The organism is Arthrobacter sp. Bi83, assembly GCF_918698095.1.
GTDB lineage: Bacteria > Actinomycetota > Actinomycetes > Actinomycetales > Micrococcaceae > Arthrobacter.
This window is the reverse complement of record NZ_CAKKLY010000012.1, coordinates 1-57,671: the sequence shown is the minus strand read 5'-3', so window position 1 is coordinate 57,671 and position 57,671 is coordinate 1. Positions and strand designations below refer to the sequence as shown.

General features: G+C 65.2%; 52 protein-coding genes and 3 pseudogenes (1 of these 55 running past the window's edge). 42 read left to right on the top strand and 13 right to left on the bottom strand.

Going from position 1 to position 57,671, the window contains the following annotated elements; genetic code table 11:
* Positions 1 to 338: the end of a LysM peptidoglycan-binding domain-containing protein gene (locus LQ144_RS07995; RefSeq protein WP_230118043.1), read on the top strand. 511 nt of this gene lie to the left of the window's left edge; only the last 338 of its 849 coding nucleotides appear in the window; the start codon falls outside the window, past its left edge; its stop codon occupies positions 336 to 338.
* Between the two features lie 10 nt (positions 339 to 348).
* On the opposite strand, the gene LQ144_RS07990 is transcribed toward LQ144_RS07995, so the two are convergent.
* Positions 349 to 969 carry a LysE/ArgO family amino acid transporter gene (locus tag LQ144_RS07990; RefSeq protein WP_230118042.1) on the bottom strand — a complete coding sequence of 207 codons (621 nt, stop codon included), beginning with the start codon at positions 967 to 969 and terminating at the stop codon, positions 349 to 351.
* 72 nt (positions 970 to 1,041) lie between these two features.
* Between LQ144_RS07990 and LQ144_RS07985 the strand changes: the two genes are divergently transcribed.
* Positions 1,042 to 1,923 (top strand): LysR family transcriptional regulator ArgP, encoded by an 882-nt coding sequence (locus tag LQ144_RS07985; RefSeq protein WP_230118041.1) that lies wholly within the window; start codon positions 1,042 to 1,044, stop codon positions 1,921 to 1,923.
* Positions 1,924 to 1,969: 46 nt separating this feature from the next.
* Here LQ144_RS07985 and LQ144_RS07980 read toward each other — a convergent pair whose 3' ends face one another.
* Positions 1,970 to 2,227, bottom strand: a complete 258-nt coding sequence (locus LQ144_RS07980) for a mycoredoxin (protein WP_078028863.1) — start codon at positions 2,225 to 2,227, stop codon at positions 1,970 to 1,972.
* Positions 2,228 to 2,333: 106 nt separating this feature from the next.
* Here LQ144_RS07980 and LQ144_RS07975 point away from each other — a divergent pair, with 106 nt between their 5' ends.
* Positions 2,334 to 3,083 carry an SOS response-associated peptidase gene (locus LQ144_RS07975; RefSeq protein ID WP_290369730.1) on the top strand — a complete coding sequence of 250 codons (750 nt, stop codon included), beginning with the start codon at positions 2,334 to 2,336 and terminating at the stop codon, positions 3,081 to 3,083.
* A 24-nt stretch (positions 3,084 to 3,107) separates the two neighbouring features.
* On the opposite strand, the gene LQ144_RS07970 is transcribed toward LQ144_RS07975, so the two are convergent.
* Positions 3,108 to 3,539 carry a VOC family protein gene (locus tag LQ144_RS07970; protein ID WP_230118040.1) on the bottom strand — a complete coding sequence of 144 codons (432 nt, stop codon included), beginning with the start codon at positions 3,537 to 3,539 and terminating at the stop codon, positions 3,108 to 3,110.
* Positions 3,540 to 3,553: 14 nt separating this feature from the next.
* Here LQ144_RS07970 and LQ144_RS07965 point away from each other — a divergent pair, with 14 nt between their 5' ends.
* Entirely contained in the window at positions 3,554 to 3,880 is a 327-nt protein-coding gene (locus LQ144_RS07965) for a chorismate mutase (protein WP_230118039.1), read from the top strand.
* 15 nt (positions 3,881 to 3,895) lie between these two features.
* Here the strand turns inward: LQ144_RS07965 and LQ144_RS07960 are convergent, their stop codons facing one another.
* Entirely contained in the window at positions 3,896 to 4,282 is a 387-nt protein-coding gene (locus LQ144_RS07960) for a hypothetical protein (RefSeq protein WP_230118038.1), read from the bottom strand.
* A gap of 143 nt (positions 4,283 to 4,425) precedes the next feature.
* Between LQ144_RS07960 and LQ144_RS07955 the strand changes: the two genes are divergently transcribed.
* The 6 genes and pseudogenes from LQ144_RS07955 to pdxS all read left to right on the top strand — a co-directional run.
* Positions 4,426 to 4,770, top strand: coding sequence for a DUF6504 family protein (locus LQ144_RS07955; protein ID WP_230118037.1), 345 nt, complete (start codon positions 4,426 to 4,428; stop codon positions 4,768 to 4,770).
* Entirely contained in the window at positions 4,767 to 8,324 is a 3,558-nt protein-coding gene (dnaE, locus tag LQ144_RS07950; RefSeq protein WP_230118036.1) for a DNA polymerase III subunit alpha, read from the top strand. Before LQ144_RS07955 ends, dnaE begins: the two co-directional genes overlap by 4 nt.
* A gap of 130 nt (positions 8,325 to 8,454) precedes the next feature.
* The gene (gene thrS, locus LQ144_RS07945; protein ID WP_230118035.1) at positions 8,455 to 10,464 is read left to right on the top strand and encodes a threonine--tRNA ligase; all 2,010 of its coding nucleotides are present in this window, start codon (positions 8,455 to 8,457) and stop codon (positions 10,462 to 10,464) included.
* Positions 10,465 to 10,485: 21 nt separating this feature from the next.
* Positions 10,486 to 11,073, top strand: coding sequence for an HIT domain-containing protein (locus tag LQ144_RS07940; protein WP_230118034.1), 588 nt, complete (start codon positions 10,486 to 10,488; stop codon positions 11,071 to 11,073).
* Entirely contained in the window at positions 11,063 to 11,683 is a 621-nt protein-coding gene (gene pgsA, locus LQ144_RS07935; protein ID WP_230118033.1) for a phosphatidylinositol phosphate synthase, read from the top strand. The genes LQ144_RS07940 and pgsA overlap by 11 nt, the downstream gene beginning before the upstream one ends.
* Before the next feature lie 139 nt (positions 11,684 to 11,822).
* A pseudogene (gene pdxS, locus LQ144_RS07930) lies at positions 11,823 to 12,620 on the top strand (pyridoxal 5'-phosphate synthase lyase subunit PdxS); the annotation flags it as partial.
* A gap of 75 nt (positions 12,621 to 12,695) precedes the next feature.
* Here the strand turns inward: pdxS and LQ144_RS07925 are convergent.
* Entirely contained in the window at positions 12,696 to 14,708 is a 2,013-nt protein-coding gene (locus LQ144_RS07925) for a M3 family metallopeptidase (protein ID WP_230118032.1), read from the bottom strand.
* Between the two features lie 94 nt (positions 14,709 to 14,802).
* Here LQ144_RS07925 and LQ144_RS07920 point away from each other — a divergent pair, with 94 nt between their 5' ends.
* Entirely contained in the window at positions 14,803 to 16,071 is a 1,269-nt protein-coding gene (locus tag LQ144_RS07920) for a CapA family protein (RefSeq protein WP_230118031.1), read from the top strand.
* Between the two features lie 22 nt (positions 16,072 to 16,093).
* On the opposite strand, the gene LQ144_RS07915 is transcribed toward LQ144_RS07920, so the two are convergent.
* On the bottom strand, positions 16,094 to 16,864 hold the full coding sequence (locus LQ144_RS07915; RefSeq protein WP_290369729.1) for a glutamine amidotransferase: 771 nt from the start codon (positions 16,862 to 16,864) through the stop codon (positions 16,094 to 16,096).
* Positions 16,861 to 18,153 (bottom strand): Mur ligase family protein, encoded by a 1,293-nt coding sequence (locus LQ144_RS07910; protein WP_230118030.1) that lies wholly within the window; start codon positions 18,151 to 18,153, stop codon positions 16,861 to 16,863. Before LQ144_RS07910 ends, LQ144_RS07915 begins: the two co-directional genes overlap by 4 nt.
* 91 nt (positions 18,154 to 18,244) lie before the next feature.
* Between LQ144_RS07910 and pdxT the strand changes: the two genes are divergently transcribed.
* The 9 genes from pdxT (at position 18,245) to LQ144_RS07865 (ending at position 28,161) form a co-directional block, all read left to right on the top strand.
* Positions 18,245 to 18,967: a pyridoxal 5'-phosphate synthase glutaminase subunit PdxT gene (gene pdxT, locus LQ144_RS07905; RefSeq protein WP_230118029.1), complete on the top strand. Its 723-nt coding sequence runs from the start codon at positions 18,245 to 18,247 to the stop codon at positions 18,965 to 18,967.
* Positions 18,968 to 18,970: 3 nt separating this feature from the next.
* Positions 18,971 to 19,726, top strand: a complete 756-nt coding sequence (locus LQ144_RS07900) for a YebC/PmpR family DNA-binding transcriptional regulator (protein ID WP_230118028.1) — start codon at positions 18,971 to 18,973, stop codon at positions 19,724 to 19,726.
* A complete protein-coding gene (gene ruvC, locus LQ144_RS07895) occupies positions 19,723 to 20,301 on the top strand; it encodes a crossover junction endodeoxyribonuclease RuvC (protein WP_230118027.1) in 579 nt (192 codons plus the stop codon). Before LQ144_RS07900 ends, ruvC begins: the two co-directional genes overlap by 4 nt.
* Before the next feature lie 81 nt (positions 20,302 to 20,382).
* A complete protein-coding gene (ruvA, locus tag LQ144_RS07890) occupies positions 20,383 to 21,027 on the top strand; it encodes a Holliday junction branch migration protein RuvA (RefSeq protein ID WP_230118026.1) in 645 nt (214 codons plus the stop codon).
* Entirely contained in the window at positions 21,020 to 22,108 is a 1,089-nt protein-coding gene (gene ruvB / locus LQ144_RS07885) for a Holliday junction branch migration DNA helicase RuvB (RefSeq protein WP_230118025.1), read from the top strand. The genes ruvA and ruvB overlap by 8 nt, the downstream gene beginning before the upstream one ends.
* Before the next feature lie 245 nt (positions 22,109 to 22,353).
* A complete protein-coding gene (yajC, locus tag LQ144_RS07880) occupies positions 22,354 to 22,737 on the top strand; it encodes a preprotein translocase subunit YajC (RefSeq protein WP_230118081.1) in 384 nt (127 codons plus the stop codon).
* A 111-nt stretch (positions 22,738 to 22,848) separates the two neighbouring features.
* Entirely contained in the window at positions 22,849 to 24,606 is a 1,758-nt protein-coding gene (gene secD / locus LQ144_RS07875) for a protein translocase subunit SecD (RefSeq protein WP_230118024.1), read from the top strand.
* Positions 24,606 to 25,619 (top strand): protein translocase subunit SecF, encoded by a 1,014-nt coding sequence (gene secF / locus LQ144_RS07870; RefSeq protein WP_230118023.1) that lies wholly within the window; start codon positions 24,606 to 24,608, stop codon positions 25,617 to 25,619. Before secD ends, secF begins: the two co-directional genes overlap by 1 nt.
* A gap of 148 nt (positions 25,620 to 25,767) precedes the next feature.
* Positions 25,768 to 28,161: a bifunctional (p)ppGpp synthetase/guanosine-3',5'-bis(diphosphate) 3'-pyrophosphohydrolase gene (locus LQ144_RS07865; protein ID WP_230118022.1), complete on the top strand. Its 2,394-nt coding sequence runs from the start codon at positions 25,768 to 25,770 to the stop codon at positions 28,159 to 28,161.
* On the opposite strand, the gene LQ144_RS07860 is transcribed toward LQ144_RS07865, so the two are convergent.
* From LQ144_RS07860 to LQ144_RS07850, 3 genes are all read right to left on the bottom strand, one after another.
* Entirely contained in the window at positions 28,042 to 28,758 is a 717-nt protein-coding gene (locus tag LQ144_RS07860) for a type IV toxin-antitoxin system AbiEi family antitoxin (protein ID WP_230118021.1), read from the bottom strand. The genes LQ144_RS07865 and LQ144_RS07860 overlap by 120 nt on opposite strands.
* Before the next feature lie 87 nt (positions 28,759 to 28,845).
* The gene (locus LQ144_RS07855) at positions 28,846 to 30,495 is read right to left on the bottom strand and encodes a DUF349 domain-containing protein (RefSeq protein ID WP_230118020.1); all 1,650 of its coding nucleotides are present in this window, start codon (positions 30,493 to 30,495) and stop codon (positions 28,846 to 28,848) included.
* Between the two features lie 70 nt (positions 30,496 to 30,565).
* Positions 30,566 to 31,366, bottom strand: coding sequence for a peptidylprolyl isomerase (locus tag LQ144_RS07850; RefSeq protein WP_230118019.1), 801 nt, complete (start codon positions 31,364 to 31,366; stop codon positions 30,566 to 30,568).
* 258 nt (positions 31,367 to 31,624) lie between these two features.
* Between LQ144_RS07850 and hisS the strand changes: the two genes are divergently transcribed.
* The gene (gene hisS / locus LQ144_RS07845; protein ID WP_230118018.1) at positions 31,625 to 32,977 is read left to right on the top strand and encodes a histidine--tRNA ligase; all 1,353 of its coding nucleotides are present in this window, start codon (positions 31,625 to 31,627) and stop codon (positions 32,975 to 32,977) included.
* 3 nt (positions 32,978 to 32,980) lie between these two features.
* On the opposite strand, the gene LQ144_RS07840 is transcribed toward hisS, so the two are convergent.
* Positions 32,981 to 34,255, bottom strand: a complete 1,275-nt coding sequence (locus LQ144_RS07840; RefSeq protein ID WP_230118017.1) for an APC family permease — start codon at positions 34,253 to 34,255, stop codon at positions 32,981 to 32,983.
* 100 nt (positions 34,256 to 34,355) lie between these two features.
* Between LQ144_RS07840 and aspS the strand changes: the two genes are divergently transcribed.
* From aspS to LQ144_RS07815, 5 genes are all read left to right on the top strand, one after another.
* Positions 34,356 to 36,149 (top strand): aspartate--tRNA ligase, encoded by a 1,794-nt coding sequence (gene aspS, locus LQ144_RS07835; RefSeq protein ID WP_230118016.1) that lies wholly within the window; start codon positions 34,356 to 34,358, stop codon positions 36,147 to 36,149.
* 542 nt (positions 36,150 to 36,691) lie between these two features.
* Positions 36,692 to 37,462, top strand: coding sequence for an IclR family transcriptional regulator (locus LQ144_RS07830; RefSeq protein WP_230118015.1), 771 nt, complete (start codon positions 36,692 to 36,694; stop codon positions 37,460 to 37,462).
* A 221-nt stretch (positions 37,463 to 37,683) separates the two neighbouring features.
* Positions 37,684 to 38,943, top strand: coding sequence for a cytochrome P450 (locus tag LQ144_RS07825; RefSeq protein ID WP_230118014.1), 1,260 nt, complete (start codon positions 37,684 to 37,686; stop codon positions 38,941 to 38,943).
* Entirely contained in the window at positions 38,936 to 40,225 is a 1,290-nt protein-coding gene (locus tag LQ144_RS07820) for an FAD-dependent oxidoreductase (protein ID WP_230118013.1), read from the top strand. The genes LQ144_RS07825 and LQ144_RS07820 overlap by 8 nt, the downstream gene beginning before the upstream one ends.
* Before the next feature lie 9 nt (positions 40,226 to 40,234).
* On the top strand, positions 40,235 to 40,558 hold the full coding sequence (locus tag LQ144_RS07815; protein ID WP_230118012.1) for a 2Fe-2S iron-sulfur cluster-binding protein: 324 nt from the start codon (positions 40,235 to 40,237) through the stop codon (positions 40,556 to 40,558).
* A gap of 25 nt (positions 40,559 to 40,583) precedes the next feature.
* Here LQ144_RS07815 and LQ144_RS07810 read toward each other — a convergent pair whose 3' ends face one another.
* Positions 40,584 to 41,258, bottom strand: coding sequence for an acVLRF1 family peptidyl-tRNA hydrolase (locus tag LQ144_RS07810; RefSeq protein ID WP_230118011.1), 675 nt, complete (start codon positions 41,256 to 41,258; stop codon positions 40,584 to 40,586).
* Positions 41,259 to 41,320: 62 nt separating this feature from the next.
* Here LQ144_RS07810 and LQ144_RS07805 point away from each other — a divergent pair, with 62 nt between their 5' ends.
* The 14 genes and pseudogenes from LQ144_RS07805 (at position 41,321) to nusB (ending at position 55,032) form a co-directional block, all read left to right on the top strand.
* Positions 41,321 to 42,823 carry a replication-associated recombination protein A gene (locus LQ144_RS07805; protein ID WP_230118010.1) on the top strand — a complete coding sequence of 501 codons (1,503 nt, stop codon included), beginning with the start codon at positions 41,321 to 41,323 and terminating at the stop codon, positions 42,821 to 42,823.
* 171 nt (positions 42,824 to 42,994) lie between these two features.
* On the top strand, positions 42,995 to 43,621 hold the full coding sequence (gene rpsD, locus LQ144_RS07800) for a 30S ribosomal protein S4 (RefSeq protein WP_230118009.1): 627 nt from the start codon (positions 42,995 to 42,997) through the stop codon (positions 43,619 to 43,621).
* 144 nt (positions 43,622 to 43,765) lie between these two features.
* On the top strand, positions 43,766 to 44,140 hold the full coding sequence (locus LQ144_RS07795; protein ID WP_230118008.1) for a DUF948 domain-containing protein: 375 nt from the start codon (positions 43,766 to 43,768) through the stop codon (positions 44,138 to 44,140).
* Positions 44,141 to 44,158: 18 nt separating this feature from the next.
* Positions 44,159 to 44,389, top strand: a complete 231-nt coding sequence (locus LQ144_RS07790; protein WP_230118007.1) for a DUF6167 family protein — start codon at positions 44,159 to 44,161, stop codon at positions 44,387 to 44,389.
* 115 nt (positions 44,390 to 44,504) lie between these two features.
* The gene (alaS, locus tag LQ144_RS07785) at positions 44,505 to 47,183 is read left to right on the top strand and encodes an alanine--tRNA ligase (RefSeq protein ID WP_230118006.1); all 2,679 of its coding nucleotides are present in this window, start codon (positions 44,505 to 44,507) and stop codon (positions 47,181 to 47,183) included.
* A 7-nt stretch (positions 47,184 to 47,190) separates the two neighbouring features.
* Entirely contained in the window at positions 47,191 to 47,790 is a 600-nt protein-coding gene (gene ruvX, locus LQ144_RS07780; protein WP_230118005.1) for a Holliday junction resolvase RuvX, read from the top strand.
* Positions 47,787 to 49,547 (top strand): endolytic transglycosylase MltG, encoded by a 1,761-nt coding sequence (mltG, locus tag LQ144_RS07775; RefSeq protein ID WP_230118004.1) that lies wholly within the window; start codon positions 47,787 to 47,789, stop codon positions 49,545 to 49,547. The genes ruvX and mltG overlap by 4 nt, the downstream gene beginning before the upstream one ends.
* Entirely contained in the window at positions 49,544 to 50,404 is an 861-nt protein-coding gene (locus LQ144_RS07770; RefSeq protein WP_230118003.1) for a shikimate dehydrogenase, read from the top strand. Before mltG ends, LQ144_RS07770 begins: the two co-directional genes overlap by 4 nt.
* A 26-nt stretch (positions 50,405 to 50,430) precedes the next feature.
* The gene (gene aroC, locus LQ144_RS07765; RefSeq protein WP_230118002.1) at positions 50,431 to 51,630 is read left to right on the top strand and encodes a chorismate synthase; all 1,200 of its coding nucleotides are present in this window, start codon (positions 50,431 to 50,433) and stop codon (positions 51,628 to 51,630) included.
* A gap of 59 nt (positions 51,631 to 51,689) precedes the next feature.
* A pseudogene (locus LQ144_RS07760) lies at positions 51,690 to 52,163 on the top strand (shikimate kinase); the annotation flags it as partial.
* A gap of 131 nt (positions 52,164 to 52,294) precedes the next feature.
* Entirely contained in the window at positions 52,295 to 53,383 is a 1,089-nt protein-coding gene (gene aroB / locus LQ144_RS07755) for a 3-dehydroquinate synthase (RefSeq protein ID WP_230118001.1), read from the top strand.
* Complete coding sequence (locus tag LQ144_RS07750) at positions 53,383 to 53,901, top strand: tetratricopeptide repeat protein (protein ID WP_230118000.1); 519 nt, start codon at positions 53,383 to 53,385, stop codon at positions 53,899 to 53,901. Before aroB ends, LQ144_RS07750 begins: the two co-directional genes overlap by 1 nt.
* Before the next feature lie 157 nt (positions 53,902 to 54,058).
* Positions 54,059 to 54,622: an elongation factor P gene (gene efp / locus LQ144_RS07745; protein ID WP_230117999.1), complete on the top strand. Its 564-nt coding sequence runs from the start codon at positions 54,059 to 54,061 to the stop codon at positions 54,620 to 54,622.
* Positions 54,622 to 55,032, top strand: a complete 411-nt coding sequence (nusB, locus tag LQ144_RS07740) for a transcription antitermination factor NusB (protein ID WP_056635239.1) — start codon at positions 54,622 to 54,624, stop codon at positions 55,030 to 55,032. Before efp ends, nusB begins: the two co-directional genes overlap by 1 nt.
* Before the next feature lie 96 nt (positions 55,033 to 55,128).
* On the opposite strand, the gene LQ144_RS07735 is transcribed toward nusB, so the two are convergent.
* Entirely contained in the window at positions 55,129 to 56,397 is a 1,269-nt protein-coding gene (locus LQ144_RS07735; protein ID WP_230117998.1) for a PrsW family intramembrane metalloprotease, read from the bottom strand.
* A gap of 168 nt (positions 56,398 to 56,565) precedes the next feature.
* On the opposite strand from LQ144_RS07735, the gene pyrR reads away from it, so the two are divergent.
* Together pyrR and LQ144_RS07725 are read left to right on the top strand one after the other, a co-directional pair.
* The gene (gene pyrR / locus LQ144_RS07730) at positions 56,566 to 57,150 is read left to right on the top strand and encodes a bifunctional pyr operon transcriptional regulator/uracil phosphoribosyltransferase PyrR (RefSeq protein WP_230117997.1); all 585 of its coding nucleotides are present in this window, start codon (positions 56,566 to 56,568) and stop codon (positions 57,148 to 57,150) included.
* A pseudogene (locus tag LQ144_RS07725) lies at positions 57,147 to 57,671 on the top strand (aspartate carbamoyltransferase); the annotation flags it as partial. The gene pyrR and the pseudogene LQ144_RS07725, both read left to right, overlap by 4 nt.

Below are 57,671 nucleotides of genomic sequence, written 5' to 3'. Positions count from 1 at the left end.
GGCAGCTGCTGCTGTACAACCCCGGATTGAAGGCAGACCGGCCGATCCCCGCCGGAACCCGGGTGAGGCTAATGCCGGGAGACTTGAAGATCGAGGGCGCGCAGGGCACCGCTACTGCCAGCGCCGACGGCGTGCCTGTCACCTACACGATGGCGGCCGGGGACGTCGAGTGCCAGGTCGCGTTCCGCTTCAATCTGCGCCTCGATGAACTCGAATCCGCCAATCGGCCGCTGACGCCGGGAACGCGGACCTGGATTGAATTCACTGACCTGCCGTCCGGCGAGCTTAAACCCGGCCAGACCATCAGCCTCACCCTGGACCAGCCCATCACTAAGTGAGCGGGCAACCCTACGGAACGGCCAGGAACGCGGCCAGGATCACCATCAGGACGGCGATGGCGCCGTCGAGAACCCGCCAGGCTCCGGGGCGGGCAAAAACCGGGGCCAGGAACTTCGCACTGAAGCCCAGGAGGCTGAACCAGAGCGTGCTTCCCGCGATCGCTCCCCAGGCAAACGGCCAGCGGCCATCGGGGCCCCGGTCGGAAGCCAGGGAGCCCAGAAGCACCACGGTGTCCAGATACACGTGCGGGTTCAACCATGTCAGGGCGACGGCGGTACTCACCGTTGCTGCCAGCGTGCTGCGTGCGGATGGGGCGGCGGCCGTCATGACGCCAGGCTTCAGGGCGCGCCTGGCCGCGAAAAAAGCATAGGCGAGAAGAAAGGCGGCTCCGGCCCAGCGGACAATGGCCAGTGCCAGCGGTGCGGCCTGGATCAGCGCGCCCACGCCGGCCACGCCCGCAGCAATCAGGACCGCGTCGCTTGCGATGCAGACAGCCACGATGGGGACCATGTGCTCGCGGCGCAGTCCCTGGCGCAGGACGAAGGCGTTTTGCGCGCCAATGGCGACGATGAGGGACAGGCCGGCTCCAAAGCCGGTGGCAAGGGCAGCGAGAGTGTCAGGGATTTCCACCTGCCTGACTCTAGGTGCCACGGAATCATGAGTACAGCTAAACTTTCTTAACTCTATTAAGGAAAATTCAGGATGGATGCGACAACCGAACAGCTCAGAACGCTCGCGGCGGTGATCGACCACGGCACCTTCGACCGTGCCGCCGCGGCGCTGCATGTGACGTCGTCTGCCGTCAGCCAGAGGATCAAGGCACTGGAGCAGCAGACCGGACGCGTCCTGCTGCTCCGCACCAAGCCGGTCCGGCCCACGAAGTCCGGAAGCGTTGTGGTTCGGCTGGCCCGCCAGGTGGCTCTCCTCGAAAGTGAGGCCATGGATGAACTGGGGCTGGAGGGTGCCGGGGCGCGCCCGCGCATTCCGCTGGTCATCAACGCCGATTCGCTGGCTACGTGGGTTCTCCCGGCCCTGGCGCGAGTTGAACGGGCAAGTTTTGAGATCACCATCGACGATCAGGACCACTCCATCGACCGCCTCCGCGAAGGAACCTCGATGGCGGCCATCACTTCCAATCCGGAGCCGGTGCAGGGATGCACTGCCCGCCCGCTGGGCGTCATGCGCTACCGCCCTGTGGCCAGCGTCCCGTTTGCGGAACAGTGGCTGCCCGAGGGGTTTACCGACGAGGCCCTGTCCTCGGCGCCGGTGGTGGTTTTCGACCGCAAGGATGCCCTCCAGGACCGCTACCTTGAGCGCAGGCTGGGCTCAGGTGCCAAGTTCCCGCCCCGCCACTTCGTCCCCGCGTCCTCGGACTTCGTGCACGCGATTGAACTCGGGCTCGGCTGGGGCATGCTGCCCGACCTTCAGGCCATGCCACTTCTTGACGCCGGCACCCTCACCGTGTTGGATGCAAACGGGTATCTGGACGTACCGCTCTACTGGCAGCAGTGGTCCATCGAATCAACCACGCTCACCCGGATCGCCACGTCACTCGCAAAAGAGGCGGCCGCGCAACTGCGCTGACCGCCTCCCTCCCGTGCGCCAGGTTGAACCTGTGCGGCTGTTGACCTTATGCCGCGAGACGGCTCTTGACCTCGGCGGCCGACGGGTTCGTGGCGGCGGTGCCGTCCGGGAAAAGGACGGTGGGAACCGTGCGGTTGCCGCCGTTGATCTGCTCGACGAGTTCGGCCGTGCCGTCGACTTCTTCGATGTTGATCTCGGTATAGCCGATTCCCTGGGCATCGAGCTGCTTCTTGAGCCTGTTGCAGTAGCCGCACCAGGTGGTGGAAAACATGGTGATGGTGCCGTCTTCGGGAGTGAAGTCCACGGAGCTCTCCTCGTGTTTAGGTTTTATGCCGGTCAGTTTCGTTCCCGTCAACCGTAACCCGTGCGTCGGTATTCCCCCGCTTGTATTGCGATGGCATGCTGGTGCCATGTGTGGACGCTACGTGATGGCCAGGGCCGTCGGGGACCTGCTGGCAGAATTCGACGCCGAACTCGAAAATGAAATAGCCATCCCGCCGTCCTGGAACGTTGCCCCCACGGACGATGCCCCCATCGTCCTGGAACGCCTGATCGATGGCGGCACCACCCGCCAGCTGCACATCGCCCGCTGGGGCCTCGTGCCGTCCTGGGCGAAGGACCCGCGCATCGGGCCGAAGATGATCAACGCCCGGAGTGAGACCGTGCTGGAAAAGCCGGCGTTCCGCAAGGCCGTGCAGTCGCGGCGCTGCGCTGTGCCGGCGGACGGCTACTACGAATGGAAGCAGGGCGAGGGCCGCAGCAAGCAGCCCTACTACGTCCACCCCACCGAGGGCACCGGCATTGTCTTTGCCGGGCTGTACGAGTGGTGGAAGGATCCGTCCACGCCGCCGGGCGACCCGGCACGGTGGATGCTTTCGATGTCCATCATGACGGCGGATTCCCCGCCGGAGGGCGCTGAAGCCACGGTGTTCGGTGAACTCACGGCGCTCCACGACCGTGTCCCGCTGCCCATGAGCAGGGAAACGATGGCCGCCTGGCTCGACCCGCAGGTTGATGATGCCGCCGGGCTGGTGGACCTGGTCCGCTCCGGGGTGAAGGATGTCGCGTCCGGCTGGCGCGTGGATTCGGTGGGGAAAGCCGTGGGCAACGTCCGCAATAATTCGCCGGAACTCATCGAGCCAGTGGAGGCCCTCTTCTGACGCCGCATACTCCGCCGGCAGCCATCAGACGGTGACACGTCCGCCGTCGTCAACTGTCCAGGTGGGGTTGAAAGCAATCTCCCACCGGAAGCCGTCCGGATCGGCGACGTACCCCGTGTAGCCGCCCCACGGCTGGGTCTTGGGGCTGGCCACCACAGTGGCTCCGGCGGCTTGCGCCTGTGCCACCACCTGGTCGACTTCGTCTGCGCTTGCCACGTTGTGGCTGAGCGTAATGCAGGGGACGGCGGCCGGGACGGCGGCCGGGGCGTCGACGGCCGCCTCGGCCTGCATCTGCCCGGCGTCCCAGAGCGAGAGAATGAGGCCGTGGTTGACCTGGATGAACACCACCTCTGGAAACTCGCGGTGGACGGGCCAGCCAAGGCCGTCCACATAGAAGCGGCGGGAGGCGGCGACGCTTCGCACTCCCAGTGAAATAAAATCGACTCGGGGCTGCATGGTTCGATACTGTCATGGACATGCTCACAAATCACGGAGACGATAAGAACGCCAAGGCTGACAGGGAACAGCTCGCAGCTGTCCGGATCGCCGTGGACGAGGTTGATGACCAGATCGTCACGCTGATTGCGCGCCGCGAACGACTGATCAGGATCGCGGGAACGCTCAAGGGCGACGACGCGGAAGTCCGGGCCCCCGGACGGGTGGAGCACGTGATCGAACATGTCCGTGCCGCGGCCGAGAAAAAGGAAATTGACCCGGATATCGTGGAAAGCACCTACCGGGCCATGATCTCGAAGTTCATCGAGCTTGAGCTGCAAATCCACAAGGACAACAGCTAGAACTTTGCGAAGCGCCTAGAGCGCTTCGTCCACCGGCACTCCTGACTGGAATTCCCGGCCGTCGGCCTCGCTGAAGGCCGACATGAGGTGGCCTTTGCCCAGCCCGAGCACAGTGCTCATGGGGAAACTGCCGGTAATGGTGCTGCCGGAATGTTCGACGCTGTTGACGTCGAAGTTCTCCTCCGTGCCGTCATGGCTGAACGAGTAAATCGACACCGCCTCGCCGTTCATGAACTCAATTCCAAGCCTCCGTTGATGTGAGTAATCCGGAGTTGCAGCCACGAGCCCCACTACGAAGGCGCCCGATCCTGGAATGTTGCCGTCAATATCGAATTTGGCCACCAGGGTGGTGTCTTTGGCGGCGATGCTTACGTGCTTCAGGAGTGCGTCATTGGAACTCATGGCTCCATCCTGCCCCCTGAGCCGCCGTCCGTCCACACCTCATCTAGGTTTTGTCGGAGCCCCGGCGTAGACTGGTGTTATTCGAATACATATTCTAATAACCCTTATTTACCGCACATTCAGTTTGGCTTCCGGAGGCACCTATGGGCATGTTCAGCGAGTCCGTAGACGTCGTTTGTGGGGCGGAAGGCCAGCCGGTGGAGCTTCAATGGGGCGGCAGGACGTACACGGTAGGCGCTGAACCGGTGCGTTGGTATGAACGCCGCCAATGGTGGGCTGAGGAGCAGCGGGCCCCGCTGGGCAGCGGCCCGGGGCTCGTGGATCACGAGATCTGGCGCGTCCAGGTGGTCTCTGCGAAAACGCCTGCCAAAGCCACTCAGACACCGCCGGCTGATGAGCACCTGACACTTGATCTGGTAAGGCATACCGGCAGCGGACGGTGGAGGCTTCTCCGGATCCACGATGCACTCCGGCATAAAACAGCATGAGCTTCACCCACCTGCACGTTTCCACCGCCTTCAGCGCCCATTACGGGGTTTCGTGGCCTGATGACCTTGCCCAGTCGGCAGCAGCCGAAGGGGCAACAGCCCTTGCCTGCACTGACAGGGACGGACTGTACGGCACCATCAAGCACCTCAAGGCGTGCATGGGTGCCGGACTCGACCCAGTCGTCGGGGTGGACCTCGCCGTTTTCGACGACGACGGCGACCTCCGCACCCAGCTTGCCGGCCGCGTCGTGGTGCTTGCGCACGGCAATAACAACGGAGCAGGATACAAGGCGCTCTGCCGGCTGATTTCGGATGCGCACGCCCGCACCACTGGTAAAGCGGGGGGAGTCGTCCCAGTTGCCGTAACCCGGGCGGAACTGGCATCAAGGATCCTTGACCCGGAAACCCTGAAGCCGGTCCTCACCGTGCTGATTGGTCCGGATTCCGACGTCGGACGTGCCATGGGAGGACGGCGGTACCTCCGGCCGCGCACCCTGTTCAAGGGCTGGCTGGACACGATGCCAGCCGGAAGCCTCGCTGCCGAAGTTGTTTCCCATCTCAGCACCCCCGGCGAGCCGCTGAGTACTGCCCACGCAGTACGGATGCTCAGACTTGCCGAGGAGCACAGTGTTCCGGCTGTACTCACCAATGCTGTCCGCTATTGTGCCGAGGACGGGGCAGCTACGGCCGACGTTCTTGACTCCGCCCGGACTTTGAAGTCGCTGCCGGAACTTTCCGCCGCCCCTCTCCTGCAGCCAAACGGACAGGGCTGGCTGAAATCGCCGGCGCAGATGCTGCAGCTGGGTCGGGAAATTATTCACGCCGCCGGGTATGGGGCAGCGGATCTTCAAGTGCTGCTCGCTCAAACGGAGGCGCTCGCCGACCGCTGCAGGATAGATCCCGTTTCAGACATGGGCTGGAAGCAGCCGGTGGTTCCGGAAGCGTCAGTGATCGGCATAGAGGGTGATCCCCTCGCGGAGCTGGCGCTGAGGTGTGAGGCAGGTGTGGCACGCAGGTTCCCCGGGATTTCCGGCAAAGCGGAGGCTGCGATGCGCGCCCGCCTGGGTCATGAGCTGAAGATCATCTCCAATTTGGGCTTTGCCTCATATTTTCTGACCGTGGCTGAAGTGTCGCGGATGATCATTGATATGGGGGTGAGGGCCGCTGCCAGGGGGTCGGGAGCGTCCAGTCTGGTCAATTACCTGATCGATGTCAGCCAGGTGGATCCGCTGCAGCATGACCTCATCTTCGAACGCTTTCTGTCAGGAGACAGGTCCACCCTGCCGGACATCGACATCGACGTCGAAAGCGCCGAGAGGCACAATGTTTACCGGAAGATCTTTGACCGCTTCGGCGCTCAACGCGTCACCCTTATGAGCATGCAGAACGGGTACCGTGCGCGGGGTGCCGTCCGCGATGCCGGGATGGCCTTGGGAATGGATGATGGCGATGTCGGGGAGATCGCCAAGCAGCTGTGGCGCTTCTCTGCCCGGAAGTTCAGGGAAGCGCTTGAGGAAAAACCTGAGCTTCGTGAATTTGCTGGCCGGGTGGAGCAGCGGGACTTTTCCGGAAACCAGCAGCTGGACCTGCTCGTGGACCTGACCGAACGTCTGGACAGGCTTCCCCGTCACATCTCCATGCACCCCTGCGGGGTAATCCTTGGCGATGCGGGCCTGATGGACCGGACCCCTGTGCAGCCCAGCGGACTGGGGCTTCCAATGAGCCAGTTCGATAAGCACGACATGGACCCCATGGGCATGCTCAAACTTGATGTGCTGGGAGTCCGGATGCAAAGCGCCATGGCTTTCGCCGTCCGGGAGATCATCCGGATCCATCCTTCAAAGGGTGAAGTGGTGGCTGCCGGCGCCCATCCCGTGGGACCTGACGGCAACGGGCCCGATTACATCAGTGAGGACGGCCGCATTGAGCTCAACGCTGTGCCGCTGGATGATGAGCCTACATACGAACTAATCCGGAGCACCCATACTCTTGGCTGTTTCCAGATCGAATCGCCGGGCCAACGCGAACTCGTGGGTAAATTGGCCCCCCGGGAATTCAACGATCTCATCATCGATATCTCGCTGTTCCGTCCCGGGCCAATGAAATCGGACATGGTGCGGCCTTTTTTGGAACACCGGCATGGGTTCGCGCCGGAGGTCTACCCGCATCCGGACCTGAAACCTGTGCTGCAGGAAACTCACGGGGTGACCGTATTCCACGAGCAGATCCTCAAGACATTTGACGTCATGACGGGCTGCGGGCTTGCCAGGGCCGACGAATTCCGCCGCGCCCTCGGCAACGGGGAGCTTGAGCCGAAGGTTGAGGAGTTCTTCCGCCGGAAAGCGCGGGAAAACCATTACACCCCGGAAGTCGTGGACAAGGTTTGGGGAACCCTCAAGGCCTTCGGCAGCTTCGGGTTCTGCAAGGCCCACGGTGCGGCCTTTGCCGTGCCCACCTACCAGTCAGCCTGGCTGAAAGCCCATCATCCTGAGGCGTTCCTTGCCGGTCTCTGGGAGCACGACCCCGGCATGTACCCCAAGCGCCTGCTTGTCGCCGAGGCCCGCCGTCTGGGGATTCCAATTCTTCCGCTGGACATCAACCGCAGCCTGGCTGAGTACCGTGTGGAGCGGATCGAAGAGGGGCCGGACCGCGGGAAACTTGGCATCCGGCTGAGCCTGAACGGTATCTTCGGCCTCTCAGGAGCGGAGCTGAAACGAATCGTTGCCGGGCAGCCCTATGACTCCCTGGCTGATCTCAGGGCACGGTCAAGGCTGAGTAAACCGAGTATCAAGAGACTGGCACAGCTGGGTGCCTTCGATTCGCTGCACCGTGAATCCGGCGGTGCCGCCAACCGGGCTGACCTTGTCCAGCATCTTCAGAACCTGCAGAACCGGCAGCCCAGGAAAGGAATCGACGTTATTGATGGCCAACTGGCCCTGCCCCTTGGAGACGTTGAACTGAGGAATATCAAGGCTGAACTCCCACCTCCCACCATGATCGAAAACGTCAGGGCTGAGTTGGACCTGATGGCTGTTGATGTCAGCGAGCACCTGATGTCGAGCCACCGGCCTCTTCTGGACAGGCTGGGCGTCACCACCGCGGACAAACTCCTCGGGTTGAGGAACGGCACGGAGGTTCTGGTGGCCGGGGTAAGGATCGCCACCCAGACCCCGCCGATGCGCGGGGGCCGGCGGGTGGTGTTCATCAGTATCGATGACGGCACAGGGTGTGTGGACTCTGTGTTCTTCCACGAGGCCCAGGAGCAGGCGGGATCTCTGCTTTTCGGAACCCGGCTTCTGCTGGTCCGCGGAACAACACGCAGAACCGGCCCGCGGGGGATCAGCCTCAGTGCCAGCATGGCTTGGGATCTCAGCCGGATTGACACGCTGCCCTTCCCTGAGAATGCGCCCTTTCCTGGGGAGGAATCCCACCACCTGCATAAGCCGGACAGCGGGGAGCCTCATCCCGGCACCGTCATTCCGGACGAATTCCGGCTCCCCGGGCCACTCAGCGGAATCAGCAGGAACCTTGCCATCACCGGGCTGGGCAGCTGACCTGCCCGGTCCCGCCCCTTCCGTGCGCCGCTTTGGCTGGCCTCTGTCCTTGCAGATACCATGGACGAGGCTGGCTGTGGTCCCCGTATGCCACAAGCTACGAAGCCTTAACTTTGAATAGGAGACACCCGTGTCAGATGCCCAGCAGATCACCCTCATCGTCGATGGCGAAGAGATGAAGGTGACTACCGGGACCACCGGCGCGGAACTCTTCTTTGAGCGCCGTGACGTCGTTGTAGCCCGCGTTGATGGCGAGCTGAGGGACCTGGACCAGCCGCTTCCCGAAGGTGCCGAGATTGAAGGCGTCACCATCGATTCCCCGGACGGCCTCAACGTGCTGCGCCACTCCACCGCCCACGTCATGGCCCAGGCCGTGCAGCAGCTGCGTCCCGACGCCAAGCTCGGAATCGGCCCTTACATCACCGACGGTTTCTACTTCGACTTCGACGTCGCCGAGCCGTTCACCCCGGAAGACCTGAAGACTCTGGAAAAGATGATGCTCAAGATCGTCAACCAAAACCAGAAGTTCGTCCGGCGCGTCGTGTCCGAAGATGAAGCACGCGAAGCCATGAAGGATGAGCCCTACAAGCTCGAGCTGCTGGGCAAGAAAAACAACGCCGCCGAAGCCGGAGAGGGCGTCAATGTTGAGGTCGGCGCCGGCGATATCACCATTTACGACAACGTGGACCGCAAGAGCGGCGACAGCGTCTGGTGCGATCTGTGCCGCGGCCCGCATCTGCCCAACACCAAGCTGATCTCCAACGCCTTTGCCCTGACCCGTTCGTCGGCCGCCTATTGGCTGGGCAACCAGAACAACCAGCAGCTCCAGCGCATCTACGGCACCGCCTGGCCCACCAAGGACGCCCTCAAGGCCTACCAGGAGCGCATCGCCGAGGCCGAGCGCCGCGACCACCGCAAGCTTGGCGCCGAACTGGACCTGTTCTCTTTCCCCGATGAGTTGGGTTCCGGCCTGCCGGTCTTCCACCCCAAGGGAGGAATTATCCGCAAGGCCATGGAGGACTACTCCCGCCAGCGCCACGTGGACGCCGGCTACGACTTCGTGTACACCCCGCATATCACCAAGGGGCACCTTTACGAGGTCTCAGGCCACCTCGACTGGTACAAGGAAGGCATGTTCCCCGCGATGCACATCGATGCGGAACTGAACGAGGACGGCACCGTGCGCAAGCCCGGCCAGGACTACTACCTCAAGCCGATGAACTGCCCCATGCACAACCTCATCTTCCGTTCCCGCGGACGGTCCTACCGCGAACTGCCGCTGCGCCTCTTCGAATTCGGTTCTGTCTACCGCTACGAGAAGTCCGGCGTGGTCCACGGCCTGACCCGCGTGCGGGGCATGACACAGGATGACGCCCACATCTACTGCACCCGTGAGCAGATGAAGGACGAGCTCACCACCACGCTGAACTTTGTCCTCGGTCTGCTCAAGGACTATGGCCTGGACGACTTCTACCTGGAACTCTCCACCAAGAACGAAGACAAGTTCGTCGGCGAGGACGCCGCGTGGGAAGAGGCCACCCGCACCCTGGCTGAAGTCGCCGAAGCCTCGGGCCTGGACCTGGTTCCGGACCCGGGCGGAGCCGCGTTCTACGGTCCCAAGATTTCCGTTCAGGCGAAGGACGCGCTTGGCCGAACCTGGCAGATGTCCACCATCCAGCTGGACTTCAACCTTCCGGAACGCTTCGAGCTTGAGTTCCAGGCCGCCGACGGCACCCGGCAGCGCCCAGTCATGATCCACCGTGCCCTCTTCGGCTCGGTGGAGCGATTCATGGGTGTACTCACCGAGCACTACGCGGGAGCCTTCCCGGCCTGGCTTGCACCGGTCCAGGTGGTGGGCATTCCCGTCGCCGAGACCTTCAACGACTACATGTTCGACGTCGTGGACCAGCTGAAAGCCGCCGGCATCCGAGCCGAGGTCGATATCTCCTCCGACCGCTTCCCCAAGAAGATCCGTACAGCCAGCAAGGACAAGATCCCGTTTGTCCTGATCGCCGGCGGCGAGGACGCCGACGCAGGCGCTGTGTCCTTCCGTTTCCGTGATGGCAGCCAGGACAACGGCGTGCCGGTGGCCGAGGCTGTCCAGCGGATCGTGGACGCCGTCCGCAACCGGACCAGCTAGCCCGCGGCGGAAAGGCACACAGTGCAGGAGAACACAGGCGCAGGCTATCCGGGCGACGCCGAGGTGACGGACGACTTTGGCCTCGCCGGCGTTCCGGATGCCTTCCAGCGCCTGTGGACTCCGCACCGCATGGCGTACATCAAGGGTGGCCAGCACCAGTTCAAGAACCAGGACGACTGCCCCTTTTGTGTGGCCCCGGCACGCACCGATGAGGAATCCCTGATCGTGTACCGCGGCCGCACCAGCTACGTGGTGCTGAACCTCTTCCCGTACAACCCGGGCCACCTGCTGGTCTGCCCCTTCCGCCACGTTCCGGATTACACGGACCTGACCGTTGAGGAGACCGCCGAATTCGCCGACCTCACCCAGACCGCCATGCGCGTGCTGCGGAAGGTGGCGAACCCCGGCGGCTTCAACCTGGGCATGAACCAGGGGGTAGTGGGCGGCGCAGGCATCGCCGGGCACCTGCACCAGCACATCGTTCCGCGCTGGGGCGGGGACGGGAACTTCTTCCCGATCATTGCCCAGACCAAGGCCATCACCCAGACGCTCGATGAAGTCCGCCAGCAGGTTGCCGAGGCCTGGCCAGGGGAGACGCATGCTGAATAGGCATGCCCGCGGTTTCTTCACCGCGCTGTTCTCCCCGCTTGCCCGCTGGCTGCTCAAAATTGGCGTTTCGCCGGACGCCATCACCATCGTGGGAACGGCCGGTGTGGTGGTGGGCGCTCTAGTGTTCTACCCGCTGGGGCAGCTCTGGTGGGGGACGATCTTCATCACGGCCTTCATCTTCTCCGATGTCATCGACGGCATCATGGCGCGGATGCAGGACCGGGGTGGCCCTTGGGGGAATTTCCTCGACTCGACGCTGGACCGCGTGGCCGACGGGGCGCTCTTTGCCGGCCTCACCATATGGTTTTTCACCGGCGGCGGGGAGACGGCGATAGCCGTGGCCGCCGTCGTCTGCCTTGTCCTGGGCATGGTGGTGTCCTACGTCAGGGCCAAGGCGGAATCTCTCGGGTTCCAGGCGAACGTGGGCATCGCCGAACGAGCCGAGCGGCTGGTCTCCGTGCTTGTCGTCACCGGATTCACCGGCCTGGGGCTGCCGAGCATCGTGCTGTTCGTGACCCTCGTTCTGCTGGGCGTGGCGAGCCTCGCCACGGTGGTCCAGCGTGTGCTGGCAGTCCGGCGCCAGGCCTGCGAAGACACCCGGCCATCCTGATTAAGCCGGGCTGCCGCGGTGGGACTAGTATTAGGACTGCCTGGTCAATGGATCCGGTAATCCGGTGTGTGCGAATTACGGCATTGCCGTGCCACCTGCACTCCCGGCGAAGGTCATCTATCTACCCATAGGGGTTTTTGTGTCTACACCTGATGTAAGCAGCGAAGCCGGCTCGTCCGCCAACAGCGTCACGGGCAGCAACCGCGTCAAGCGCGGCATGGCAGAGATGCTCAAGGGCGGCGTCATCATGGACGTCGTCAACGTCGAACAGGCCCGCATCGCCGAAGACGCCGGTGCCGTTGCTGTCATGGCGCTTGAGCGCGTTCCGGCCGACATCCGCGCCCAGGGCGGCGTGTCCCGCATGTCCGATCCGGACATGATCGACAAGATCATCGACGCCGTCTCCGTCCCGGTCATGGCCAAGGCCCGCATCGGCCACTTCGTCGAGGCGCAGATCCTGCAGTCGCTCGGCGTGGACTACATCGACGAGTCCGAGGTCCTGACCCCGGCCGATTACACCAACCACATCGACAAGTGGAACTTCACCGTTCCCTTCGTCTGCGGCGCCACCAACCTCGGTGAGGCCCTGCGCCGCATCAACGAGGGCGCGGCCATGATCCGCTCCAAGGGCGAGGCCGGCACCGGAGATGTCTCCAACGCCACCACGCACATGCGCCAGATCCGCGCCGAGATCCTCAAGCTCGCCGCCCTCCCCGAGGACGAGCTGTACGTCGCGGCCAAGGAACTGCAGGCCCCGTACGAACTGGTCAAGGAAATCGCCACCACCGGCAAGCTCCCCGTGGTGCTGTTCACCGCTGGCGGCATTGCCACCCCGGCTGACGCCGCCATGATGATGCAGCTCGGCGCCGACGGCGTGTTCGTCGGATCCGGCATCTTCAAGTCCGGCAACCCCGCCCAGCGTGCGGCCGCCGTCGTACTGCTTTGCCCGTCGATTGGTCCGTAACTGCCCTTTAGAGCGTCGAAAAGGGCAGTTGCGGAGCAATCGATGTTCTTATTCCAGGCCGCGGCGCTTCAGGAGCGGCTCCAGGGCAGCGTCGCGGCCGCGGAGCGTGCGGAAGGACGCCAGCGGGTCCCTGCTGTTCCCGCGGGACAGGAGATCATTGCGGAAACGCTCGCCGTTGGCACGGGTGAGGCCACCATTTTCACTGAACCAGTCCACCGTTTCGGCGTCGAGCACCTCACTCCAGATGTACGAGTAGTAGCCGGCCGCGTAGCCGTCCCCAGCGAAGATGTGCTGGAAGTAGCCGGTCCGGTACCGGGGCGGAATGAGGGCGTGCGCGACTCCGGCTGCGGCCAGGGCCTTCGCCTCGAACTCCTGCGCGTCCTGCGGAACGCTGCCGGGATCCAGCACGTGCCAGGCCAGATCAAGCAGGGCGGCGCCGAGGTATTCCGTGGTGGCAAAGCCCTCGCCCCACAGCCGGGACTCATTCAGCCTGTCGATAATGTTCTGGGGAAGTGGATCTCCGGTGGCGTGATGGCGGGCGTAATTGGCCAGGACCTCGGGCCACATGATCCACATTTCGTTCACCTGGGACGGGTATTCCACGAAGTCACGGGGCACGTTGGTCCCTGAGAATCGCGGATAGGTGACACGGGAGAACAGCCCGTGCAGGGCGTGCCCGAATTCGTGGAAGGTGGTGCGGACTTCATCCAGCGTCAGCAGCGTGGGTTCCCCGGCAGGCGGTTTGGAGATGTTCAGGTTATTGATCACCACAGGTTTGGCGCCAAGGAGATCAGACTGCTCAACCAGTGAATTCATCCAGGCTCCGCCGCGCTTGGATTCCCTCGTGTAATAGTCGCCCAGGAAGAGTCCCAGTTCGGTGCCGTCCTCGTTGCGCACCTCCCAGACGCGGACGTCCGGGTGGTAGCCGGCGAGGTCTTTGCGTTCCTGGAAGGAGATGCCGTAAAGCGACGTCGCGGCAAAAAATACGCCGTCCACCAGGACCCGGTCCAGTTCGAAGTAGGGCCGGATGGCTTGCTCGTCCACGGAGTAGCGTTCCAGGCGCACCTTGGCGGAGTAATACGACCAGTCCCAGGCCTCCAGCGGGTGCCCGGCGCTCTCGGCCAGGGCGGCGGCTTCGGCGTCAGCGTTCCGGACGGCCGGCGGGGCCAGCCGGTTGAGCATGGTCCGCACCGCCTCGAAGTCCGGCGCGGTCTGCCGGTCCACCACGAGTTCGGCGTAGTTGGCGAAACCCAAAAGCTCAGCCTTCTCGGCACGCAGCTGCACCATGGACTTTACGAGGTCGAGGACGTCAAGGCTGCCTCCGCTGCTTCCCCGGGCTACGGAGGCCTCGTGCAGGCGGCGGCGGACCTCGCGGTTCTCCAGAGCTGCCAGGGCGGGCTGGTTGCTCGGCTGGATGAGGGTCAGGAGGAATTTGCCCTCGTGGCCCGCCACGCGGGCTGCTTCGGCGGCGCTGGCGACCTCATCCGCCGGCAGGCCGGCCAGGTCCCCGGCATCGTCCAGAAGCAGGGCTGCCGACTTCATCCCTTCCTTGACGCGCTGCCCGAATTCCGTGCCCAGCCGGGAAAGTTCCGCATTCAGTGACTTGAGCTTCTCCTGGCCGGCGTCGTCCAGCTGGATCCCGGACTGGCGGAATTCCTTGAGGTATTCCTCCACGAGCCGCGCCGACTCCGCGTCGAGGCCCTCCGTATCGATGTCGGCGAAGCGCTCATAGAGTCCGCGGTTGAGGTAGACGGCATCCTGGTGGGCGGCAAAGCGGGGAGAGAGCTCGGTTTCGAGGTCGCGGATGGCGTCCGAGGCGTCTGCCGATACCAGTGTGAAGAAGGACGCGGCAGCACGCTGGAGCAGGCCTCCCGACCGTTCCATGGCCACGGCGGTGTTTTCAAAGGTGGCCGGCGCGGCGTTGTCCACAATGGCCTGGATCTCAGCCAGGTGTTCGGCCAGACCGGCATCGACAGCTTCGGCGTAGTGGGCGTCTGTTATGTCCGCAAACGGCGGCAGCCCGAACGGCAGTTCACTCGGGCTCAGCAGTGGATTAGTCATGAAGCAACACTTTCATGCAGGAGACGCGTTCTCAATGGTGTCCACCGTGTTTTGAGTGCAGGTTCCGTCAGGGGCCCGCCGTAGGATTGCGGCCATGGGGAAAACAGGGAGCGTACTCTTCCGCCGGACGGCCCGTGCTGCCGCCGCGGCAGCACTTGTTGCATCACTGGCGTCCTGCGGCGTGATTGCCGAACAAGGCAGGCCTCAGGACACCAGGCAGGCCAGCCCCCCGGACACCGCCAGCGCGGCGCCGGGCAGTTCGGCCGCGTCCGCCGCCGCCCCTACGCCCAAACCGACCCCGACGCCGGGCGCCGGCCCGGCGTGCACCGCGATCCGCTGTACGTCCGTCCTGGTCACCGGCGACATGCTGGTCCATGCCCAGTTGTGGGAGCAGGCACGGCAGGACGCACTGGCAGCCGGCGCCAAGGGTCTTGACTTCGGTCCGCTGCTGGAGGGGCAGCGGCGGTATATCGACAAGAGCGATCTCGCCATCTGCCACCAGGAAACGCCTGTGGCGCTTCCGCAGGGACCGTTCTCCGCCTATCCCTCCTTCAACGTGCCGCCACAGATCATCGCCGCGTCTAAGGCGGTGGGCTACCGCGCGTGCACCACGGCCAGCAACCATACGATTGACCAGGGCACGGAGGGACTCGTGCGGACGCTGGACGTCCTCGACGCGTCGGGGCTCGAGCACACGGGGTCGTACCGGACGGCCGTGGAGTCCCAGGGCGTCCTCATCCTGCAGACGCCGGCCGCAAAGGTTGCCGTCATTGAGGCCGCCTATGGCCTGAACGGTCAGATCCCGGAGCAGGCCTGGCAGGTGGACATGCTCGACGCCCCGGCCATGATCGCGAAGGCGAAGAAGGCCAGAAAACTCGGCGCCGATATTGTGCTGGGCGTCATGCACGCTGGTGACGAGTATGCCAGCGCACCGAATGCGCAGCAGCAGGAGGTGGCGCACGCCCTGGTGGACAGCGGCCAGTTCACCATGGTCTACGGCCACCACACGCACTCGGTGTTGCCCATTGAGAAATACAAGGGCACCTGGATTGTATACGGCCTGGGCAACGGAGTGACGGAACTTTCGCCCACCTACGTGGTCAACAACGAGGGGCTGCTCGTGCGCGCCCAGTTCAGCCAGGACGCCACGGGAAAATGGACAGCCTCTGACCTGGGCTGGGCGCCGTCCGTCATTGTCAATGCTCCCTACCGCTGGTGTTCAGTGGCTTCGGACGCGCCGCAGGGCGTCTGTGCCAGCCCGGCGGCGGACGCCGAGACGCGGCAGCGGACCAAATCGGTGGTGGAGTCGATGGGTGCCGCCGCGGCGGGGGCCCACGAACTGCTCATCAGCAAGGGGCGCTGACCCGCTTGGACGGGCGCCCCGCCTAACGCGGACGGCGGATTGCGTGCTCGCGGGCAAGAACCGCATAGCGGTCATCCGGTCCGCCGGGCGTGAAGCTCCCATACTTGCGTTCGACGGCGGTCCGGATCAGGTAGTCAGCGATGGCCGGGTTCTTGGGGAGCAGCGATCCGTGAAGGTAGCTCGCCACGATGTTGCGGTAGCGGGCGCCCTCCTGCCCGTCTTTGCTGTTGTTGCCGGTTCCCTTGGGTACGGTGCCAAGCGGCGCCACGCCCGGGCCGAGAGTGGTCTGGCCGCTGTGGTTCTCATAGCCGAGAACCTCGCCGAACTCCGTCGTTGTGACCTTGACATTGCCGATCAGCCGTTCATCCGTGCCGTGCGTTTCCACGTCAAGGACACCGATGCCGGGAATGACCGACCCGGAACGTGTCTTGAAGAAGCGCCCGAACAGCTGGTACGTCCCGCAGATCAGCAGCATGGGCGTGTCGTCCTCCGCGAGGCCCCTGAGGGTTTCCGCGCGCGACTGCAGGTCGTCTTGAATGACCAACTGCCCGCTGTCCTGCCCGCCGCCGCCGACAATGAGGTCCACATCGTCAGGGAATTCGTCCCCCACGTTGTACTCAAGCAGTTCCGGAGTGTAGCCGTGCCATTTCAGCCGCTGTTGCAGGACCAGGGCATTGCCCCAGTCGCCGTAGATGTTCATGTCGCGGGGATACAGCTGCAGGACCCGGATGGTGCCTTTGCTGGCGTCCGCGGACGGGGTTGTCGGGGGAGCGTGTCCCGAATCGGCGGTCAAGAGACTACCTCCACTGTGGTGATTTTGGACAGTTCGCGGCGGATGGCGAGCATGGCAGTGTAGGTGCAGAAGACGCGCTTCGGCTTGCCTTGGGCGTTCCGGATGAAGTCGGCCAGCGCGGGGGCGATGTCCGTCTGCACTGCTCTGATGCTGACCTCGTCATACTGCAGCCGCAGTGCCATGTCGTAAGCGCGGGAGCCAGTCAGCTGGTCCACACCGTCCTCCCGCAGCGACTCAAAATCCACGTCCCACAGCCACGACATATCGCGGCCGTCCGCGTAGTTGTCGTTGATCGCGATCATGGTGGCGTAGCCGCCCGCCGGGAAGGACTGGAGGCCCAGCCGGAAACCGCTCGGGTTCTTGACCAGCACGAGGTCCAAGGGGAGGCCGTCCACGACGAGGCTCTCACCGCGGCCGAAGGCCGGCGCCACCTGGGACAGGGCCGTCAGCAGTGCGGCGTGGTCCGGCGCCGCCGAGCCCCCGCCGCAGATGCTGCGTGCCAGGGTCAGGGCCGCGGCCGCGTTGAAGATGTTGTAAACACCGCGGAGCTTCATCCCGGTGGTGACCGTGGCGCCGTCGTACTCAAAATCGGCGTTGTCCGCCCCCACCCGTCGAAGGACGACGTCGGCAGGTGGCTTTTGCGGCAGGGCCGCCGGTGCGGGGCTGCCGGGACCGGCGCGGAGTTCGTCGTCGTTGGGGAAGGTGCTGAGGAGGGAGTCGTCCAGTCCGAAGTAACGGACCTCGGGGCCGTCCAGGGTCGCGGCGATCCTGGCTACACGCGGATCCTCACGGTTCAGGACCACAGTCCCCGTGGTCTTGGAGGCGATGTGCTGAAGCAGTTGGGCGGTCTTATCGATTTCCCCGAAGCGGTCCAGCTGGTCGCGCAGCACGTTCAGCAGGAGGCTGAACCGCGGCGGAACCCGGTTGACGAAGTGCACGGCGTGGGCCTCGTCGAGCTCAAGCACGGCGATGTCCGCCTCGAGGCGGCCGCGCCAGTCCACCTCGCCCAGCAGTGCGGCGGCCACGCCTCTGGTGAAGTTGCTGCCGGTGCGGTTGGTGAAGACCCTCAGCCCCTGGCTTTCCAGCAGCTCCACCACCATTTTGGTGGTTGTTGTCTTGCCGTTGGTTCCGCTCACCACCGCCACGCCATGAGGGAGCGTGGACAGTGTTCGCTGCATGAAGCCTGGATCGATTTTTTCGACCACAAGCCCGGGAAGAGCGGAGCCTCCGCCCCTGAGCCGGGAAACCCGGCGGACGAGCTTGCCGAGCGGAACGCTGAAGGAAAACATGCTCTGTAATATATCCCAGCAGCGGCATGCAATGAGGCCAGGCAGGGCGGGCGGGGGCGTCGCCCGGCATCCGGGACACTATGATATTTGGATGACCAATCCCCTTTCTGCCGCGGTTCCCCGCGTTCCCCCGGGTGCCGGTTCTGGCTTGCGCATCGGCGTCCTGGCGCTCCAGGGCGATTTCCGCGAGCACCTTCGTGCCGTCGAAGCGGCCGGTGCCACCGGCGTCGGAGTCCGCCGGCCCGCGGAGCTTGACGGACTGGACGGGCTCATTATTCCCGGCGGCGAATCCACCGCCATCGACAAGCTTGCGCGGGCCTTCGAACTCGCCGAACCGCTCCGCAAGCACATTGCGGATGGCCTTCCGGTCTACGGGTCCTGTGCCGGAATGATCCTGCTCGCCGATGACATTGCCGACCCCGCCACCGATCTCGCCGGAAATCCCCAGCAGACCTTCGGCGGACTCGACATCACTGTGCGGCGCAACGCGTTCGGCCGCCAGCGCGAATCGTTCGAGACCGATCTGGATTTCAAGGGCCTGGACTTCAGCGCCACCGAAAATGGCGTGGCGCCCGTGCACGCAGTGTTCATCCGGGGACCGTGGGTGGAGCGCGTAGGACCCGGCGTCGACGTGCTGGCCCAGGTGGAGCCGGCGGATCCTGCCCACGCCTCTCACACAGCCGATCTGCAAGGGACAGCTAGAATTGTTGCAGTGCGTTCCGGCCATCTGCTGGCCACCTCCTTCCACCCGGAAGTGACGGGGGAGAAGCGCGTACATGAACTTTTTATCCGCATGATCAGAGGAGAAGCGTAAAGCATGTCAGGCCACTCCAAATGGGCAACGACCAAGCACAAGAAGGCCATCCTTGATAGCCGCCGGGCAAAGTCGTTCGCCAAGCTGATCAAGAACATCGAAGTCGCGGCACGCATGGGCGGCCCGGACCTGGCCGGCAACCCCAGCCTGGAACTGGCAGTAACGAAGGCGAAGAAGACCTCGGTCCCCGCCGACAATATCGACCGTGCCATCAAGCGCGGCGCAGGCCTCACCGGCGAAGTCGTGGACTACACGGAGATCATGTACGAGTGCCGAGGCCCGCAGGGTTCTGCGCTGCTGATCGAATGCCTCACGGACAACAAGAACCGTGCCGCGTCCGAGGTCCGGCTCGCCATTTCCCGCAACGGCGGCACCATCGCCGATCCCGGTTCTGTCAGTTACCTCTTTTCCCGCAAGGGCGTGGTGACCCTGCCCAAGAACGGCCTCGGCGAGGACGACGTTCTGATGGCCGTGCTGGACGCCGGTGCCGAGGAAGTCAAGGACAACGGTGAGACCTTTGAGATCCACTCGGAGCCGACAGACCTGCAGGCCATCCGTGACGCCCTCAAGGAAGCCGGCATCGAATACGACACCGATGAGGCAGAATTCGTTCCGTCCATGGAGGTGCCCCTCGACCTGGATGCGGCCAAGAAGTTCATGAAGCTGGTTGACGCCCTGGAAGAGCTTGACGACGTCCAGAACGTTTACAGCAACGCCGACCTCAGCGACGAAGTGCAGGCCGCACTGGAAGCCGAGTGACCCTTCGCGTCCTCGGCGTCGATCCGGGCCTCACACGGTGCGGCATCGGGGTGGTGGACGTCGAAAAGAACCGCCGCGCCACCATGGTGGCGGTGGGCGTGGTGGGGACGTCCCCAGAGGAGACGCTGGACCAGCGCCTCCTTGTCATCGCCCTCGCCATCGATGACTGGCTCGACCGGTACGAACCCCACGTGCTGGCGGTGGAGCGGGTCTTCTCCCAGCTCAACGTCAGCACGGTCATGGGCGTGGCCCAGGCCTCCGGCGTCGTGATTGCCGCGGCCGCCCGGAGGGGCATCCCGGTGGCGCTCCACACGCCGTCGGAAGTCAAAGCGGCGGTGACGGGCAGCGGAACGTCTAATAAGGATGCCGTCACCAAACTGGTGACCAAGATTCTGCGGCTGGACTCCCCGCCGCGTCCCGCCGACGCCGCCGATGCGCTTGCCCTCGCCATCACGCATGCGTGGCGGGCCGGCAGCGGGGCCACGGTTGCCACCACCGGCCCGGGCAGCCAGTCGCTGACTCCGGCCCAGCGCGCCTGGGCCGAGGCGGAGGCCAAGGCGCGCCGTGCGCGCTGATTGTCCGGGGCCCTTGCTAGGGTATTCGTAGATATGTTCGGATAGTCGGTCTTGGGCCGGCGGTAGTTCAGGAGCTCGGCCTTGATAAGTTTTCTCCGCGGAACCGTAGCGCACGTTGGCCTGTCCACCGCCGTGATCGATCTCAACGGCGCCGGCATGAGTGTCCACGCCACGCCGCAGACCCTCAGCAGGCTCCGCACGGGCGAGGAAGGGAAGCTCTTCACATCCCTGATCGTGCGGGAGGATTCCCTGACCCTGTTCGGCTTCGCCAGCGACGACGAACGCGAGGTCTTCGACGTCCTGCTCAGCGTCAGCGGCGTGGGTCCGCGCCTTGCCCTGGCGGTCCTTGCCGTCCATGACCCGGAAGCGATCCGGGTGGCTGCACACACCGGTGACAGCAAGACATTCACCAAGGTTCCAGGCATCGGCCCGAAGGTTGCCGGCCGCATCGTGCTGGAACTGGCCGGAAAGCTCGTGCCCCACGGCACGGCGCCGAGTTCGGCCCCGTCGCCGTCCGGCGAGTCGGTCTGGAAGCCGCAGGTGGTCGCTGCCATGACCAGCCTCGGCTGGTCCGAAAAGGACGCCACTGGCAGCATCGACAAGGCGCTGGCCGATGCACCTGACCTGGCAGACCAGGGCAACGTGGCCGAGATCCTGCGGACCACCCTGCGCTGGCTTGGCCAGGACGGCGCCCGCGCCGGCAACAGGGTAGGCAGCCGTGGCTGAACCGTCCCTCGTGGCCGGGGGAGAGGAACCCGAGGAAAGAGTTATCGAGGCCGCCCTGCGGCCCAAGAACCTGCACGACTTCGTGGGCCAGCACCGGGTCCGCAAGCAGCTCTCCCTCGTGCTGCAGGCGTCCCGCATGCGGGGCCGCAGCGCCGACCACGTGCTTTTCTCCGGTCCGCCGGGTCTGGGCAAAACCACCCTGGCCATGATTGTCGCCGCGGAAATGAATGCCCCTCTGCGGATCAGCAGCGGCCCCGCCATCCAGCACGCCGGCGACCTTGCTGCCATCCTTTCTTCCCTCTCCGAGGGCGAGGTCCTCTTCCTGGATGAAATCCACCGGATGTCCCGGCCTGCGGAGGAAATGCTCTACATGGCCATGGAGGACTTCCGCGTAGACATTGTGGTGGGCAAGGGGGCCGGTGCGACGGCCATCCCGCTGGAGCTGCCGGCCTTCACCCTGGTCGGTGCCACCACCCGCGCCGGGCTGCTGCCGGGGCCGCTGCGCGACAGGTTCGGGTTCACGGGGCACCTGGAGTTCTATTCCGTCGAAGAGCTCGAGCTCGTGCTGCGCAGATCGGCCGGACTCCTCGACCTCAAGGTGAACTCCGCGGGCTTCAGCGAAATCGCGGGCAGATCACGGGGTACTCCGCGCATAGCCAACCGGCTGCTGCGCCGTGTCAGGGACTGGGCACTCGTCCACGGGATCGAACAGATTGACGCCCGGTCGGCGTCCGCCGCCCTGGACATGTACGAGGTGGACAAACGCGGGCTGGACCGCCTGGACCGGGCGGTCCTGGAGGCGCTCATCACCAAGTTCGGCGGCGGGCCCGTCGGCCTGTCGACTCTGGCCATCGCCGTGGGGGAAGAACCGGAGACTGTCGAGACTGTGGCGGAACCGTATCTGGTCCGCGAGGGACTGCTGGGGCGCACGCCCCGGGGCCGTATTGCCATGGCCCCGGCTTGGACCCATCTGGGCTTCGCCGTTCCCGCCGGCGTGTTCGGGCAGGAGACCCTGGACCTGTTCGACGACGGTGCGGCTGATGAACAAACAGCGTCCGAACGGGTTTCCAGCACGCAATAGCAGCGTCCTTCCAGCTTTCCCTCTAGACTGGAATGACGCTCGGCACGTCCGTGTCTTTGTTTTCGTGTCTTGTTTACGTGGTTGGCCCCAACAGGCCGCCGCTGCCGGCCATTGAGTTGGCCCGAGAACGCGGTGCGGGACGGACGCTGCCGTCAACCAGCTATGCAAGTACAGAACGGAACTACCCTGTGTTCGGACATATTTCTGCCCAGACCCAGCCGCAGGCAGGCGGCGGCATCGACATCATGACCATCCTGCTGTTCGTCATGCTCGGCCTCTTCATCTTCATGATGTTCCGCCGCAACAAGAAGACACAGCAGCAGCAGGCCACGCTCCAGTCGCAGTTTGCGCCGGGCATCGAGGTCATGACGAGTTTCGGCCTCTACGGCCGCATCGTGTCGATCGACGACGAAAACAACAAGGTTCTTCTCGAACTGTCACCGGGCAACGTGGCCACTGTCCACCGCCAGTCCGTCACCAAGATCGTCGAGCCCGCTGCCGAGACGCAGGCAGTTCCCGACGACGCGTCGTCCCTCACCGCCGATGATGACGGAAGCGCTGCGGCCGTCAACGAAACCCCGGACGAGACCCTGAAGCGCCTCAACGATGAGGGTAAAAAGGACATTTAGTCCGCCGCCGCGTTCTGTCCCGCTAAGTACCAAATCTACGGCTGCGGGCGGCCGCCGGAGCGTGTCTGACCCGCACCGTCGGCTCCTCCGTAATTAATAGAAAGATCGACAATGGCACGAACTGGCCGCAAGAAACCATCCCTCCGGGTGCTGGTCTGGCTTGGCGTAATCCTGGCTGTCCTGACGGCCGTCCTTGCGGGCGGCACCATGGCCGGAAAGGCAAGCTGGGCACCCAAGCTCGCGCTAGACCTTGAAGGCGGTACCCAGATGATCCTGGCGCCCAAGGTCGAGGGCGGTTCGGACATCAACGAGGAGCAGCTCAACCAGGCCGTGGCGATCATCCGTCAGCGCGTGGACGGCTCGGGCGTGGCGGAAGCTGAAATCAGCACCCAGTCCGGCCGCAACGTGGTGGTCAGCCTCCCGGGAACCCCTTCCGCAGAGACCCGTGCCCTGATTCAGGCTTCCGCGGACATGAACTTCCGCCCCGTTCTGGTAACGGGCCCCGGCGCGGCGGTTCCCGCAGCGCAGCGCACCCCGGCGGCAAAACTGCCAAAGCCCACAGCGAAGCCGCAGAACGGCAGTGACTCCAACTGGATTACGGCCGACGTCCAGAAGCAGTTCGAGGCACTCGACTGTGCCAAGCCGGAGCAGGACAAGCAGCAGCGCTCCGATCCCGCCAAGCCGCTGGTGACCTGCGAGCCTGCCACCGATCAGACCCCCGCGATCAAATACATCCTGGGCCCCGTGGAGGTCAAGGGCGTGGAGATCCAGGGGTCCACTTTCCAGCTCCAGCAGGGCGCGCAGGGTGCCGTCACCAATGAGTGGGCCGTTAATATCCAGTTCAACGGCGAGGGCACGGCCAAGTTCAAGAAGGTCACCGAGCGCCTGAACCAGTTCTATGTGACGGCCGGCGGGGAAACCGGCTCGGACCCGAAATCGCAGTTCGCCATCGTCCTGGACGACCAGGTCATCTCCGCGCCGCGGTCGCAGGCGGTCATCACCGACGGCCGTCCGCAGATTACCGGCGGATTCACCGAGAAGTCAGCCAAGGCGCTGTCCGACCAGCTGCGCTTCGGTGCCCTGCCGATCAGCTTCGACATCCAGAGCGAGCAGCAGATCTCGGCGACTCTCGGCGGCGAGCAGCTACGCATGGGTCTGCTGGCCGGCCTGATCGGGCTCCTGCTCGTGGTCGTCTACTCCCTGTTCCAGTACCGCGCCCTCGGATTTGTCACCATCGCCTCCCTTGTGGTGGCAGGTGCCCTGACATACCTGGCCATTGCCATCCTCGGCTGGACCGAAAACTACCGGCTGTCCCTCGCCGGTGTGGCCGGCATCATCGTGTCCATCGGCCAGACCGCGGACTCGTTCATTGTCTACTTCGAGCGCATCCGCGATGAGCTGCGTGAAGGCCGCGGCCTCGTTTCCGCCGTGGAAAACGGCTGGAAGCGGGCCAAGCGCACAGTCCTTGCCTCCAAGGCTGTCAACCTCCTGGCGGCGCTCGTGCTGTACTTCGTGGCCGTGGGCAACGTCCGGGGCTTTGCGTTCACCCTTGGCCTGACAGCCATCGCTGACCTCATCGTCGTGTTCATGTTCACGCACCCGACGCTGCAGCAGCTGGCTCGCACGCGGTTCTTCGGCGAAGGCCACAAGTTCTCCGGCCTTGACCCTGAGCGTCTCGGCGCGGTTCCGCTGTACCGGGGCGCCGGCAGGATCCGGACGCCGGACGACAAGCCGTCTGTGGTACGGGCTAAGAACACGGGCGCAGCCGCTGAGGCGGAACGCCGGATGACCATCGCTGAACGCCGCCGCGCTGAGCAGCAGGACCAGCTTGCGGGTTCCTCCAAGGGCCCGGCCAAGGAAGGCAAGTAATGTCCAGTTTCGCCAAATTCGGTAATGAGCTCTACACGGGCAAGCGTTCCTACAACTTTGTCGGTTCCAAGAAGATCTGGTTCCTGATTGCCGCCGCCGCCGTTGCACTGTCCATTCTGATCCCGGTCGCCAAGGGCGGGTTCAACCTGGGTATTGAATTCCGCGGCGGCTCGGAATTCACCGTGTCCAACGTCAAGACCACTGATGCGACGCTGGGCGAAAAAGCGGTGCACGATGTTGTGGCGGGAAGCGTCCCCAGGGTGGCGAACGTCGCCGGCAACACGATGCGGATCCAGACGGACAAGCTCACCGACGATGAAACCATCAAGATCAAGCAGGGCTTGACCTCGGCGTACGGCGTCACGGACAACGAGGTGACGTCCACGTTCGTGGGTCCCACATGGGGTGCTGACGTCACAAAGCAGGCCCTGATTGGCCTCGTGGTGTTCGTGGCCCTCGCCACCATCCTGATGGCCCTGTACTTCAGGACCTGGAAGATGTCGCTCTCGGCAATCTCGGGCATGCTCGTGACCATGTTCATCACGGCCGGCGTCTATGCCCTGAGTGACTTCGAGGTCACACCCTCGGCAATCATCGGCTTCTTGACGGTGCTCAGCTACTCGCTCTACGACACTGTGGTGGTGTTCGACAAGATCCGCGAGAACACGGCGGACCTCGAGTCTTCCACCCGACGGACGTTTGCCGAAGAGGTTAACCTGGCGGTCAACCAGACCCTGGTGCGGTCCATCAACACCATGATGGTGGCCATCCTGCCCGTGGGTGCGATCCTGTTCATCGGTGCCGGACTGCTCGGTGCCGGAACTCTCCGTGACCTGTCGCTGGCACTGTTCGTCGGGATCCTCATCGGCACGGCCGCAACGATCTTCATCGCCGCGCCGATGTATGCCTTGCTGCGCCAGAAAGAACCTTTGCTCGTCAAGCAGGCCCAACGGGTGGAGCACCGGCGCGCAGACAGTGCCGCCAAGGTCACCGCCGAGCCAGCCAAGGCGTAGCAGCGATAGCTGAAGGCCGGATGCCGTCATGATGACGGCGTCCGGCCTTTTTGCGTCGGGTCCCGGCCCTGGGAAGCGTCCCGGTTATTGAGGAGGCCCGCGGCGGGAATAGACTGGAATAATTAAATGGGTCGTGAGGGGTGCTTCATTGGAAGAACGTTCGACGTCGGCGCCAGAGGCTGCCGGGGATAACGGTCCGGGCCAGGGCCCGCCGACTGGTCTGGTGGCTGCCGGACGTCCCGGTCCGGGTGTTCCGGTGGACAACTCGGGCGTGCGCCCCACATTTCCTGGCCGCCGTGAACGTACCCGGTCCCGGCTCGCGAGGCTGACTGGCCGGAGCACTGCGACGTATTCGCCCATCCTGGAGCCCCTGCTCCGGACAGTCCGGGCTAACAACCCCAAAGAGGACTTTGACCTCATCCAGCGCGCCTTCGTGGTCGCGGAGCAGAGCCACCGGGGACAGAAGCGCAAGAGCGGCGATCCCTACATCACGCACCCGGTAGCCGTGGCCACCATCCTCGCGGAACTCGGGCTTAGCGGCACCACGCTGGCGGCTGCACTGCTCCACGACACCGTGGAAGACACGCCTTACACCCTCGCCGACCTGAAGGCAGACTTCGGCCCAGAAGTGGCCATGCTGGTGGACGGCGTGACCAAGCTGGACAAGGTCAGCTTCGGCGAGGCCGCGCAGTCGGAGACGGTCCGCAAGATGGTCGTGGCGATGGCCAAGGACATCCGGGTCCTCATGATCAAGCTTGCGGACAGGCTGCACAACGCGCGGACGTGGCGCTTCGTCTCCGCGGAATCCTCGGCGCGCAAGGCCCGCGAAACACTGGAAATCTTCGCGCCGCTGGCGCATCGCCTCGGCATGAACACCATCAAGTGGGAACTCGAGGACCTATCCTTCGCCGCGCTGTACCCCAAGGTGTACGAGGAAATCGTGCGCATGGTGGGTGACCGGACGCCTGAGCGCGAGAAGAGCCTCAGCGTCATTCGGAACCAGATTGCCGACGATCTTCGCACGGCCAAGATCAAGGCGACCATTACCGGCCGGCCCAAACACTACTACTCGATTTACCAAAAGATGATTGTCCGCGACAAGGACTTCGACGACATCAACGACCTCATGGGTGTCCGCGTGCTGGTGGACTCCGTCCGGGACTGCTACGCGGCGCTGGGGACCCTGCATTCGCGGTGGAACCCGCTGCCCGGGCGGTTCAAGGACTACATCGCCATGCCCAAGTTCAACATGTACCAGTCGCTGCACACGACAGTGATCGGCCCGGGCGGCAAGCCCGTCGAGATTCAGATCCGCACGCACGAGATGCACCGGCGCGCCGAGTACGGTGTGGCGGCGCACTGGAAGTACAAGGACCAGCCGAACCGCACCGCCACCGGGCCAGGCAGTCCCCGCGACGGCGACATGGGCTGGCTCCGTTCACTGGTGGACTGGCAGCAGGAAACGTCCGACCCCGGTGAATTCCTGGATTCGCTCCGCTTCGAAATCAACGCCCGGGAAGTCTTCGTGTTCACGCCCAAGGGCGAGGTCATGGCGCTCCCGGCAGGATCCACGCCCGTGGACTTTGCCTATGCGGTGCACACCGAGGTGGGCCACCGGACCATCGGGGCCAGAGTCAACGGAAAACTGGTGCCGCTCAACAGCGAGCTCAACCACGGCGACTGGGTGGAGATCTTCACCTCGAAGGCCGAAGGGGCAGGACCCAGCCAGGACTGGCAGCATTTCGTCAAAAGCGCCCGCGCACGGAACAAGATCCGCCAGTGGTTCAGCAAGGAGCGTCGCGAGGAGGCCATTGACCGCGGCAAGGAACTGCTGACACGCGCCATGCGGAAGCAAAACCTGCCGCTGCAGCGCCTCATGACCCATGATGCCCTCGCGGCTGTGGCCGAGGATTTCAAATATGTGGACATCTCCGGGCTGTACGCGGGCGTGGGAGACGGGCACACCTCGGCGCAGTCCGTCATGGAAAAGCTCATCGAGAGCCTCGGCGGGAACGAAACCCCGGACGACGACCTCACCGAGGTCAGCATTCCCACGCAGGTCAGCAAGGCCCGCTTCTCGGACTCCGGTGTGGTGGTCCGCGGTGTGGGGGACGTGTGGGTCAAGCTGGCCCGCTGTTGCACCCCCGTGCCGCCGGACCCCATCCTCGGGTTCGTCACGCGCGGTTCGGGTGTTTCCGTGCACCGGACGGACTGTACCAACATCTCCGACCTCAAGGACCAGCCCGACAGGATTGTGGACGTTGACTGGGCTCCGACCCAGTCGAGCGTTTTCCTCGTGGAAATCCAGGTGGAGGCACTGGACCGGAAGTCGCTCCTGTCCGACGTCACCCGCATTCTGTCCGAGAATCACGTGAACATCCTCGCCGCGAGCGTCCACACGTCAACCGACCGTGTGGCCATCTCAAAGTTTGCCTTCGAGATGGGCGACCCCAAGTACCTGAGCCACGTCCTGAGCGCCGTCCGGAGGATCGACGGCGTCTTCGATGTCTATCGGACCACGGGTAACCGCCGGCGAAGCTAGGGCGAGCTTTTCCAGCGCTGCCTTCTTGTGGGGCAATCTGGGCGTCGCCTCCACGGCCAGGCAGAGGAGCCGGAGCCGGACATCGAGCTCGGGCCGCTCCAGCAGCTGGCGCAGCGCGGGGACCGCGCGCTCGGCGTCGACATGCAATGCGACGTCCAGCGCGGTGCGCAGCGGGCTTGAAACCATCAGGCCACCCAGGCTGACCACGTCGAAGGGGCCGAGCCGGACCTCGTGGAGAGTGCAGCCGCGGGTGGACCGCAGGCTGGAGATCCGACGTTTGGCATCCACCAGGAGGGCCAAGCGGTCCGGTTCACGGGCGCAGCCGTAGATCCAGGCGGCTGTCATCCGTCCTGCGACCACACGCTGCCGGATGGCTGGCGGCACGGCCAACGCAGCGGCTCGCGCGCGCAGCTGCGGCGAAGAGGGTGCTCCCGGCAGCGTATAGCCATGCTGGTACAGGTGGGTCAGTACGCCGTCGGCGGCCATGGACTGCAACTCGGGCCAGGAAAACAGCTGTCCCGGCGCATAGAGGTCCAGCAGGTGTGCGGGGGAGTGCTGGCCGGGCCCCGCGACGGGCCGACGCGATATCGGGGTCATCCAGCAATCCTGCCGGAATGGCCCGGAACGAGGACAGGCCCCGACCCGGCTATGTGGATAACCGGGGCGGGGCCTGCAAAAAACTGACTAGGAAAGCTCGCTGGCCGACCGCTGGATCTGGTCGAGCCAGGCCTGGCGGGCGTCGAGGGCTTCCTGGGCGGCTTTGATCTTGCGCTGGTCGCCTACCTTCTCTGCCTTCACCAGGTCGTCCTTGAGTCCGGCGATTGCCGACTCTAGCTGGCTCAGCGCGCTGTTCGTGCGTGCCTTGGTTTCGGGGTTAGAACGCTGCCAGTTTTCGTCCTCGGCCTGGCGGACGGCATCCTCAATCCGGCGCAGACCGGCTTCGATGCGTCCCATGTCCGCGCGGGGCACCTTTCCGGCATCCTCCCAGCGGTCGCGGATGGACTGGAGAGCCTTCTTGGCGGCGCCCAGGTCCTTGACGGGAAGAATAGTGTTGGCCTCCTCGAGGAGGGCTTCCTTCACCTTCAGGTTTGCGGCGTATTCCTGGTCAATCTCATCGTTAGCAGCCTGGCGGTTGGTAAAGAAAACATCCTGGGCGGCGCGGAAGCGGGCCCAGAGAGCGTCGTCGTCTTTGCGGCTGGCGCGTGGTGATGCCTTCCACTCGTCCATGAGGCGGCGGTATTCGCCGGCGGCGAATCCCCAGTCGGTGGACGAGGACAGCGCTTCCGCCTCGGTGATTAGCTTTTCCTTGGCGGACTTGGCGGCCGAGTTGTTGCTGTCCAGCTGGGAGAAGTAGGCACGGCGGTGACGGTCAAAAACCGTCCGGGCAGCCCGGAACCGCTTCCAGAGTGCGTCCTCATTGCTCCGGCCCAGCCTGATGCCGCTCTTCTGCGCTGTCTTCCAGCTTTCGAACAGCTCGTTCATCCTGGCGCTGGAAGTCTTCCACTGGATCTGCGCCGGATCGGTTCCCGAAATGGCTTCGGCCTCGGCGACGATGGCCTCCCGGGCGGCAAGCTCGGCTGCCCGGACGGCGTCATGCTGGGCTTTTTCGGTCTTTTCGAGTTCGGTGATCTGCGTGGACAGCGTGTCCAGACGGCCTTCGGCGGCGCGGATGTCTCCCACCATGTTCCGCTCAGCGAGCTGCTCGCGCAGGTGCGTAACGGTCTTCTGCATGTCCGTAGTGGGCGCCTTGGAGGCAACCCGCTGTTCCAGCAGGACAATCTGGGCCACGATGTCGTCATACTTGCGGGCGAAGTAGGCGAGGGCCTCGTCGTTGCTGACATCGGGGTACTGACCAACAGGGTGTTCCTCGCCGTCGATGGTCAGGAAGACGTGACCGTCCCCTTCCACCCGGCCCCAGCGGGCTGCTTCCGCGAGCGATGTGGCGGAAGGCGCGGCAACAGGCACCACGTTGGCTGCGGGGCCTGCCTTGGGGCGTGCAGCGAATGCTGCAGGTGACGGCGCCGGACGGGGAGCCGGCACGGGATGCGGAGCAGGAGCGCTTGCCTCAGTTTCGACGGGCTGCTCAGCTTCTGGCTGCTCAGACGGGGTTTCCTCCGCTGCGGGCTGCTCAGTTGCGGTTTCCTCGGCCGCCTCAGCAGCCGCCTCTTCAGCAGGTGCTTCCTCGGCCGGAGCCCCCTCCGTCTCTGCGCTCTCCGGCTGTGCTTCTTCTGCCTGGGTACCTTCGGCAGCTGCCTCCGCGGGCTCGGCCGGAGGGGCCGGAACCTCGATCAGGTCTGCTGCTGCTGTTTCGTCGGATTTCTGACTGTCTGTCACCGCTAAAAGTCTTTCGCTTGGAGGAAAATACTCTCGTAATACACCGTTGGCCGCCTGGGACGCGGGCTTCTTACTTCAGAGAGAACGAGTCTATCGTGACTGGTTCCGCAGGCGCGCCGTCGGTGGCGTTTTCGCCCTTCTTAAGACCCGCGGCCGCAATCTTCGTGACTACATCCAGCCCCGAGGTCACTTTGCCCACCACCGTATAACCGCCGGCGGCGTCGGCTGGAATTACCGTGTCCTTGTACACGATGAAGAACTGGGTGCCGTTGCCGTAGGCATTTCCGGCGGTGCGGGCCACCGCGATGGTGCCGGCCGGGTATTTGTTGTCCGCCGGAGTGTTTTCCAGCGGACCCCAGGTATAGGCCGGGTCACCCTGCCCGTTTCCGGTCTTGGAGCCGCACTGCAGGACGCCAAAGTTGTCCGCGATGGTGAGGCGGTGGCAGCTGACGCCCTGGTAGTAGCCCGAGCCGGCAAGGGACTTGAAGACGGCGGCGGCCTGCGGCGCCTTGGTACCGTCCAGCTGGACGCCCAGGCTTCCGCGGCTGAGTTTCAGCGCGCCAGTGAACACCTTGCCCGCGGCCGATTCCGGCTTGGGGATGTTGGGGGCGTTGGTGGCCGCGGCGGACGTCGAAGCTGAGGGGGAGTTCAGCCCTGCTTCCGCGGCCGCGAACTCTTCTTCGGTCGGGTTTGCGGAAAAAACCGCCATTTGAAGCACGACGGCGAGTATCACCGCCGCCGCTCCGGCGCCGCCCGCAATCAGGTTGTCCCGCCTTCGCCGCTTCTCCTGGTCCCGTCGAAGCTCGCGCTTGGCTTCCATCTGCTGGATGCGCCGCTTGGCTTCACGCGTTTCGCGTGGACTGGCCGCCACAGGTCCTCCTCGTTGATCGGGCTGCCGGCCAGGGCCGCCCGATTAAGGCATCCCCGGCTGCAACTGCACAGCGGCAGAGCATACGGTCCGGCGGCCGCATTAGAGATGCCGGCGCCGAAAGCATAAACTGACTGCCGCACATAGTTTATGCATGACAGCTTGGACTCCCGCCCTTGCCGCCGCTTTTTGATCCAAATGGCGACGTGGAATACTGCGCAGCGGACTCCGGTCGTCGGTTACCTGAGGAGAAACTCCACCATGGCACGCACAGCCTCCCTGTCCGGATTCCCCGAGTGGCTTCCCGAGGAACGGCTGGTGGAGCAGCATGTCCTGGACACCCTGCGGCGTACCTTTGAACTCCATGGCTTTTCCTCCATTGAGACGCGCGCGGTTGAAACCGTGGGCCAGTTGCTGCGCAAAGGCGACATCGACAAAGAGGTATACGGGCTCAGCCGGCTTCAGGACGACGAAGGCGAAGAAGGCAAAGGCAAGCACGATCCCCACGCACTTGCCCTGCACTTTGACCTGACGGTTCCGTTTGCGCGCTACGTCGTGGAGAACGCCGGCTATCTCGCGTTCCCGTTCCGGCGCTACCAGATCCAGAAGGTATGGCGTGGTGAGCGCCCGCAGGAGGGCCGCGCGCGCGAATTCACCCAGGCAGACATCGACGTGGTGGGGGACGGCGACCTGCCCTTCCGTTATGACGTCGAAATCGCGCTGGTCATCGCCGAGGCGCTGGGCGCCCTCCCCATTCCGGACTTCCGCCTCCGCATTAACAACAGGAAACTTGCCGAAGGTTTCTACCGCGGCGTCGGCCTGGCGGACACGGCCGGCGTGCTCCGCAGCATCGACAAGCTGGAAAAGATCGGCCCGGACAAAGTGGCCGAACTCCTCAAGACCGAGCTGGGCGCCACGGATGACCAGGTTCAGGCGGCATTGAAGCTTGCCGGCATCCGGACCGAGGACACGTCCTTTGTGGCGCAGGTCCGTTCCTTGGGCGTGAGCAATGAGCTCCTCGAGGAGGGCCTGGATGAGCTTGAGCAGGTCATCGAGGCGGCGGTGAAGCGCGCTCCGGGCAAGGTTGTCGCCGATCTGAGCATCGCCCGAGGGCTGGACTATTACACCGGCACGGTGGTGGAAACCGTGCTCGTGGGCCACGAGCAGCTCGGGTCCATCTGCTCCGGCGGCCGGTATGACGCCCTCGCAAGCAAAGGCAACAGGAAGTTCCCCGGCGTCGGGCTCTCCATCGGGGTCACACGGCTGGTTTCGCGCATCCTCAGCCAGGACCTCGCGAAGGCCTCCCGCTCCGTGCCCACGGCGGTGCTGGTCGCGCTGAACGCCGACGACACCTGGGGGGAGGCCCAGGACGTCGCCACGCAGCTGCGCAGCCGGGGCATCGCCACGGAAGTCGCCGCCAAGGCCGAGAAGTTCGGAAAGCAGATCAAGTTTGCTGACCGCCGCGGCATCCCGTTTGTCTGGTTCACCGACGACGACGGCAAACACCAGGTCAAGGACATCCGCTCCGGTGTGCAGGTCGACGCCGATCCGGCGACGTGGACGCCGTCGGACGAGGACCTGCACGTCCAGGTCACCGGCGTGTCGCCTGAATAGCGGTCAGCGCTTGCTGGCTAGCCTCCGGCGCAGCCGCAGCGCCACCGCACGGGCGGCGACCCCCGCCGCCAACACGCCGGCCATGGCCAGGACCGATGACGGCGGCAGCGTGAAGGCCAGGACAAGGCAGCCCACGAGTCCGGCAGCATTGAGCCATTTCGGTGCGTGCCCGGGACGCTCCCGGAGCGTGTAGGCCGCTGCATTGGCCACGGCGTAGTACACGAGTACGCCGAAGCTGGAGAAACCCACCACCGTCAGCACGCTGCTGGTCAGCAACAGCAAAACCACGACGGCGGCCACGGCCAGTTCGGCGGCGAAGGGCACCGTGTGGCGTCCGCCGATCCGGGCAAGCGGACCCGGCAGGTCACGTTCCCGGGCCATGGCCATCGCCGTGCGCCCTACCCCGGTAATGAGCGCCAGCAGTGCTCCGAGGGACCCGGCGGCAGCTCCGCCCTGCACGAAGGGGGCGCCGGCAGCCAGCCGCGAGTGGGTCACGGCTTCGAGAAGCGGGGCCGCCGATGAGGCCAGTTGTGCCAACGGGAGGTGGGCCAGAAGCAGCACTGCCAGACCCAGGTAGATGGCAAACGCCACGGCGAGGGCGCCCAGGATGGCCCGAGGGATCACCCTCGCCGGATCCTTCACCTCTTCGCCGAGGGTGGCAATCCGTGCATACCCGGCAAACGCGAAGAACACCAGGCCGGCGGCGGGAAGGATGCCCCAGGCGCTGCCGACATCCGCCGCGGACACAGCACCGGCAGGATATGGACCAGCAGGATGTGGACCGATGATGGCCGCCGCGGCAACAAAGGCCAGGGTGGCCAGCACAAGGCCCAGCAGGATGCGCGTCAGCAATGCCGTCCGGGTGATGCCCAGCAGATTGATGCCGGTCAGCACCGTCACCGCGGCGACGGCTACAGGCGTGGCGTAGCCCGGCGCGACATACTGCCCGAACGTGAGGGCCATGGCGGCGCAGGAGGCTGTCTTGCCGGTCACAAAAGCCCATCCCGCGAGGAACCCCGGCCATTCGCCCAGCTGCCGGCGGCCATAAATGTACGTGCCGCCGCTTTGCGGGTACTTGGCCGCGAGCTGGGCGGACGCCACAGCGTTGCAATAGGCGACCGCCCCGGCGATGACGATGGAAACAACGAGCAGTTTTCCGGCCAGGCCGGCAGCGGGGGCAAAAACCACGAAGACACCGGCCCCAAGCATGGATCCGAGTCCGATCGATGTCGCGTCGAACACACCCAGCCTGCGCTGCAGCTGCTCATGCCTGGTCATGGCGGGGCAGGGACCTTTCCAACGGGTAAACTCGGACGGGATCGTTCCCGCAACGATCCTAATTCAACTTCGTTTCTGTCTTCCTTCTGAAAGGAATGCTGTGCTGCGCACACATGACCTCGGATCCCTTCGCTCCGAGCACATTGGACAAACCGTAACCCTGGCTGGCTGGGTCGGCCGCCGTCGTGATCACGGTGGTGTCGCATTCGTCGATCTGCGTGACGCCTCGGGCGTCGCGCAGGTTGTGGTCCGCGAAGAAGAGGTTTTCCACGGCCTGCGCAACGAGTACGTGCTGCAGGTGACCGGCACGGTGTCCAAGCGCCCCGAGGGCAACGAGAACCCGGCGCTGGCCACCGGCGAGATCGAGGTCATGGCGGACAAGGTGGTTATCCTCAACACCGCGGACCCGCTGCCCTTCCAGATCGATGAGCACGTGGAAGTGGGGGAGGAAGCACGCCTGAAGCACCGATACCTTGACCTCCGCCGCCCGGGCCCCAGCCGCAACCTCCGCCTGCGCTCCGAGGCCAACCGCGTGGCCCGAGAACTCCTTCACAAGGAGGGTTTCGTTGAAATCGAAACCCCCACACTGACGCGTTCGACGCCGGAAGGCGCCCGCGACTTCGTGGTCCCCGCCCGCCTGGCCCCGGGATCCTGGTACGCGCTGCCGCAGTCGCCGCAGCTTTTCAAGCAGCTGCTGCAGGTGGGCGGCTTCGAGAAGTACTACCAGATTGCCCGCTGCTACCGCGACGAAGACTTCCGCGCGGACCGCCAGCCGGAGTTCACGCAGCTGGACATCGAGGCCAGCTTCGTCGACCAGGACGACATCATCTCCCTGGGCGAAAACATCGTGAAGGCGCTGTGGAAGCTGATCGACGTCGAAATCCCGACGCCGATTCAGCGCATCACCTACGCGGACGCCATGGCCCGCTACGGCTCTGACAAGCCGGACCTGCGGTTCGGCCAGGAGCTGACCGAGCTGACCGAGTTCTTCAAGGAGACCAACTTCGGCGTCTTCAAGGCGCCCTACGTCGGTGCCGTGGTCATGCCCGGCGGCGCCTCCCAGCCGCGCCGTACCCTGGACGGCTGGCAGGAATTCGCTAAGCAGCGCGGTGCAAAGGGACTGGCATATGTCCTGTTTAAGGAAGACGGCGAGCTCGCCGGTCCGGTGGCCAAGAACCTCACGGAGACCGAACGCGCCGGCCTGGCCGACGCCGTAGGCGCCAAGCCCGGTGACTGCATCTTCTTCGCCGCCGGCGAGAAGACCCCGTCCCGCGCACTGCTCGGTGCGGCACGCGTCGAAATCGGCCACCGCACCGGCCTGATCGACCCCACTGACTGGGCGTTCTGCTGGGTGGTGGACGCACCGATGTTCGAACCGGCCGCCGCAGCGGTGGCCTCCGGCGACGTGGCCGTGGGTGCCGGCAAGTGGACGGCCGTCCATCACGCCTTCACCTCCCCCAAGCCCGAATTCCTCGACACGTTTGACAAGGACCCGGAGTCGGCCCTGTCTTACGCGTACGACATCGTCTGCAACGGCAACGAAATCGGCGGCGGCTCCATCCGTATCCACGAGCGCGACGTCCAGGAACGGGTCTTCGAGCTGATGGGCCTGGACCGTGCGGATGCGCAGACTAAGTTTGGCTTCCTGCTGGAAGGCTTCAAGTTCGGTGCACCTCCGCACGGCGGCATTGCCTTCGGCTGGGACCGCGTGGTCGCCCTGATGGCGGGAGTGGAGTCCATCCGCGACGTTATCGCCTTCCCGAAGACCGGCAACGGCTACGACCCGCTGACCCAGGCTCCCGCGCCGATCACGCCGCAGCAGCGCAAGGAAGCCGGCGTCGACTTCAAGGCTGAGGCCAAGAAGGCCGAGGCCGCCAAACCCGAACAGAAGTAGGCGGCCGGCACCGCCGGCGCCCGCGCCAACGGCTCCCTGGAATTCCAGGGAGCCGTTGGCGTCTCTCGACAGTTGGTGTCTCTCTGCAAAAGGAAACCGTGGCGTATCCGATCCCCTTGCCCACGCTGAAAATGCTGATGGACGCGGCGTGGCCTGCCCCGGAGCGCCACGACACGGGTGAGTGTATCGGCGGGCCCCTCTCAGGAGGGCCGGTTCCGGCTGCTAGGCCGTCTCACTCGGGCAGTGGAGACCGAACCAAGGCCAGGCGGCCAGTTCGTGATGGTTGGGGGACTGCACCGGCATTTCTCCGGCAGCTGCGTCAAATTCTGGCCACGTTTGCACGGGCGGCGTTTGAGGGCCAGTAAGTGCGGACACTGGCATCTCCTTCCTGACTGCGCTCAGCGCAGGCATTTTTACGGGCGCCGCCTGTATTGGCGGCCGCGCTCCAGCCAGAGTGCCAGTGTGATGTGACGGGAACCACAGTATTGCCGATGAACGGATGCGACACGGGCGTGACTCTGCGCGGGTAGGAGAATTTACCTATGGCAAACTCCCCAACAGGTGAATCCGTCATCAGCCGTGTCGTGCGGCTCATGAGCGCATTCGACCGGGATCTTCCGACCATGACGCTTTCCGGCCTCGCCCGCCGGGCGGATCTGCCGCTGACCACAACGCGCCGCCTGCTGGAAGATCTCGTCGAGCACGGACTGATCGAGCGGCTCGGCGACGGAAGCCTCCGGCCTGGGATGCGGATGTGGGAACTTGCGGCACGTGGCTCGCGGGCGCTGAACCTTCAGGAGCTGGCGTTGCCGTTCATGGACGATGTCCTGGCGACCGTACACCAGCACACGACGCTCGCGGTGCTGGACCACGGCAGCGTGCTGTACGTCGAGCGGCTCTCGTCGCCGGATTCCCGGCTGAATGCGGCGCACATCGCGCAGCGGATGCCGGTGCATGCCGCATCGTCAGGCCTAGTGCTCCTCGCGTTCTCGCCCCTTGCCGTCCAGGAGGAGGTTCTCGCCGCACCTTTGGCGAAAGTTACCCCCGAGACAATCACCGATCCGGCGCTGATCCGGAAGCACCTGGCGGAGATCCGGCAGCGAGGCTATGTGGCCATCCCGGGGATCGGCGTCACGGAGTGGACCGGAATCGCCGTGCCGGTCTTCGGTTCCGGCAACGAGATTGCTGCAGCCCTGAACGCGATCGTTCCGCGCGACGAAGCCGACGTTCCCTTCACCGTCCCGGCACTCCTGACGGCCGCCCACGGCATTTCCCGCGCGCTGAAGTCGATGAGCCCTGTACCGCGTCGGTAGAAGCGCTTTGAACGATCCGAGCCGATGAACGGAAGTCCTCTGGGACGCGCAGGGACACCGCAGGCATTCTTGGTGAGACGTGGATCACGAATCCGCACTTTCGGCGGGGATTACGCCTCCTGGCGGCCCGCGGATCATCCTGCTTCACCATTATCCAACCGCTATCGAACCTGCCGGTCTGCAGTGCTATCGATCGGAACGGCCCGGAAAGAAGGACAACGATGTCTGCTGCAACGACAGAACAAAGCGCCACCACGGCGGAGCTTCCCCCGTACTCCCATGACCTGGACTGGCCCGCGGGTATGGCCCCGTTCAAGGTCGTCGACGACGGAACCCAGGGTGATCCCTACGCGCACTACGCATGGATGAGGGACAACGCCCCGGTGCTCCGCGCTGCCTCGCCGGTTTCAGACGTCTGGTTCATCTCCCGGTACGACGACGTCCGTAAGGCCATGCGGGCCCCTAAAGTCTTCTCCTCGCAGGTTGTGGACCCGGTTCCGCTGACGTTCCTGACCTTGTTCGATGCTCCCAACCACACCCGTCTGCGCCAGGTGGTGGCTCAGGCCTTCACGCCAAAGGCAATCGCCGCCTTCGAGGGCCGCGTCCGGGAAAACGCCGAAAAATACCTGGACCCGATGATCGCTGCCGGGGGCGGCGATGCCGTAGACGAGTACGCGATCCCCCTGAGCATGTCCACCATCAGTGCCCTGCTCGACGTCCCCGCCGCGGACTTCGAGAAGATGAAGTTCTGGTCCGACGAGACGTTCAGCTACTTCGGCCGGCTCGCCCGCAACGCCGAAGGGACGGGCACCGACGAACACAGCACCTTCGAATTCTTCGCTTACCTGAAGGACACCATGGAGCGGCTCTACCGCGAGGAAAACGACTCCGTTGGCGGCCACATCGCCAGAATGTGGAAGGAGGGCCTGCTCAGCGAGAAGGAAGCCAAGGAACTCTGTGCCTTTGTCTTCGTCGCCGGACATGACACCACCACCATTTTGCTGGCCAATGCGTTCCGAGTCTTCAGCGAACAACCGGAACTGCTGGGCCGGATCCGGCAGGATCCGGCGGACGCCAGCATGTTCGTCGAAGAACTTGCCCGTTACCGCGGCACGGTGCAACGGGCCAGCCGGATCACCACCGAGGAGGTCGAGGTAGCCGGGGTGACAATACCCGCCGGGGCGATTGTCCGGCTGCTGCCCGCCGCCGCGAACCGGGACAGCAGCAAGTACCCCGACGGCGAGACCTTCGACATCGACCGCACCACCGACGGCCACCTTGGTTTCGGCCATGGAGTGCACAGCTGCCTTGGCGCACCGCTGGCCCGGCTGGAAACAAAGGTGACGGTGGAGATCCTCGCCGCGAAGCTGGGCTCCCTGACGCTGAATACGACCAGGCCGATCGAATACGTCCGCGGAAACAACCTGACCAACTCGGGGCCGGAGCACCTTCACGTGGAACTGGAGTCGTTCAGTGCCTGATCTGCAGCCTGGAATCAACAACGGGCAGCCCGTCATCATCGTCGGCGCCGGCCATTCCGGGGTCGCGGTCGCTGCGGGATTGCGCACGCGCGGCTGGGTCGGGGGCATTCTCCTGCTCGACGGCGAAAAGGAGACGCCCTACGAGCGTCCGCCCTTGTCCAAGGAACTCCTGAAGTCCGGCGCCCCGGACGAGTCCACAGTGCTGCGCAAGGAGAAGTTTTACCAGGACAAGCGCATTGAACGGCTGGCGGGGATCACTGCCGAAGCCATCGACCGGCAAAGCCGGACCGTGGTGCTCTCCGACGGCAGCCGCCGCGGTTACGACCGCCTGGTCGTCGCGACCGGCTCCCGCGCCCGCCCCCTCACCGTTCCCGGCTCCGGACTCCCGGGCGTCCACGCCCTGCGGACCCGTGAAGACGCTCTCGACCTCAAACGCGCTCTCGTCGCCGGCACGCGGGTCGCCATCATCGGCGCTGGTTACATAGGGCTCGAAGTTGCCGCCGCCGCTGCTGCGAGGGGATGCAAGGTCACGGTGCTGGAGCTCCAGGACCGCGTGATGAGCCGGGTGACGTCGGAACCGGTCTCCCGCTTCTTCGAGCAGCTCCACGAACAGAACGGTATTCGGTTCGTTTTTGGTGCCGCGGTTACGGCGATTGAAGGTCAGCGCCGGGCCGAGCGCGTGGTCACGGCCGACGGCACCGTCCACCCGGCCGACGTCGTGCTGGCAGGTATCGGCGTGCTTCCCAACCAGGAGGTGGCCACGGAGGCCGGACTGGAGTGCCGGGATGGCATCCTCGTGGACGGGGAAGGCCGGACGTCGGACTCCGCCATTTACGCCACCGGCGACGTCACCCGTTTCGCCAGCCCTGTCGACGGCACCAGCCAGCGCCTCGAATGCATCCAGAACGCGCAGGCCCAGGCCGACCGGGTGGCCGCGCACATCACCGGCCAGCAGCCGGCGGAGCCGGAAATCCCGTGGTTCTGGACCGTTCAGCACGGCGTACGGCTGCAGACCGCCGGCGTTCGCCACCCGGACGACGACGTCATCGTCAGAGGCACGCCCGCAGTCGGCAAGTTCGCAGTCATCTATCTCCGTGACGGACGCCTCGCCGCCGTCGACACTGTTGCTGGGCTTGCCGACTTCCGGCCGGCCAAAAAACTGATCGCCGCTGGAGCCCTGATCGACCCGGCGCTGGCAGCGGACCCCCGCATCCCCCTCACGGACACCATTCCCAATGACCCCAGTCTTACCGACGCTGACCTGGTATCAGCCCGAATCTAAGGAACCGCCATGAGCAACAACAAACTGACCGTCGTCGACCGCGAAGGCAAGTCCCGCGACCTCGAATGGGAGCCGGACCAGACCCTGATGGAGGCCTTGAGGGACAATGACCTGCCCGTCTTGGCTTCCTGCGGTGGGACCGCCTCCTGCGCAACGTGCCACGTATTCCTCGCGGACGAGGTCTTCGACACCCTGGGGGAGCGCAGTGAGGATGAGATTGAACTGCTGGTCGAAGCCGAGGGTTATCGGGAGTGCGGCTCGCGGCTCTCCTGCCAGCTGGACTTCACCAAGGACCTCGACGGCGTCACCGTCACGCTGGCCCCCGAAGAGTAGCGCCGTCGCAGTCGCGGCAGCCTGGCTATGCCGGCGGGTCCGTCACCGTGACGCGTACGGAGCAGGCATCCGCGGCGGCCTTCTTCAGGACGGCAGCACGGGGATCGGCAACATCGAGGTAAGCCAGCCGCGGCAGCCGGGCGTAGGCCTTCAGCGCAGGCTCATCGAGCACGAGATCGGCCAGTGACCTGTCGCCCCCCGGAACCACGTACTCGAAGACCTGGCCGCTGAAGACCTGCCGGGCCTGTTCCGCGACCGCCTCCACCATCGCATCCGCCTGGTTGGAACGGCGCCGCGCGAACCGTTGCTGGGACTGGCCTCCTGCGGCCGTCCGGGACTGAACGTATTTGGACCCGGTTTTGGAGGTACGGATCAGGCCTTCGCTGGTGACCGCGACACCATAGCCTCCACGCCGGACCAGAAGGAGGCCGATGCTGCGCGGCTGGGACGCCAGCGACGCCAGCCGGGCCACCAGATCGGGGCCGCGCCCCGGCCGGCCGTCGTCCGGCCACGGCGCCTGCAGCAGTGCGCTGGCGCCGTCGGCCGCGAGCAGCCGCACGCCGTCGTCGTGGTCTTCAATCCGGAGCGGGCCGTGGCTGGCGCCGAAGCGGTGCACCCAGCCGGCCAGCCGAGGTCCGGACACGAACGCGGTCCGCGATGCCGGTGCCGGACGTCCGCCCGGTGAACCGCTCTGTGGCATTGCCGAATCCTTGCTGTACGTGACCGGACATTGCCCGATGAATCTATGAGTAGCCTATCTATGTGGATGATCTCTTTGGCCCGGGGCAGGGCAACGACGACGACGGCGACGACTCGCCCACGGCTGGCGGCGCTGGCAGCCGCCCGGCCGCAGGGGCGCAGGGTCCGTCCCGGACTGCCTCGCCACGCGGGCCCTTGGCCGTCCGGATGCGGCCCCGCACGCTGGACGACGTGGTGGGGCAGCAGCACCTGCTGGGACAGGGGTCGCCGCTTCGCCAGCTGGCTGCCGGTGCCGACGCCACCGGGCCCGCGGGCCCCAGCTCTCTCATCCTCTGGGGTCCGCCCGGCACCGGAAAGACAACCCTCGCGCACGTGATCGCCAGGGGACCCGGGCGGAAGTTCGTGGAACTCTCGGCCATCACGGCCGGGGTCAAGGACGTACGCCGGGTCATGGACGATGCGCTGACGGCCCGCGATCTCTACAAAACCACCACTGTCCTGTTCCTCGACGAGATCCACCGCTTCAACAAGGCCCAGCAGGATGCGCTGCTGCCCGGCGTCGAGAACCGCTGGGTGGTGCTGGTGGCGGCAACCACCGAGAACCCGTCCTTCTCGGTCGTCTCGCCGCTGCTGTCCCGTTCACTTTTGCTGACTCTCAGGCCGCTGACCGACACCGACATTGAAGGCCTGCTCCTGCGCGCCGTTGAGGATGTCCGCGGGCTCGGCGGCAAAGTCAGGCTCAGCGCCGAGGCGCTGGCACACCTCGTGCGGCTGTCCGGAGGGGACGCGCGGCGGGCTTTGACAGCTCTCGAAGCGGCCGCCGGGGTCGCCTTCGGTGACGCCGACGACGTCGACACCTCCGAGAGTTCCGACGGCGCCGATGATTCCGCGGACGGCGCCGGTGCCAGCCCGCCGGTCACAGTCGAGCCCGTTGCGGTGGAACTGCGGCACACCGAACGCGCCCTTGACGTGGCCGCAGTGCGCTACGACCGCGCGGGCGACCAGCACTACGACGTCACCAGCGCGTTCATCAAGTCCATCCGGGGCTCCGACGTGGACGCGGCCCTGCACTACCTGGCCCGGATGCTGGAGGCGGGGGAGGACCCGCGCTTCGTGGCACGGCGCATTGTGATTTCCGCAGCGGAGGACGTCGGCATGGCAGATCCCACGGCCCTGCAGACCGCCGTGGCCGCCGCGCAGGCCGTCCAGCTCATCGGCATGCCGGAAGGCAGGATTGTCCTGGCCGAAGCGGTGGTCCACCTGGCCACGGCGCCCAAGTCCAATGCCGCGTACATGGGCCTGAACAAGGCCATTGCGGACGTCCGGGCGGGACTGGGCAACGGGATCCCCGCTCACCTTCGCGATGCGCACTACCCGGGATCGAAGCAACTGGGACACGGTCTGGGCTACAAGTACGCCCACGACGCCCCGCACTCCGTGGCCAGCCAGCAGTACCCTCCGGACGATCTCGTGGGCCGCGACTACTACGAGCCCACCGGCAACGGCGCAGAGCGTGACATCGCTGTGCGGCTTGAGCGACTGCGGAAGATCATCCGGGGCAAGTGAGCTTTCTGGTAGGATTGATCGTTGTCTGGCAAGGCACGGACGCACAATCCACCAAAGTTTCTATTTGATGAGGTTATGCCTGTGCCCAGTAGCAAAAGGCAGCGGTTGGCCGATGCTCTCCATCGTGGAGGCCAGTAACACTGACACACCGCAGATATTGGAAGGACACAAGTGGCTAACAACACTCGTGCTCGCCGTACAGCACGCCTCTCGCGTGCACTCGGCATCGCTCTGACCCCCAAGGCCGCCAAGTACATGGAGCGCCGCCCGTACGGCCCCGGTGAGCATGGCCGTGCCCGCAAGAAGCAGGACTCCGACTACGCCGTACGTCTGCGCGAAAAGCAGCGCCTGCGCGCCCAGTACGGCATCCGCGAAGCCCAGATGACCCGTGCCTTCGAAGAAGCACGCCGCACCAAGGGCCTGACCGGTGAAAACCTGATCGAACTGCTCGAAATGCGTCTCGACGCCCTCGTGCTGCGTGCCGGCTTCGCCCGCACCATCGCCCAGGCCCGCCAGCTGGTTGTACACCGCCACATCTTGGTTGACGGCATCCGCGTTGACCGCCCGTCTTTCCGCGTCAGCGAGGGCCAGCTGGTCCACGTTCACAGCCGCAGCGAGCCCATGCCTCCGTTCCAGGTTGCAGCAGCCGGCGCACACCGCGACGTCCTGCCCCAGGTTCCCGCCTACCTGGACGTCAAGCTTGACGCCCTGCAGGCACGCCTGGTCCGTCGCCCGAAGCGCTCCGAGGTCCCCGTGACCTGCGAAGAGCAGCTCGTCGTCGAATTCTACGCACGCTAAATTTCGGCAGCGTACCCAAAGAAGCCCGTGGCAAGCGCCGCGGGCTTCTTTGTATGTAAGGTACTTGGGGGACATCCGCGGCTGCAGCACGCTGCCGCCACGCACCATGTCCCGTTCCACGGAGATTCAAGGAGATGAACGTCTATGTCTGGTGGCGATATTGCCGGCCTGATCGCGGCCGGGGTATTTGCGCTCCTGGTCCTGTTGCTTGCTGTCCCTATCCTCAAACTGGGCCGGGTATTCGATGAAGTGCGGACCTCGATCCGTTCCATCAGCGACGGCGCTACGCCCCTCATGGACGAAGTCACGGCTACCGTCTCCACCACCAACCAGCAGCTGAAGAAAGTGGACGGCATCGCCTCGAACGTTTCGGACGCTTCGGCGAACCTTTCGGCGCTGTCCTCGCTGGTTGCAGCCACCGTTGGCTCCCCGCTGATCAAGGTGGCCGCCTTCAGTTACGGCGTGCGCTCCGCCTTAGCCGCCCGCAAGAAACCCGCCGCCGGCCGCCGCAGCCGCTAAGCCACCCGGAGAACTGAAATGAAGAGACTTGTCTGGATGGGCATCGGCGTTGCAATCGGTGTCATAGCTTTCCGCAAAGTGACCGAGGCGCAGGCGAACCTGGGGCCGGAAGGCCTGAACCGGGCTGTGGGCCGGCTGGCCGACGGTGTCTACGACTTCGCGGACGCAGTACGCGCCGGCATGCGCGAGCGGGAGACCGATCTGCGCACCGCGCTCGGCGTCGAGTCCCAGGATGTTGTCCGCCGCTAGGCACAGCCGCGAGAGAATTAAAACGGCAGCGTCCGGCGTTAGCGCCGGAACTGCTATCTGAATCAAACTGTCACGCGTCAGAACGCGTGAACCAAGAAGGGTATGTAATCAGCTCATGAAGTCGCAGGAGATCACAAAGCGCTGGGTGGACTTTTTTGTCAGCAAAGGCCACACCGCGGTTCCCTCCGCGTCGCTGGTCTCCAGCGACCCCTCCCTGCTGTTCACGGTTGCGGGCATGGTCCCGTTCATCCCTTACCTGACCGCCCGTGAAGAAGCACCCTACTCCCGCGCCACCAGCGTGCAGAAGTGCATCCGCACCGGCGACATCGAGGAAGTGGGCAAGACTGCCCGCCACGGCACGTTCTTTCAGATGTGCGGCAACTTCTCCTTCGGCGACTACTTCAAGGAAGACGCCATCAAGTTCGCCTGGGAACTGCTCACCACCAGCGTTGACGACGGCGGCTACGGACTTGCGCCGGAACTCCTGTGGGTCACCGTTTACGAAGAGGACGACGAAGCCAAGGACCTGTGGCTGAAGAACACCGGCATCCCGGCCAGCCGCATCCAGCGCATGGGCAAGGCTGACAACTACTGGCACACCGGCCAGCCCGGTCCTGCCGGTCCCTGCTCGGAGATCTACTACGACCGCGGCCCGGCCTACGGCGTGGACGGCGGGCCCATCGCCGACGAAAACCGCTACGTCGAGATCTGGAACCTCGTGTTCATGCAGTACCAGATCGACAACGTCCGCTCGAAGGACGACTTCGACATCGTGGGCGAACTGCCCAAGAAGAACATCGACACCGGCCTCGGCATGGAACGCCTCGCGATGATCCTGCAGGGCGTCGAGAACATGTACGAGACGGACCAGGTCCGTCCGGTCATCGACAAGGCCGCCGAACTCTCCGGCAAGGAGTACACCTCCGCCGAAACCGTCGAGGATCCCCACCACACTGATGACGTCCGGATGCGCGTTGTCGGCGACCACATCCGCTCGGCGCTCATGCTCATTGCCGACGGCGTGACGCCGTCCAACGAGGGCCGCGGCTACGTGCTGCGCCGCCTGATCCGCCGCGCCGTGCGCTCGATGCGCCTGCTCGGCGTCGAAAAAGCCTGCCTGCCGGACCTCCTGCCCGCCTCGCGTGACGCCATGAAGGGCGTCTACCCGATCGTGGCGACCGACTTCGACCGCATCAGCCGCATCGCGTACGCGGAAGAAAAAGCCTTCCTGCGGACCATCGCGTCGGGCACCGCCCGGCTCGAGGATGCCGTCAACGAGTCGAAGGCTGCCGGCCGTCCGCTGTCCGGCGCCGACGCGTTCGCGCTTCACGACACGTACGGGTTCCCGATCGACCTCACGCTTGAAATGGCGGAGGAAGCCGGCCTCAGGGTCGACGAGCCCGAGTTCCGCAAGCTCATGCTCGAACAGCGCAAGCGCGCCCAGGCGGACGCCAAGGGCAAGAAGGGGGCCCACGCGGACCTCAGCGCCTTCCAGGAACTGCTCTCCGAGGGCGAGACAGTCTTCACCGGCTACGCCGAACTCGACGGAGAATCGCGGGTCCGCGGGATCCTCAGCGCCGGCCGCAAGGTCTCGCAGGCTGCCACCGGCGACGAGATCGAACTGGTCCTCGCCGAGACGCCGTTCTACGCCGAAGCCGGCGGCCAGGCTGCGGACACGGGCCTGATCACCGGTGACGGATTCGTCGTCGAGGTCCTCGACGTCCAGCGGCCGGTGAAGGGCCTGAGCGTCCACAAGGCGATCGTGCGTGAGGGCGAAATCGCCTCCGACGCGCTGGTCAGGGCAGCGGTGGACCGCGAGCGGCGGCACGCCGCCGAGCAGGCACACACCGGCACCCACATCGTGCACGCCGCACTGCACCAGATCCTGGGCCCGGAAGCCACCCAGCGTGGTTCCTACAACAAGGCCGGGTACCTGCGCTTCGACTTCGCCTGGGGCGAAGGCCTCAGCACAGCCACCCGCTCCGAGATCGAGGAAGTGTCCAACCTGGCCATCCGGAACAACTTCCGGGTGGACACCAAGGTGATGCCCCTCGCTGAAGCAAAGGCCCTCGGCGCCATGGCGCTGTTCGGCGAGAATTACGGCAGCGAAGTCCGCGTCGTGGAGATCGACGGCGCGTGGTCCCGTGAGCTCTGCGGCGGAACCCACGTTTCAAACACGTCGCTAATCGGCAGCCTGTCGCTGCTCGGCGAACAGTCCGTGGGGTCAGGAAACCGCCGCGTGGAGGCCTTCGTGGGCATGGATGCCTTCCGGCACCTTGCCGCCGAACGCGCCCTCGTCACCGAGCTGACCGAAATGCTCAAGGTGCCCTCCGGCCAGCTTGCCGACCGGATTGCCACTACCCTGACCAAGCTCAAGACCGCGGAAAAAGAGCTCGAGCGGCTCCGCAAGGAGCAGCTCGCCGCCGCAGCCGCGCAGCTCGTCGGTACCGCCCGGGACGCCGCCGGCGTGCGCGTCATTGCGCACGACGCCGGGCAGATCGGCGGAGCTGACGACCTCCGGGGCCTGGCCCTCGACCTGCGGAACCGTCTCGGAGCAGCTGCTTCCACTGTGGCCGTGGCCGGCGTCAGCAACGACCGCCCGGTGATCCTCATTGCCACCAACGAGGCCGCACGCGAAACGGGCGTCAAGGCTGGTGCGCTGGTACGGCTCGCGGCCGGCATCCTGGGCGGCGGCGGAGGCGGCAAAGACGACGTTGCCCAGGGCGGGGGCACCGACGCATCCAAGGTCGGCGCCGCGCTGTCGGCCGTCGTAGACGCCGTAACCGGGCGCTAGCGAATCCGTGACCTCATCTGCAGCGTCCGGCGTCTACCCCCGGGGAATCAAACTGGGGGTAGACGTTGGCACCGTCCGAGTCGGCGTCGCCATCTGTGACAGTGATGCCATCCTGGCCACTCCGTTGAAAACCCTTGACCGCAACCCCAAAAAGAATTCGGACGTGCGCGTCATTGCCGGCCTTGCCGCGGAGCGGGAGGCGGTGCAGATTTTTGTGGGCCTGCCCAGGACCATGAAGGGTGAAGAACATGCTTCCGCCCGCATGGCCACAGAGTATGCCGAGCTGCTGGCAGAGGAGCTTATTCGCGCCGGACTGGACGTGCCCGTGCACCTCGTCGACGAACGCCTGAGCACCGTAACCGCACACCGCCACCTTCACGAAGCTGGCATGAGCAGCAAAAATCACCGTAAAGTGGTGGATCAGGTTGCTGCTGCGGGAATTCTGCAGCACGCCATCGACATGCAAAAAGCCAGGGGAACGGATGTGGGAAGCCGCGTACGCGCGCTTTCTCAGCCGGGGCTTTCCGGAGACGCCGCAGCGGTTAATGCTGTGCAGGCCGTCCCGGAGAAAGACACGCAATCTTCAGAAGATGGAAGGCTACAGTGAGCCCGGTCAATAGCGACGACTCCTCCGGCAGGAACCTCAGGGACGCCGGACGGCCGCTGACGCGCAAGGAAATCCGTGCCCGGGAGAAGTCCCTCACGGCGGATTCCGGGGACCTCGTGCCCGAACAGGCCTACGAGTCAGTGAACGATACGACGCCGGACGTTCCGGAGCGCGGTCAGGAGCGCCCTCAGGCCGCATCTCCCGCACCGGCTCCGGCCCCGTCCGCAGTTTCGGCCCAGGAGCGGGTTCAGCCTCCCGCGACTGCGCCGGAGGGTGTGGCCCCGGATCTGATGGCGCCGACTGTTGGGGTTCCCATGGTTCCGCCAGCTCCGCCCACCATCCGGCCGCCTGCGGGAGGAGCTGGCCCGGCTCCGGCCAGCCACGACGATGGCGGCGTCGCGGAAGCGGACGTCCACGCTGACGGCGTTGCGCACCATGCCGGTCCTGCAGGCGAGGATTACGCGGCGTCACACCACGACGCGCACCACCACACGCACGGCGACCACGACGCGCACCACGGCGTGCACGATGACCACGACCACGACGCGCACCACCACACGCACGGCGACCACGACGCGCACCACGAGACGTACGTGCACCACGAGACCTACGAGGACCACGAGCCGTATGAACACGAGGCCGTCGGGCACCAGCTTCTCGGCAGCCCCGAAAGCGTGACAGCAGTGCCGCGTGCGTCCAAGAAGGTCCGTCGCCGACGCCGCCTTGTGGCGCTTCTGCTGTCGCTCGCACTCTTCGTCACCGCCACGGTCGTCGGCGCCCAGTTCCTCAAGCCGCTGCTCGGCACGGACAAGCCCGCCGACTATCCGGGCCCGGGCACGGGCCAGGTCAAGGTCGCAGTCCTGGCCGGTGAAGGACCCGTCTCGGTCGCCGCCAAGCTGGAGGACGCGAAGGTGGTCGCCAACGCGGAAACGTTCGTATCTGAACTGGCCGCTGCGGGCGGCACCCTGGCTCCCGGCGAGTATGACTTCAAGCAGGAAATGAAGAATTCCGACGCCGTGGCCGTCCTGCTCAACGTGGGGCAGTCGAAGGTCATGTACTTCGCACTAAGCGCCGGGCTCAGGGTCAATGAATCGCTGGACGCCATTGCGGAGGGCTCAGGCCTTCCCGTGTCCCAGCTCAAGGCGCTCAGTGATTCGCCCAAGCAGTTCGGCCTCCCGGCCAAGGCGAAAAACCTGGAGGGGTTCCTGTTCCCGGGCGAGTACAGGTTCCCGGTCGGGAGCACTGCCAAAGACATCCTCCAAGCGCTGGTCAAGAGCACGCAAGACGAGTTGAAAGCGCAAGGCGTCACGGACCCGGCCAAGCAGTACGACACCGTCACGGTCGCGAGCATCGTGCAGGCGGAGGGCGGCCAGGCTGAGTACAAGGACGTGGCCGGTGCAATCTACAACAGGCTCAAGCCGACCAACACGGAAACCAACGGCCTGATCCAGTCCGACGCCACGGTTACCTACGGCCTGGGCAAGAAGACCTTCCAGCTCGATGAGTCCGAGAAGGCCGACAAATCCAACCCGTACAACACCTACGCCAACAAGGGCCTTCCGGTGGGTCCCATAGGCTCGCCGGGCAAGACTGCCATCGACGCAGCGGCCAAGCCGAAGGACAACGACTACCTGTACTGGGTGACCATCAACCTGGACACCAACGAGACGAAGTTCTCCAAGACCCTGGCGGAGCACAGCAAGTATGTTGACCAGTACAACGCCTGGTGTGCGGAGCATGCCGGCCGTTGCGTATGAGCCGTCGGGCGGCCGTCCTCGGGCATCCGATCGGCCATTCCAAATCGCCTGCTCTCCACCTGGCCGCATATGCGAAGCTAGGTGAGGAAATCGGCTACAGCGCCATCGACGTGACCGAGGATTCCCTGCCGGCATTCATGGCCTCTGTGGGTGCCGAAAAGGGTTGGCGTGGGCTTTCCGTCACCATGCCGCTCAAGAAGGCCATGGTCGGAGAGGTAGATGAAATCCGCGGCGTGGCACGCGTGCTCGGCGTCATTAACACCGTTGTGTTCGAAGGCGAAGGCCCCTCCGGCCGGCGGATCGGCTACAACACGGACGTGGCGGGGATCATCAACGCCCTCCGCAACGCCGGTGCGGCCGAAGCGCCTGCCGCCGTAGTTCTTGGCGGCGGCGGAACCGCAGCCGCCGCTGTGGCCGCCCTCCAGGAACTCGGCGCAAAGTCCGTTGATGTCTACGTCAGGGACACGGCGAGGGCGGCGGAAGCGAGGGCCGCGGCCAGCGGGCTGGCCCTGGACATCGCGGTGCGTCCCATGGCCGACGCCGTTGCCGCAATGGCGCGCGCCGACGTCGTAATTTCCACCCTGCCGCCACGGGCGGCGGACGGAATGGCTGCGGAGCTAGAGCAGCTCGGCCTGACAACGGGCGGCGTGCTGCTCGACGTCGCCTACGACCCCTGGCCCAGCCGCATCGCCGCCGCCTGGCAAAAAGGCGGGGGAGCGGTGGTGCCTGGACTGGAGATGCTGCTCTACCAGGCCGTTGAGCAGGTCCGCTATTTCACGGGCCGCGAGGATGCGTCCAGCGCCGAAGTCATAGATGTGATGTGTGACGCAGTCGGGGCACCCCGACGCGTGTTCTGACCGCCATACATGGCAGGATGGATTCTATGTTGCGTTGGTTGACTGCCGGTGAATCCCATGGTCCGGCCCTGGTCGGAATTATTGAAGGCGTCCCCGCAGGTGTTGAACTCACCAGCGGGCACATCGCCGATGCCTTGGCGCGACGCCGCCTCGGGTACGGACGCGGTGCCCGGATGAAGTTCGAGCAGGATGTGGTCACCATCCTTGGCGGCGTCCGTCACGGCATTACACAGGGGGGCCCCGTCGCTGTCCAGGTCGGCAACACTGAATGGCCCAAGTGGGAGCAGATCATGTCTGCCGATCCCGTGGACGCCGAGACACTCGCAGACCAGGCGCGCAATGCTCCGTTGACGCGGCCGCGTCCGGGCCATGCAGACTTCACCGGGATGCAGAAATACGGATTCGACGAGGCCCGGCCGGTGCTTGAGCGTGCCAGCGCCCGCGAGACGGCGACGCGCGTCGCCATGGGAACCGTTGCTGCGCAGTTCCTGAAGCAGCTGGGTATCGAACTCGTGAGCCACACTGTGTCCATCGCCAGCGTCACGGTGCCCGAGGGCAGGCCCCTGCCCCTTCCCGGAAACGTGATTGCGCTCGACGCCGATCCTCTCCGCTGCTTCGACCGCGAGACCTCCGACGCCATGGTCGCAGAGGTGGATGCCGCGCACAAGGAAGGCGAAACCCTCGGCGGAGTGGTGGAGGTGCTCGCCTACGGTCTTCCGCCGGGCCTCGGCAGCTACGTGCACTGGGACCGCAGGCTTGATTCGCGCCTAGCCGCTGCTCTCATGGGCATCCAAGCCATCAAGGGCGTGGAAGTGGGGGACGGATTCCTGACCGCTGCCCGCCGAGGATCGGCGGCCCACGACGAAATCGTCAAGGACGCCGACGGCCGGATCATCCGCACCAGCAACCGCGCCGGCGGCATTGAAGGCGGCATGAGCATCGGCGACGTCCTGCGCGTGCGGGCGGCCATGAAGCCGATCGCTACGGTGCCCCGCGCCCTGAAAACCATTGACGTCAGCACCGGCGAGGCCGCCAAGGCCCACCACCAGCGCTCGGACGTCTGTGCCGTCCCTGCCGCCGGCGTCGTGGCCGAGGCCATGGTTGCCCTGGTTTTGGCCGAAGCCGTCACCGAAAAGTTCGGCGGCGATTCCGTGGCCGAGACCGCCCGCAACATCAGGGGCTACCTCGAGAACATTCCGGCGTCGCTGGACTCGATCGGACGCTAGTGCCCGTCAGCAATACACCCTGTGCCGCGGGGGAGCGGCCAATTGTGCTCATTGGACCCATGGCGGTTGGCAAGTCGGCGATCGGGCAGCAGCTGGCACAGCAGCTTGGCGCCCCCTTTGTGGACACGGACGCCGTCATCGTTGAGAACCATGGTTCCATCGCTGACATCTTCGCGGGCCGCGGCGAGCGGGCGTTCCGGGAAATTGAGGCGCGGACGGTTGCCCGCGTGGTCGAGGAAGCGGCCGGCACAGCCACGGTGATTTCACTTGGCGGCGGCTCGGTGCTGGACTCCGGAACCCAGCAGCTGCTGGGGCGGTGCACGGTGGTCTACCTCGAATGCGACGCCGAGACCGTGGCCGCGAGGATCGCCAGAAACTCTGTCCGCCCACTTCTCGCCGGCGACGGAATCCACCGCTGGAAGGTGCTGTTTGCCACCAGGAAGCCCGTCTATGAGCGCCTTGCAAACATTGTCCTGGACGTCCGGCGCGGTTCAGTGCCTGAGCTGGGACGCCGGCTGGAAGCGGCCTTGCGTGCCTTCGCCGAAGGGGCCCAAACAGAAGATCCGGCTGCGGAAAACCCCGCCCCGGAGAACATAACCGCGGCGGACGCAGCCGCGACGACGGCGGCCGGCGACACCGCGGCCGCGAAACAGGAAGTTGAAAAGTGAGCGAATCAACGGTCATCAAGGTCACCGGCGAATCGGCCGGGGACAACTACGACGTCGTAGTCGGCCGCGGCCTGCTCGGCACCCTTCCGGAACTGCTCGGTGAGCGGGTACGGCGGGTCCTGGTCATCCCCCCCCGGGCCCTGCGGCTCACGGGAGACACCGTCCGCGACGAGCTGGCGGCAGCGGGATTCACGGCCCTGACAGCTGAAATCCCCGATGCCGAGGAAGGCAAGCACATCCAGGTGGCCGCGTTCTGCTGGCAGGTGCTGGGACAGAACGACTTCACCCGCTCGGACGCCGTTGTATCGGTGGGCGGAGGGGCGGTTACCGACGTCGCAGGCTTCGTTGCCGCGACGTGGCTCCGGGGCGTCAAGGTCATCCACATGCCCACCAGCCTGCTGGGCATGGTTGACGCCTCCGTGGGCGGCAAGACCGGCATCAACACGGCCGAAGGAAAGAATCTTGTGGGTGCTTTCCACCCGCCGGCAGCCGTCCTTGCCGATCTGGACACCCTGAACACGCTGCCGAAGAACGAGATCATTTCCGGCATGGCGGAGGTCATCAAATGCGGCTTCATCGCTGATCCGGCCATCCTGGACCTCGTGGAGCAGCACCCCGAAGCCGTCACGGACCCACAGTCGGACACGCTGCGAGAACTCATTGAACGCGCCATCACCGTCAAGGCCCGTGTCGTGTCCGAGGACCTGAAGGAATCCGGGCTGCGCGAAATCCTGAACTACGGCCATACCCTGGGCCACGCCATCGAACTCGTGGAGCGGTATTCCTGGCGCCACGGCGCCGCGGTGTCGGTGGGCATGATGTTCGCCGCTGAGCTGTCCCGCAGCGTGGGAAGGCTGAGCGATGCCGACGCCGACCGGCACCGGACCATCCTCGAGTCCCTCGGGCTGCCCGTGACGTACCGCCGGGACCGCTGGCAGGGCCTGCTGGACGGCATGCGCCGCGACAAAAAGTCACGCGGCGACCTGCTCCGCTTCGTGGTGCTCGACGGCGTCGGAAAGCCCGGCATCCTCGACGTCCCGGACACGTCCCTGCTCTTTGCCGCCTACCAGGAGATTGCGTCCTGATGGGCGACATCAGCGGCGGAACCATTGAATGGCCGGACGGGGGCTTCCCTGGAATCAGGATCAACCCGGAATCCCTCATTCCGGAGATCACCAGCCCCGAGGCGTGCGCGGCAGCGCTTGAGGCGTCCACCGATCCCGCAGACCGTGTCTTCGTCCTGCTTGTGGAGGGCCATGCCGCCGACGCCGCCGAGCTGCTGGCCGAGGCGCGGTACAAGGACCCCGAATCGTTCCGGCTCCGGGCCTTCGAGGCTGAAGTATTACGCGTCTCGCACCGTCATGACCGGGCCGTTGAGCTGTTCAAACAGCTTCTGGCGGAAGTGCACGGAACGCCCAACGAGGCACTCGTGCACCAGTACCTCGGCAGGACCCACTTCGTCTCCGGCCATGTCGGGGCGGCCGTGGAGTCATTCGCCCGGGCACTGGACCTGCGGGTCGCGGAGTCGGCCGACGCGGCGCTCATCTATTCGTCGACTGTGGCGCTGCAGAGGGCGCGGGACGTCCTTGAACTGGCCTCCTGACGGACGCCCGAAGACCGGACCGAACGAGCCCGCCCGCAATTCCGCTAGAATGGTTCTTGGATTTTTGATAAATACACGCTGGCGGGCCGTTCGGCATGCCTGCTTGGCATAACCGGCTGGCAGCAAGAAGCAGTCACATAGAAACCAGAGGAAACCAGTGGCAACCACAAACGACATCAAGAACGGAACCGTCCTGAAGCTTGAGGGCCAGCTCTGGAACATCATCGAGTTCCAGCACGTCAAGCCGGGCAAGGGCGGGGCGTTCGTGCGCACCAAGATGCGGAACGTCATGTCCGGCAAGGTGGTCGACAAGACCTTCAACGCGGGCCTCAAGATCGAAACCGCCACGGTGGACCGCCGCGACTACCAGTACCTGTACCAGGACGGTGCGGACTTCGTCTTCATGGACACCCAGGACTACGACCAGATCACAGTCTCCGGCGCGACGGTGGGCGACGCCACCAACTTCATGCTGGAAAACCAGATGGTCAACATCGCCATCCACGAAGGCAACCCGCTCTACATCGAACTGCCGCCGAGCGTTGTCCTCGAAATCACCTACACCGAGCCGGGCCTGCAGGGCGACCGCTCCTCCGCCGGAACCAAGCCGGCCACCCTCGAAACCGGCTACGAGATCCAGGTGCCGCTGTTCGTCGAGAACAACACCAAGGTCAAGGTCGACACCCGTGACGGCAGCTACCTGGGCAGGGTCAGCGAGTAGTGAGCGCACGCGGTAAAGCCCGTAACAGGGCCCTTGATGTCCTCTTCGAGGCGGAACAGCGATCCGTCTCCGCCTTCGACGTGCTTCGCGCGCGGCGCGAGAGGACCGACCAGATCGTCAACCCCTACACGCTTGAAATCGTCGAAGGCGTGGTTTCGCTTCAGCCTGCCATCGATGAATTCCTCGAAACGTACTCGCAGGGCTGGACCCTGGAGCGCATGCCGTCCGTGGACCGCATCATCCTGCGGATCGGCACCTGGGAGCTGCTGTACAACGACGACGTCCCCGACGGCGTAGCCGTCAGCGAAGCGGTCGCACTGGCCAAAACGCTCTCAACGGACGAGTCGCCGTCGTTCATCAACGGCCTTCTCGGACGCCTCCAGCAGCTGAAGCCCTCGCTGCTGGCCTGACCCGACGCGCGGTCCGCAGACAGCAAGAGCCCCGGCCATTTGGCCGGGGCTTTTTTGCTCCCCGTCGCGGTGCGGTCTTATTGCCGGGCCGTTTTCTTACTGCCCGACGGCGGCGCGCAACGCGACCAGTTCGCGCAGCTGCTGCAGTTCGTCCTGCTGGTGGGCCAGGACATCCCTGCCGCTGAGGATCCGCTGGCGGGTGAAGGCGAGCCGTGTTGCGGCTTTAACGAAGTCCTTCATCTGGGGACCGCGGTTGTATGAGCCGGCCCAACGCACCGCCTGGCGCCTGCCTCCGGCGGTGGCCAGCATCCCCACTTCGGCCGGGGTGAACCAGCCTGCGGCGGAATACTCGAGCAGGCGCTGCCGGGTGAGGCGCGTCTCGGCGACCCGCAGCATCACGATGCACGCCACCGCCAGCAGGAAGATCGGGACCTGCACCAGCACATATTGGGCCAGGAAGTCCTGCCCCATGCTGTTCCAGCGGTTGTGCAGCACCATGGCCGGAATCAGGCCCACCACGAAGGCGGCTACGGAGACGCCAGGATGCCAGCGGCGGGCGGCGAAGCCCATGATCAGGCCGGTGGTGCCAGTAAAGATGGCGTGGGCGAAGGGCGACATGACGCCGCGAAGGAAGAAGATCTGGGCGAGGTCCGTCCCGGGCGTACTGGATTCGGCAATGGCCCGGCCGAAGTAGAGGATGTTCTCGGTGAAGGCGAAGCCCCCGGCGATGGTGAAGGCGAAAACCACGCCGTCCACGGGACCGTCGAAGTTCTTGCGTGCCAGCAGGAGCAGGAGCAGCAGGCCAAGGGATTTGGCGAATTCCTCCACAATCGGCGCCTGGACGGTGGTCATGAAGTCGCGGAAGGATGCTTCATCGGAGTACGGGGCCGCAAGCGCGAAGACCGGCTGGATCAGCAGTGTGACTGCGATGGACACGGCGGCGCCCCACGTAAACGCAAAAAGGAGCAGCCGCTTAGGTTCCGGTTCCCAGCGGTCGATGAGGTACACGGAAAACAGCACTGCGCCGAGCGGAATCAGTGAAGCGACGAACCCGGTCACGAAGCCGGTGACTCCCGTGTTGGCCAGCAGGAAAGGTACAACCAGGAAAAGGCTGACGAAGGCGAGGACCCCTCCGCCCAGGACCAGGGCGAGAACCCCTGACGACGGGCGGGCGGCGACGGTGGATGCCGCCTCCGGGATGACCTGGACCACTGACCCGCCGCTGTGCCCGGGCGCGGGCCTGTAGTTCTGCTGGTGCACGTGCCCCATCCAGCTGGGGTTGGTCTGCTCGTGGAACTGCCACTCCGGGTCGCCGGGGCGGGCACCTGACGGTCCGGGAGCAGGCTGCTGCGGGTTCATCGACATAGTCATGAGCCTAAATGGCGGCGCCCGCCTCGCCAAAGGCCCCTGCGCCGGATGTGACCGAAGACGCCCTCTGCCCGGGCAATGCTGGAACGCCCGTGTGGTAATTTTGGAAGGCAAATGTTCCTTTTTTAATTCCGTCCCGTGAGGCGGGGAAAGGGGAGACGAGCGTTGACTCCTGTCACACAGGCACCGGTACCGGCCAGGGTTGTACTCAACCAGGCGGACATTGACCGTGCACTCACTCGTATCGCCCATGAGATCCTCGAGGCCAACAAAGGTTCGCAGGACCTGGTGCTGCTGGGCATCCCGCGCCGCGGCTATCCGCTGGCAGTCCGGCTCGCCGAAAAGATCGCCGCCGCGGATCCGGCTGTGGACGCTTCCGCGATCGTCGGACAGCTCGACGTCACCATGTTCCGCGACGACCTCTCCCACCAGCCCACCAGGCCGCCGCACCATACGCAACTGCCGCGGACCGGCATCGACAACAAGGTCGTAGTCCTGATCGATGACGTTCTGTACTCGGGCCGCACCATCCGCGCCGCCCTGGACGCCCTGGTTGACCTGGGCCGGCCCCGCATTGTGCGCCTGGCCGTGCTGATCGACCGAGGGCACCGGGAGCTTCCCATCCGGGCTGACCACGTGGGAAAGAACCTGCCCACCTCCTCCGCCGAAAAAGTCCGGGTCCGCCTCGAGGAAACCGACGTCATTGACGGCCAGGCTGTCAATGAAGTGGTCATCGAGGCCGGCGCATGAAGCACCTGCTGTCCACCGAGGACCTGAGCCTCTCCAACGCCGTCCGCATCCTCGACACCGCCGAGGAGATGGCGGCCGTCGGCGACCGCGAGGTCAAGAAACTTCCTGCCCTGCGTGGCCGCACCGTGGTCAACCTCTTCTTCGAGGACTCCACGCGCACCCGCATTTCGTTTGAGGCAGCCGCCAAACGGCTTTCCGCGGACGTCATCAACTTCGCCGCCAAGGGATCGTCGGTGTCCAAGGGGGAGTCCCTCAAGGACACCGCCCAGACGCTGTCCGCGATGGGCGCTGACGCCGTCGTAATCCGCCACTGGGCCTCAGGCGCGCCGCACCGGCTCGCTGCAACCGACTGGATCGACGCTGCCGTCATCAACGCCGGTGACGGCACGCATGAACACCCCACGCAGGCGCTGCTGGACGCCTTCACCATGCGCCGGCACTGGGCAAAACTCGCCGGGCTGCCGTCCGCCGGCGCGGACCTCAAGGGCATGCGCGTGGCCATCGCAGGAGACGTCCTGCAC

Excerpts from the sequence above, each read along its gene's own strand:
- LQ144_RS07985 (WP_230118041.1), top strand. The coding sequence starts at position 1,042 with ATGGATGCGACAACCGAACAGCTCAGAACGCTCGCGGCGGTGATCGAC.
- LQ144_RS07975 (WP_290369730.1), top strand. The coding sequence starts at position 2,334 with ATGTGTGGACGCTACGTGATGGCCAGGGCCGTCGGGGACCTGCTGGCA.
- LQ144_RS07970 (WP_230118040.1), bottom strand. The coding sequence starts at position 3,539 with ATGCAGCCCCGAGTCGATTTTATTTCACTGGGAGTGCGAAGCGTCGCC.
- LQ144_RS07965 (WP_230118039.1), top strand. The coding sequence starts at position 3,554 with ATGGACATGCTCACAAATCACGGAGACGATAAGAACGCCAAGGCTGAC.
- LQ144_RS07960 (WP_230118038.1), bottom strand. The coding sequence starts at position 4,282 with ATGAGTTCCAATGACGCACTCCTGAAGCACGTAAGCATCGCCGCCAAA.
- LQ144_RS07955 (WP_230118037.1), top strand. The coding sequence starts at position 4,426 with ATGGGCATGTTCAGCGAGTCCGTAGACGTCGTTTGTGGGGCGGAAGGC.
- dnaE (WP_230118036.1), top strand. The coding sequence starts at position 4,767 with ATGAGCTTCACCCACCTGCACGTTTCCACCGCCTTCAGCGCCCATTAC.
- pgsA (WP_230118033.1), top strand. The coding sequence starts at position 11,063 with ATGCTGAATAGGCATGCCCGCGGTTTCTTCACCGCGCTGTTCTCCCCG.
- LQ144_RS07925 (WP_230118032.1), bottom strand. The coding sequence starts at position 14,708 with ATGACTAATCCACTGCTGAGCCCGAGTGAACTGCCGTTCGGGCTGCCG.
- LQ144_RS07920 (WP_230118031.1), top strand. The coding sequence starts at position 14,803 with ATGGGGAAAACAGGGAGCGTACTCTTCCGCCGGACGGCCCGTGCTGCC.
- LQ144_RS07910 (WP_230118030.1), bottom strand. The coding sequence starts at position 18,153 with ATGTTTTCCTTCAGCGTTCCGCTCGGCAAGCTCGTCCGCCGGGTTTCC.
- pdxT (WP_230118029.1), top strand. The coding sequence starts at position 18,245 with ATGACCAATCCCCTTTCTGCCGCGGTTCCCCGCGTTCCCCCGGGTGCC.
- LQ144_RS07900 (WP_230118028.1), top strand. The coding sequence starts at position 18,971 with ATGTCAGGCCACTCCAAATGGGCAACGACCAAGCACAAGAAGGCCATC.
- yajC (WP_230118081.1), top strand. The coding sequence starts at position 22,354 with ATGACCATCCTGCTGTTCGTCATGCTCGGCCTCTTCATCTTCATGATG.
- secD (WP_230118024.1), top strand. The coding sequence starts at position 22,849 with ATGGCACGAACTGGCCGCAAGAAACCATCCCTCCGGGTGCTGGTCTGG.
- secF (WP_230118023.1), top strand. The coding sequence starts at position 24,606 with ATGTCCAGTTTCGCCAAATTCGGTAATGAGCTCTACACGGGCAAGCGT.
- LQ144_RS07860 (WP_230118021.1), bottom strand. The coding sequence starts at position 28,758 with ATGACCCCGATATCGCGTCGGCCCGTCGCGGGGCCCGGCCAGCACTCC.
- hisS (WP_230118018.1), top strand. The coding sequence starts at position 31,625 with ATGGCACGCACAGCCTCCCTGTCCGGATTCCCCGAGTGGCTTCCCGAG.
- LQ144_RS07840 (WP_230118017.1), bottom strand. The coding sequence starts at position 34,255 with ATGACCAGGCATGAGCAGCTGCAGCGCAGGCTGGGTGTGTTCGACGCG.
- LQ144_RS07830 (WP_230118015.1), top strand. The coding sequence starts at position 36,692 with ATGGCAAACTCCCCAACAGGTGAATCCGTCATCAGCCGTGTCGTGCGG.
- LQ144_RS07825 (WP_230118014.1), top strand. The coding sequence starts at position 37,684 with ATGTCTGCTGCAACGACAGAACAAAGCGCCACCACGGCGGAGCTTCCC.
- LQ144_RS07815 (WP_230118012.1), top strand. The coding sequence starts at position 40,235 with ATGAGCAACAACAAACTGACCGTCGTCGACCGCGAAGGCAAGTCCCGC.
- LQ144_RS07810 (WP_230118011.1), bottom strand. The coding sequence starts at position 41,258 with ATGCCACAGAGCGGTTCACCGGGCGGACGTCCGGCACCGGCATCGCGG.
- LQ144_RS07795 (WP_230118008.1), top strand. The coding sequence starts at position 43,766 with ATGTCTGGTGGCGATATTGCCGGCCTGATCGCGGCCGGGGTATTTGCG.
- LQ144_RS07790 (WP_230118007.1), top strand. The coding sequence starts at position 44,159 with ATGAAGAGACTTGTCTGGATGGGCATCGGCGTTGCAATCGGTGTCATA.
- alaS (WP_230118006.1), top strand. The coding sequence starts at position 44,505 with ATGAAGTCGCAGGAGATCACAAAGCGCTGGGTGGACTTTTTTGTCAGC.
- LQ144_RS07770 (WP_230118003.1), top strand. The coding sequence starts at position 49,544 with ATGAGCCGTCGGGCGGCCGTCCTCGGGCATCCGATCGGCCATTCCAAA.
- aroC (WP_230118002.1), top strand. The coding sequence starts at position 50,431 with ATGTTGCGTTGGTTGACTGCCGGTGAATCCCATGGTCCGGCCCTGGTC.
- LQ144_RS07750 (WP_230118000.1), top strand. The coding sequence starts at position 53,383 with ATGGGCGACATCAGCGGCGGAACCATTGAATGGCCGGACGGGGGCTTC.
- LQ144_RS07735 (WP_230117998.1), bottom strand. The coding sequence starts at position 56,397 with ATGTCGATGAACCCGCAGCAGCCTGCTCCCGGACCGTCAGGTGCCCGC.